The organism is Marinomonas phycocola, assembly GCF_047525455.1.
GTDB lineage: Bacteria > Pseudomonadota > Gammaproteobacteria > Pseudomonadales > Marinomonadaceae > Marinomonas.
In genome coordinates this window covers 1-57,671 of sequence record NZ_JBLIXL010000001.1, presented here as the reverse complement: position 1 = coordinate 57,671, position 57,671 = coordinate 1, and the positions used below count along the sequence as shown (strand labels likewise).

The window sequence follows — 57,671 nt, the reverse complement described above, 5'->3', positions numbered from 1 at the left end:
TTGTATCGATTCAGAACCTACATAAGCATCGATACGTTCCATCGCGCTTTCATCTGGAAGACGGTTAACAATAACAAGAGGAATGTCTGCGCGACTGGCTTTCTTCGCGATAGGTTTCACAATAGCAATATCAGTAGGGACAACAAGCAGTGCATTTACACCAGCATCAATGAAGTTATCAACGTCATTTAACATTTTACTTGGATCTTCATTCGCATCCGTCATTTTGATTTCAACATCGCTGTGTTTATCATCAAAATCGTTAATACCTTCAAATAAATAGCTCATCCACTTATCTGCAAATGAAGGCATAGGAGCACCAATCACAAGCGAGTCAGCAAGCGCGAAATTCGAGGCTGAACAGATAATAGAAGCAGCCAACAAGGTTTTTTTTATCATTTTCATCTCATCCTTTATTGTTTTTGTTAGGTAGTCAGAATTTACAAGTGACCGGTGTTTATTTGTCAGTTTTCACTCATAAACTGATCACTTGTTAGTCAGACTAACAACTAGAAATAATATTTGCAAGCGCTTGCAAATATTATTTCTTACCTTATTATTTGCCTATATCTTGAAATCGAAACGTTACGCCATAAAGGATAAAAACATGCAGTTGAAGATTGGTAATGCACCTTGTTCATGGGGGATAGAAGCACCCGATTCAGCACGTAACCCCAGCTGGAAAACAGTTCTTGATGAGTGCCAAAAAGCCGGTTTTTCAGGCATAGAGCTGGGCCCTGTGGGCTTTTTTCCAGAGAATGCAGATATCTTAGGTGAAGCACTGGCTGCGCGAGATCTCACACTGACAGCCGGTGTTGTATTTCGGCCCTTTCATGACCCGAATGCCTGGGAAGACGTACTTGATGGCGCTCATCGAACCTTCAAATCATTGGTCTCCCATGGCGCTAAAACAGGCGTGCTTATTGACTCCATTGCAGAAGAACGGGCTTTAACCGCAGGCAGGCCAAATGAAGCAAGAAGACTGGATCCAGCGGACTGGAATAGCATGATGGACCGTGTCGAGACCATTGCAAAAATAGGGACTGACGAATACGGATTAAACATCGCACTGCACGGTCATGCCGCCGGTTTTATCGAGTACAAAGACGAAATCGAAAACACACTGGAACGTATCGATGAGAGCATTTTATCCTTATGCATTGATACAGGTCATTGTTTATACGCAGGCTTTGACCCAATTCAATTTTATAAAACGCATAGAAATCGTACGAGTTACTTTCACTTCAAAGACATCGACCCTCTAGTTAAAGCAGTAGTTATTAATCAAAGAGTGAATTTTTATCAGGCGATCACACAAGGATTGTTTTGCAATTTAGGAAAAGGAATATGTGACTTCGACGCATTATTTAAAGTGATGCAAGCGGCTAATTTTCAAGGGTGGTCAACTATAGAACAAGAATGCGACCCCCTATCAAACAATACGTTAGTTGATGCCCATGCCAACCACAATTACCTTAATTCGATCTTAACTAACCTGTAAAAAAATAGCCTTTATGCCATAAGAAACGTATTATTAGCCTATAATTTGCACAGCGACTCTTTAGTCTGTAGGCAGATTAGAGACATAGAATGAAATAAGGTTATCCATGCATAAAGGCCGTTACAAACACATCACTCAAAAGGAAGTCGCAGACAGAGCAGGCGTTTCTTTATCTGCCGTTTCCAGAGCGTTTACCGATGGGGCAAGCATTTCATCAAAAACTCGTATAAAAATCGAAGCTGCTGCAGAAGAACTTGGCTACAAGCCTAATATTCTTGCTCAATCCTTGATGACAAACAGGACTAAGCTCATTGGTATTATTTCCAGCAATTTTGAAAACCCTTTCTTTATCGAAGTCTTGGACCTAATCACAAAAGAGCTGCAATCTAGAAATTATCGATGCTTAATGGAAAACCTAACGCCTCAATCAAAGCCTGAAGACGTATTAGATCGATTATTACAATATCGAGTCGATGGCGTACTCTTTCTATCGTCTGTATTACCTACCATCTTTGCAGAAGTGTGCGCTAAGGCCAAACTACCAGCCGCCATCATGTTTGGTAGGGCCAACTTAAACGGTCACATTAATGTGGTTACCGCAGACAATTACAATGGCGGTAAAATGGGCGTTGAAATGCTACTAAAACGTGGCTACAAAAAAATCGCTTTTTTGGGCGGCCCGATTAATGCCACCACCACCATTGACCGTAAAGAAAGCGCCATTAAAACCTTAAAAGAGCACGGTTTAAAATTCATCACCATAGAGCATTGCGATACTTATACTTATGAATCTGGCCGAGAAAAATCGCTTAGATTGCTTAATGATTACCCTTATATTGATGCTGTCTTTTGCGGTGACGATATACTTGCCATTGCAACGCTAGATTCCGCCAGAGACGTGGGCAAACGGTGCCCTGAAGACTTCGGTGTTCTTGGTTTCAATGACATGTCCATGGCATCGTGGGGAGCTTACAATCTCACGACGATCAAACAACCGATTAATGAGATGGTCTTTGCGGCGGTGGAAATCATAATAGATAGAATTGAGCACCCTAACCTGCCCACCGAACAACGCTTACTTCCTTGTAAGCCAATTGAAAGAGGCACATTAAAGAAACTCATTAAAAAAGACAGTAAATTCAGGCAACAATACCCCCAAACTCATTAAGCCTCTTGTGTTGTCTTACCTTAGGTCAATCTAACCCATTGCCCGTTGTTTTGATGAGAGACCACCGCTGCCTGCACAAACTTTACCCCTTGTGCACCGTCTTCTATCATAGGAAAGTTACGAGCTAGCGGATCTTCTTGTGTGTTGGTCTGTTGTGCAATAATCACTTCTGCAAGGTCTGTATAAAGGTTAGCAAACGCTTCTCGATACCCTTCTGGATGACCAATTGCAATACGAGAGACTCGATTCGCCGCAGCATGTAAGCCCACACCGCCCTTTTGCAATATCTTCGTCGGTTGCTCAATGTTTCTAACAAGCAATTGATTCGGTTGCTCTTGATGCCATTCCAAACCGCCTTTACTACCATAAATTCTTAAATACAATCCATGATCTGCACCGGCTGCCGCTTGGGTGATAAAAAAGGAGCCTCTGGCATTGTTTTTATAGCGAGTTAAAATGCCTGTGTAATCATCCGCATCCCTTCCCGGTACAACCGTTGCAAGATCAGCGCTTAGCTCTGAAGGCTCCATTCCAGAAACAAACGCCGCAAGATGATAACAATGCGTTCCAATGTCTCCTAAAATAAGAGAAGGCCCAGCGATATCAGGATCCATGTGCCAGTTAGTGCCCTGCTGCTCTGATTCAGTTAATTGGGCTAAATGGCCCTGCACATAATCGCACTGTACCATTCTTATTTCACCCAACTCTCCAGCGTCGATAATCGCTTTCGCTTCTCGAACCATCGGGTAACCAGAATACGCATAAGCAACGCAACATTCCACATCACTTTCTTTCACTTTCTTGACCAGATCCAACGCTTCATTTACATCATTTGTCAGTGGCTTTTCACACATGATATGAAAACCCTGCTTAATGGCTAAGCACGCAATCTGGTAATGACTGTTGTTCGGCGTCATAATTGCGATGACGTCGACCTTATCGTCTCGTGCCGCTTCTGCCATAATCATTTCCTCTGCGGTTGCGTAACCACGGTCAATCCCTAATTCCGCTGCATGCTTAATGGATCGTTCTGCATTAGAAGAAAAAACACCTGCAACCACCTCATAATATTCTTCCAGAGTGGATGCCCCTCGATGCACAATGCCAATAAATGACCCTGGCCCCCCCCCTATGACACCCAACCTTAATTTTCTTCCTAATGCATTAATGACCGGATTTGCCATTCTATTTCTCCCCTCAGAAACTCGACTTAATGCCTTTTGGAAAAGGCATTAAGATTGAACACAATCAAAAATCGGCTTTAGACTAAACTATTGCATAAAGTTTTGATTAATAAACTTCAAACTCTCTTTTGCGTTTTCTAAAGAACTGTTGTCTTTTGAAGGGTCTACATCTTGCTCGACTGTGATCCAGCCCGTGTAATTAATTTTCTCTAAAGTGCCTTTAAGTTCAGTAAAATCCACACAACCTTGACCTAATGGGCAGAAAACACCATTACCAATCGCCTTATAGAAATCCACATTATTCTTCACTGTGTCTTCTAAAACAGCGTCATTAATGTCTTTAAAATGAATGTATTCCACTCTGTCTTGATAGGTTTCGATTAATTCAGAAGGGTTAATTCCAGCGTATTTACAATGGCCAGTATCAACACATAATTGCACCAAGTCACTGTCTAAATCCTGCATTGCACGATCAATTTCATCTCGATACTCAATGAAGGTACCAGCATGAGGATGGACTACCGGAATGATATTGTATTCACGACAAACTAATGATAGCTCGGTGATTGTCTTCATCATTTCATTCCACTGATCCGTCGGCAAACGATAAGCAGTTTCAATTTGCCCAGCCTGATCGGTGCGCGGCGAGGAAACATGATCAATAACAACCATGTACTTAGCATTTTGTGCTTGCAACAGCTTACAAGTTGCCTTCGTGTATTCTAAGATATCAGCGCGCTTCTCTGGTTGATGCAAATGCTTAAAGACAGTACCTGCGATCAAACCCAAGCTATTTTCTTCCAATTTAGACGACAGTATTTGAGCGTCAGTTGGCAAATAACCTAATGGGCCAAGTTCCGTGGCTTTGTAACCCGCTTGCGAAATTTCACTTAAAACGGTTTCCCATGCTGGGTTACTCGGATTATCGGCGAACTCAATGCCCCATGAACAAGGTGCGTTGGATAGATGAAGTTTCATTATTTTTATACTTCCTATTACTGTGTAGATGAAAGACCTAAAACACATTAATGCAAGCGCTTGCAAAAAGTCAATAATTAACCAATTAATTCTTTTCAGTAAACGTTATTAGCATCTTATTTTTGTGATTCTAATTCATACGCTAGTGCTATTGAGAGCGTTTGCGCAAGCACCAAAGAAGAAGACAAAGAACGAAATTGGTGTGTCTCTGCTTCTTTCACTACAAAGCTTACCGACGCTAAACTTGCTAGTTGATTAACAGGATTATCCGTTATGACAATCAAAGGCCCCCCTTTTTTCACCGCAGCCATGGCGACTGTATGAGTTTCTAAAGCGTAAGGATGGAAGCTTACTGCGATCAAGGCATCTTTTTCATCAAAATTAGACGCTTGCTCTTCATACATACCACCAGCCCCATCAATCAAATACGCTTTTTGATCACTATGCCGCAATGCATAGGCAAAATAACTTGCCACAATAAACGATCGCCTTGCACCAATAATATGAACAGAATTGGCTTTAGATAAAATCTGAATGGCAGCTTGAAGATCGGTATCCTCAATACTCTCGACCAAGTGATCCAATGCCAATGCATTCGATTGAGCAAACTGAGACAAGAGCGTGGATACGGACAACGCACTTGGCAGCTCATCAAACTGATCTTTAATATGACGAACACGCTCTTGATAATTTGGCGTGTCTTGCATCAAACGGGTTTGGAAAAGCTTTTGCATTTCACTAAACCCACTAAAACCAAACGTATTCGCAAACCTGACCCAAGTAGAGGGGTGAACCCCTGAATTTTTAGATAAGGTTGCCACTGTGCCAAATGCCACATCACCTGGAGACTGCAAAATAAACTCAGCCACTTGACGTAAACGTTTACTTAATTGATCGTATTTTTCTTTTATTTCATCCAGAAAATCGGACAATTTCTCTGGTGCTTGCTGAGCCATATTTGTACCTTTCTTGTTAAGCACTTACTTATTAAATGGACTGTTATTCGTCTATTCATCAATTAAATGTCACTTCACGATTGAATCACCTCTATTATGCGAATCCAAACACAGAAAAAACACAAACAAAAAGTGAATTATTAAAAATATATTAGAAAGTGCCGTTTTCATTCCATTTTTAAAAAAAATTCTAACTTTCTTTCTCCTTTCCTATCTACTCAAGCCCTTATATTACCTAGGGAAGGTACGAATAAGTCCTCTTGTCTCTGCATGTGGATAAAAGCCGGCTATTCGAGGCGAGTATCGAATGTGAATAGTTGGCCTATTTTCGAGATACTCAACAAAGAATACGGGCTTTTAGACCATGCCCTGCGGGTCTTTCAGAGAAAACGCCACATTTCGTTACGACTCTTTGAAAGGGATTAACATTCCTGCAGAATCGTGCCTTATTTGACGGTTTCTCTGAAAGACTGAGTCTTAGTAGACTTATTCGCACCTTCCCCAGCTTTCACGTTGGTTCTGTTTTTAAAGTAATATCAGTTAAAAAATAAAATGGAATTTATATTCCAAAATATTGAAATACTGGAATATAAATTCCACAATGGTCGCATGTTAGAGTATTTTTTAATAACACACATTAATCAAATGCTGTCATTGATGAGGGACACTGTCCCTGTCTACTTTTCAAAAGAGACATTACACGATGAATAAAGATAAAAATTTAGATTTAATTTGCTTAGGACGAGCCGCCGTTGATTTCTATTCAGAACAAATCGGTAGCCGCCTAGAAGACGCCAGCAGCTTTGCTAAATATCTCGGAGGTTCATCTTGTAACATCGCCTTTGGCACCGCAAGACTGGGGTTAAAAAGCGCCATGTTAACGCGCGTAGGCGACGAACACATGGGACGATTTGTAAAAGAAGAACTCGAACGTGCAGGCGTCGATATCAGCCATGTTGTTACCGATCCAGAACGCTTAACAGGCTTAGTCGTACTCGGCATAAAAGACAAAGACACCTTTCCACTTATCTTTTACCGTAACGATTGCGCGGACATGGCCGTCTCTAAAGACGATTTCGATCTAGAATTTATCCGTTCAGCAAAAGCCTTACTGATTACAGGGACGCACTTCTCAACTGAAAACACTCATGCTACTAGCAAACAAGCATTGACATTTGCGAAACAGTCAAACACAAAATGTGTGTTAGACATTGATTACCGCCCCGTCCTCTGGGGACTAACCAGCCCCGGTGACGGTGAAACACGATTTGTTTCAAATGAGAAAGTATCCTCCCATTTACAAGGCATTTTGGGAGATTTTGACCTCATCGTTGGAACGGAAGAAGAGATCCACATTGCCGGTGGCAGCACGGATACCATCACTGCGTTAAACACAATTCGTACTCTAAGTGATGCCACTATAGTGCTAAAACTTGGCGCACAAGGTTGCACAGTTCTTGAAAAAAACATTCCAAAATCAACCAAGGGTTTTGTTGTTCATACTGGCGTACTGGTTGACGTGATGAATGTATTAGGCGCAGGCGATGCCTTTATGAGCGGCTTTTTACGAGGCTGGATACACAACGAATCTCAAAAGGCCTGCTGCGATTACGCCAATGCTTGTGGTGCTTTAGTTGTCTCTAGACATGGCTGCGCTCCTGCGGCCCCAAGCGCAGAGGAACTGGATTACTACATGGAACACGCCCAACAAATTGAACGCCCTGATCTTGATAACACTCTGAATCATTTGCACCGAGTGACAACAGAAAGAGTACCCTACAATTGGCAGAACTTATGCATTTTCGCCTTTGATCACCGCAAACAGTTACTTGATATGGCACTGGAAGAAGGCGCGCCATTAGAAAGAATTCATCAGTTAAAGCAACTTTTTGTACAAGCATTGGATAAAAGCACACAATCACTAGAACTGAGTGATGGCTCTATTCAACAAGGCGTGCTCATTGATGATACCTTTGGACAAGATGCATTGAATGACGTTACTGGTCGGCAACTCTGGATCGGTCGTCCAGTTGAAGTCCCTAGCTCAAGACCATTGGAATTAGAAGGCGGTCGAAGCATTGGCTCTCGTTTAAGGAGTTGGCCAAAAGAACACATTGTAAAATGCCTTGTTTTTTATCACGATCAAGATGAAGACGCTTTAAAACACGCACAAGAGCGTCAAATTCTAGAGCTTTATAACGCTTGCTGTATCTCCGGTCATGAACTGTTATTGGAGTTAATTCCACCCAAAGACAAACCCTTTGGTAATGAAGTTTATACAAATTCCATATCACGCTTCTATGACTTAGGAGTGAAACCAGATTGGTGGAAGCTTCCACCTCAGGCACCTCAAAATTGGCAAGCCATTACTGATATTTTACAAACATACGATGCACACTGCCGTGGTGTTGTTATGCTCGGCCTTGATGCGTCTATGGAAGCATTGAAACAAGGTTTTGCGGACAGTGCAGGCTTCCCTATTGTCAAAGGCTTTGCAGTTGGTCGATCTATTTTTGGCCAGCCCAGCCGTGAATGGCTCGCCAGTCGCTATACGGATACACAACTGATCGATGCAATTGTTGCTAATTACACCCAACTTATTTCATTTTGGAAAGATCGATGTTAACCACTTTAGAAGGTCATCCAGCTCGGTAAAGTTTGTTTAAAAATCGACTTAATAACGTCTACTTACATAAAGGTATTCATATGAACACGTCAGAAAATTTTATTAACGGCGAACACGTTAATAGTGAAGGCCATTGCTTTAGCCCTATTTTCAACCCTGCAATTGAAATATATAAATTAAGTGAATGGGCATCTTTGATTACCTTGTTTGATTGTCGTTGATTACCGCCACTCATCTTCATGAACAATTCCTTTATCTATTAACTCTTGCCGAAGAGCATTAACTTTCAGTTTTAATGCATCACGAATGAGTCGAATAGAAGGCCTGATCAATTGACGACTTGGTAGAATTAGCCACATCTCAGTCATAGGGATTTTATAATCAGGCAGTAATCTTTGTAGCCGCCCTGTCAATAGATCATCCGCAATATCGATAGCAGATTTTTTCGCGATACCAACGCCATCAATACACCAACGACGAACAATGTCACCGTCGTTCACTGTTCGGTCGCTCGCTACTTTCACTTTATATTTCTTCTCATTTTGGTAAAACTCCCAGTGATCATGAGTCACTTCATAGAGTTTATAGAGCAATGCATTGTGCTGAAGTAGTTCATCCAGTGAATTAGGTGTTCCATACTGTGAGAGATAGTTAGGCGATGCACATAAGAAATGAGGAATATTGCAAATTTTAAAACCATACAAGTTTAGCTCTTTGATAGTATCTTTTGTTAGGGCACGCAAAGCCACATCAACGTTATCTTGATAAAAATCTACGCGGCTATCACTGACATGCAAACTCAACGATAAGCCCTTATGTTGACTCATGATATCGTTAAGTAAATTACGCATTAAGTTACGGCCCATTTCTGATGACATGGCCATTCTAATGTCACCGTTGATAGAAAGTTGCTCCTCGTTAATGACCGCCTGACCTTGCTGAAGTAAATCAAGAGCTTGCTGACACAAGGGAAGATAAGATTCCCCCTCTGGGGATAATTTTAAATGTCGTGTTGTTCTAACAAACAGTTGCTTTCCGAGTGAATGCTCTATGCGTTTAATCGCCACACTGGCAGCAGACGAACTCATATCCAACTTCTTTGCTGCTGCTGTTATTGATTGCAGCTTAGCGACTTTTATAAATACCTGTAAATCTGAGATTTTCATAAGTGTTCTCATGCCTATATTTCAGAAATATGTGTTATTAACTGAGGTAATATCCTGCTGTGGTGTTTATTGTCCACGAATTAGCGAAAGTGTATTAGATTTTTGCTCGTTTATCGCATATAAAGCGGCATTATAAAATACATATCCAACAATCAGGATAGAGAATTTGATATGAAAAACTTCATTAAAATACCCGTATTAGCATTATTATTTTCATTACCAACATTCGCTGCCACGGGCACGTCGAAAGTTGTGCTGGCAGATAATATTGAATGGGGCTACCTTAACCCTCTAAGAGGTGCATTAAGCCCAGGCGCAGTCGATCTTTGGGGGAATAGAACAACAGACACTGCAACAGGTATGCTTGTTCGCTTTAATAAAGGTTTTGAGTCGCCCCCGCACATTCACAACATCACTTATCGAGGCATTGTGATTAATGGCTTGATGCACAATGACGCCCCTAATGCAGAGAAAAGATGGATGCCAACAGGCTCATTTTGGACTCAACCTGCTGGAGGAGAACACACTACAGCGGCCAATGGTGCAACAAACGTCATTTATCTTGAAATAGACTCAGGCCCTTACTTGGTTAAGCCGTCAAAAGAGAGTTTTGACAATAATGAGCATCCTTTGAATCTTCATACAGACAATATTGTGTGGTTAAATAAAAGTGACTTAAACGATATTAATGTGGAAGGCGTCGAATCTACTTACCTTTGGGGAGACATCTCAAACGAAAGTTCAGTAAGTATGAGAGGTTCAATGATCAAATTGCCTGCTGGATTTAATGGAAAGATAGTAACAAAAGCGGATGAGTTTCGTGCAGTGGTAATTTCTGGGGTAGTGAATTATAGCTCAGAAGACTTAACTGCTTCTAACACTCTCAGTGCTGGTAGTTATTTTGAATCAGCAAATGACTTTACTCACGAAATAGAGAATAAAAGCAATACTGAAGCGGTTATCTATATTCGTACTAATAAGAAATACCGAGTTAATTAAAAAGTTTGCTACACAAGCGGTAACCCAAGCGGTATGCCGCTTTTTTTACGTGCTTTTAAAAACACTAAAAAATAAACCTCAATCAAAATACGGGGAGTATTCGAAATCAAGGTCACCCAACTAAAAACATATCTAAACTGAAATACAAACAATGAAATAGGATTCAGTGTCATTTTTGCTGTTTCAAACAGCGATAAGCCCGTAATTAAGTAAAAATGAGAATATCTAGACGAGCAGGCTCAATCATAAGAGCAATGAGATATTCAGATTAAGCTAACAATCGGCTCGTTCAGCTCTCTCATAAACCAACTGATATCCAAGAATCTCTGGAGTAAGCCTCCGCAGACCTTTCAGCCAACTCAACCGCATACTCAGATATAGTTTCGCCATGATCGTATTGTTGAGTAAATAACGTGCCTTTATGAAGAGAATGCCAGCGCTTCAATCCAACCACGACGGTGTTCGAAACTTTTCCTTGTAACGACATTTTCTCCACATAGAAAAGCACGACGAACGCACCGGCTGATGCAGTGATAATACGGCGTGTCAGACAAACTGACTTGCTGGCTCTTGGCATAACGTCTTCCTCATCCTTGAGTTTGTTTTTTTTTAGTCTAAACAGTGATTAGAGAAACATCAATAATCACACCTACCTGATATTTTTATGTAACTCTAACTCATTGAAATATATAAATTAACTATATAGGTGGCCTATATTATGGTTTAATTAATGTGAATAGTTAAATACTTGCTCAATGGGTGTTGGTTTGTGAAAATAATAACCTTGCGCTAATTGTACTCCTAGCCTTTGAAGCACCTCAGCTTGTTCTTTTTCTTCCACTCCTTCGCCAAGTGTCTTCGTACCTAACGAATTCAATCTTTTCCGTGTTTCTTCAATCTCACATTCAATAACATGTCCCTTGCTTATCTGACGAATCACTGTAATACAAAGCTTCGCAACCGGTGTCTTTAACATCTCGGCAGTACTAAAATCAAAAAAGCCACAGCCAGTATCATCTAACCATACCTGAATACCTTTATGATGCATTTCTTGTACTACGTGAGTGATTTTTTTTACATCAGAAAGCGGTAAATGCTCGGTTAATTCAAACACTATCTGCTGATGATAGGGTTTTATGCTTGGATCTTCTAGTAGGCTAGATAGCTCGGGACTAGTTAATACTTCTGGCCCAACATTAAACGTCAAGAATTGATGTGAAGGAACTTGTTTTACATAGTTAATTCCTTTACGCACACAGGCCAACTCTATCTCTTTCGTCATACCAAAGTATGTCGCGGTATTAAACAGTTTATCGGCTCTTTCAATATTAGAGCCTTTGGGGCCCCGCGTTAGTATTTCAAACCCCGCAACTTCATTTCGTTGTAAATCGACAATAGATTGTACGAATGTCTGAAGTTTATCTTTTTGTAGGATCTCACTAAACTCCTGACGAGTAATGTTAGAACAAGGAGATAATTCGCTTTTAGTATTACCAAGATGTAAATCCTGAAGAGTGCCATTTTTTTGAAGTTCAAGCCTAACTGAATGTTCAGACAATTGTTCCCTGTCTTTAACTAAAGTACAAAAATTTGAAAAGGCTAATTTACGCCCAGTCGCTGCGCCAAAATGTTTAAGCAATGCATCTCTCATGAAGGTTGAGCCTGCTGACAGCAGTATCTCTTGCTGCTCTTCTGGATCTAGCATGCTGTCGGATGCCATAAAACTTGCCTTCACAATAAACATATTTTCGTATTGCTGCACAAATTGCACATTCTGGTAACGTCCAAACATCTCATATACACGGGGTGTAATTTCTGTCAATAAGTTAGACCATGCACTTTGTAATACAGGTTTTCCGAAGATATTTTCAAGCTTCTCAGTGCCGCTTAATGATACAGCATATACCATATTTTTTATTGTCAAAATTTCACTCTCAAATAATTGTAGTAACTTAATATAGGGGCATATTCCTATAAATACAAAAGCCATGGCTATAACAATTGGGTTATTAACTTGAATTTTGAACTTTGGTAAAATAAGTTAGGCTATAAATATAATAACTACTATAAAAAGATAACAAAGCTCAGTTAGTCAACTGCAGTAACGGTGTTTCTACCAGCACGTTTTGATTTATATAGCGCAATATCTGCACGCTTGATCCATTCATGTTGGCTTTCGTTATGTTTAAGCATAGCGATGCCGGCCGAAATCGTCACTTGCCTTTCAATACCAAAATCTGTTTTTTCAATACACTCTCTAGCCTTTTCTGCAACCATTTTAGCTTGTATTAAAGAAGTTCTTGGCAATAAAATCACGAACTCTTCACCACCATAGCGATAAATGGTATCAACAATTCGAATAGCTTTGCTAACCGCTTTTGTAACCGTAACCAACACTTCATCACCTTTCAGATGTCCGTAGGTATCGTTAATCATTTTAAAATTATCCAAATCAAATATCACAATACTCAACGCTTGAGGTTTATCATTACACATAGCCATCAATTCGAGCATTCGTTCCTCAAATGCATTACGATTACTGGCTCCGGTTAAATAGTCTTTACCCACTTTTTCTTTCAATCGTGCTTCAATATTACGATAAGATTTAAAAATAAAATAATTAGAAAAAGACAATAAAAGCATGGTCGTGACTATAGCAGAAATAACGATTATTTCTGTAGTGGGCAACATGATGAAGAACAATGCTGTTACAAAAATACCTATACTAATTAGTGCATGCCGCAATGGCAGCAAGAAAAAACTAGCCGTGATAGCTGGATACCCCCAAAAAACAGATTCAATTCCAGTCACAACAACAATTAAAGTGGCCGAAAGCAACAATAACAAAGCACTTAACGGTTTTAACGCTTTTACAGACCGGCCCTTGTAAGTGGCAATAGCACAAAATACGGCAGCAGAAAATAATATCAAATCAATCAATGCATGAGTCCAATTTCTCTGATATAGCCGATAAAAGATAAATGGTCCGACATAGAGAATCACTAAAATTGACATAGAAAAAAATGCCGCCGCTGCTGGTTCGAGCTTAGTGTAGCTATTCTTAAACTTGCTTAAAAAAAGCCTCAACATTATTTTCTTCTCCATCATAATTATGAACTTAATTTTTCACCTGATGTTCCGCACCGTTTTTTATAATTAATTTGTCCGACATTTGTTACACATTCTTAACATTTAGACGATTTTACTAAATTCAAAGACTTTCAGATAATTCTATTAAACTCTTTGATTTTGTATAATTAATTGAATGTCACTCATTTATAGGATTATTAACAGGCCATACTTACCTTGTTTGATCTAATAATCAAGTAAAGAAGTGTGATCTAGGGAAGGTGCGAATAAGCCCTCTTGTCTCAGCATGTGGATAAAAGCCGGCTATTCGACGCGAGTATCGAATGTGAATAGCTGGCCTATTTTCGAGATACTCTACAAAGAATACTGGCTTTTAGACCATGCCCTGCGGGTCTTTGAGAGAAAACGCCATATTTCGTTACGACTCTTTGAAAGGTATTAACATTCCTGCAGAATCGTGCCTTATTTGACGGTTTCTCTGAAAGACTGAGTCTTAGTAGACTTATTCGCACCTTCCCTAGCTATCTTATTGGCAATTAAATAAAGCGAGATATTATGAATAATTTTGGTATGAAATGGGATGATTACGGGGTTTGAGAGGGATTGGTTGTGAAATTCGCGTTTTTTAGCGCTACATTTTGGAAAGTCGCGACATGTTTGGCATCTATGCCAAAAAATTGGCTTGTCTCGCAATCGGCTCGTTCAGCTCTCTCATAAACCAACTGATAGCAGACAATCTCTGGCGGTAAGCCTCCGCAGACCTTTCAGCTAACTCAACCGCATACGCAGGCATTACATCACCACGAGAATATTGTTGAATAAATAACGGCCTTTATGAAGAAAATGCCAGCGCTCAACACTTCATGTGTAGACCAGCTTTTAGCTTGTTTATCATCAACATGCAGCACGACATGAAGGTGATTGCTCATCACCGCATAAGCACAATATTGTCAAACTGAAAAATAAGCTGTATATTCATACAGATTATTACTTTATCCACAAGGAGTGTGTGATGCTTTCTTCATATACTACCAACAGCTTAGAAATGTCTACAGATGGTTCCACTGGATTTAATCCTTTACCTAACGATCTAGCAAGTAGATTTGTCGGCCTGAAGGCGCGACCAACAAAAAAGCCATGTTCAGTTAAATAAAAAGCCTTCTGTCTTTTTTTGCGCTGACGACGACAGTGACGCCATGCGCCTCCGACTTTTCCCACCTACAATCTATCCAATCCTGTATTCACGCCCCTTTTTCAAGTCTTACATAAGATTAATCAATAAAAATGACTCAAATCAATGTCGCAATCAGATTTACCTTCTATACTCATTTCTAACCTAATTTGACACTTAAGTGGCTACCTGAACTAGCCGCTGTCAAATTAGGTTACTTTTAGATTACCCCACACGTTATTGCTGCCTTTGTTTACCTCGATTCGATCGTTTTTCGCTTATAAAACAAACAAAATTCGCCATTAAAAAGAGAATTACTGATTTTTTAATGCGCTTTCTGTAACATGCCTTCCATAATAGATTGTCTCAAGTAATGGGGATTGCCCCTGTTCAGATGGCTTTTTTTGTAGCATGAACAGACACTCATATCGTTGTTATAAAATTGAGACTGTTTAGTCCGAAAGCCTTCTTTTTATCTATAAGGATTAATAATGAAAAAAATAGCATTTTTGCTGGTTTCATTCTTTATCTGTGTCACCTCTTTTGGCGTGCACGCGGCGCCCCTTTCTATGGCATTTGATTCAGATCCTGCATCGCTCGATCCCCATGAGCAGCTTTCTGAAAGCACGTTGCAGCTTTCTCATTTAACGTTTGATCCATTGTTACGCTGGTATCAAAATGGTGAAATTGAACCTCGCCTAGCGACCCGTTGGGAGCAGAAGGATGACGTTACTTTACGTATTTACTTGCGTGAAAACGTGCGGTTTCATACAGGCAATGCATTCACGGCAAATGATGTGATGTTCACCATTCAACGACTGAAGCGCTCTACAGATTTTCGCGCCATGTTTGATGCGATTAGCGATGTGCAAAAAGTGGATGATTTTACGGTAGACGTTATTACCCATCAAACTACCCCGCTATTACTGAATATTTTGACTTATGTGTTTCCTATGGACAGCCTGTTTTATCAAGGGCGTGACGAAATCATCAAGCATGGGGAAACCTTCGCCTCTAAAAATATCTCTGGCACGGGGCCGTTTGTTTTAAAACATCGAGAATCGGGTGTCCGTTTAGACTTTACCCGTTTTGAAGATTACTGGGACAAAGAATCAAAAGGCAATGTAGACAGCATTAGAATGACGCCCATTCGTTCTGACTCAACCCGTTTAGCAGCACTTTTGTCTGGCGATGTGGATTTTATTTTTCCTATTTCTCCTATTGATATCCCTCGTATAAAACGCTCATCCGACATCAAATTTGTGGGAATGCCAAGCACGCGGATTTTACTCTTGCATATGAATCAGGCTAGGCGCGTTGAGTTTCGTGATCAAAGAGTGCGAGAAGCAATTAATCTAGCCATTAATCAATCTCTTATTGTTAGAAAAATTTTGAGAGGTTTTAGTGAAGCGGCAGGGCAATTAAGTGTCCCTCAGTTTTTAGGCCATGTTCCTGACATCAAGCCTATGTATGACTTAGAAAAAGCCAAACGACTTATGATCGAAGCCGGTTACGAGGAAGGCTTTCGTATTTCCATGATGGCGCCTAACAATCGCTATATCCAAGATGAAAGGATCTCTCAAGCCATTGTCGCTATGTTGTCAAAAATCAATATTTCTGTTGATTTAAAAACCTTACCTAAAGCGCAATACTTCCAAGAGTTTGATCATCGCAGTGCCGATATGATGATGATTGGTTGGCAGTCTGATACGAACGATTCGAATAACTTATTTGAATTTTTAGTGGCGTGTACAGACCCAAATACAGGGATGGGCGCTTACAATGCCAGCAGTTATTGTAACGCACAAATAGATGAACGTATTCGAGCGGCCAATATTGAAATGTCTTCTGAACGTCGTGCCAAACTGCTACAGGAAATTGAGCGGATTCTTGTTAAGGAATCCGCGGTTGTCCCTCTTTTGTGGCAAAGTCTCGCTTGGGGAGCAAAGAAAAATATTAGAATTGAGAACATTGTTAATGAACGAAACTTTCCTTATATAGGTGACCTAGTTGTTGAGTAGTCCATGTTATCCATCTGATCACCTAACGGCTTCGCCTGCTTTTTGGGAGGTTACAACCCGTGCTACAGTTTTTATTTAGACGTGTTATTCAAGCCATTATCGTTATGGTGGTGATTAGTATCATCAGCTTTTTAGTTCAAGGCCGATTAGGTGACCCTGTCCATCAAATGGTAAGTCAGACGGTTTCGGTTGAAGACAGAGAACGCATACGAGATGAGTTAGGGCTAAACGACAGCTTAATGGATCAATATATTCGCTTTGCCAAAAAAGCAGTCACTGGAGACCTAGGTGTTTCTTATTACTATAAAGAGCCCGCTCTGGACGTTATTTTACGGAAAGTGCCTGCCACACTGGAACTTTCTTTTTCAGCCATTGTACTCATTATCGTCATTTCGATTCCCTGTGGCGTTATTGCCGCCATAAAGCCTAAAAGCTTAATTTCCAAAGCCCTTATGTTCTTCAGTGGCATTGGCTTATCCGTACCGATATTTATTATTGCGATATTTTTAGTGTATTTCTTCTCGGTAGAATGGCAAATTGCCCCCAGTTTTGGCCGAGGCGAAACGGAAGTTATCTTCTCCTTTTGGGAAACGGGCTTCACTTCATGGGATGGTCTTCAACATCTGTTTCTTCCCAGTTTATCACTCGCATTGGCACTCATGCCGTTATTCGTAAGATTAATACGTTCGGAAATGATGGAAGTACTTCAATCTGAGTACATTAAGTTTGCATGGGCAAAAGGATTATCCCCGATGAGAATTTATTTTGTACATGCCCTTAAAAACACCTTGTTACCGATTATCACTGTGGCGGGGATTCAAGCAGGTACTTTAGTGGCATATACCATATTGACCGAAACCATTTTCCAGTGGCCAGGAATGGGGTTCTTATTTTGGGATGCCATTAGCCGTGTTGATACACCGCTTATCTCTGCCTATTTAATGGTTGTCGGTGCCATGTTTGTTATTACCAATACCTTGGTTGATTTGATTTATGGGTTAGTAAACCCGACCGTTCGATTATCGAGTCATGGATTATGAAGAATATAAATAAGGAGTTGGTAATCAGTACCAAATCAAAACACTGGATTCATCTCTGGCATGGTTTTCTAAGTGATAAAATTGCCGTGTTGTCTCTGCTAATATTCGCTTTTTATTGCTTGATTTCTTTAGCTGCACCATTGATTGCACCGTTTGATGTGCGTGATCCCAGCTTTATGGATTTAGAAAATTCCGAAATTGCGCCCTACTGGATCGATGGCGACAGTCGATTTCTCTTTGGAACCGACGGTCAAGGGCGAGATCTATTATCAGTTATCCTTTATGGCACCCGCTTATCGTTAACCATTGGTATTTTTGCTGTGGTGATTCAAGGTTTTTTAGGCATCTGTATTGGTCTTATTGCAGGCTATTTTGGAGGCCGCTTAGATAACTTTTTAATGCGCTGTGCGGACATTCAGTTATCTTTCTCAAATATGATGGTGGCCATTATTGTGATGGCGTTGTTTCAAACTATTTTTGGCATTGCGTCCTACCAGCATCTGGCGATGTACATACTCATCTTGGTCATTGGCTTGGCCGAATGGCCTTTGTTTGCTCGTACCGTGCGGGCCTCCGTTTTAGCAGAGAAACAAAAAGAATACATTGATGCGGCACGTATTATGGGCATTGGCTCTGGCCGAATTATGTTTAAGCACATTTTACCCAATACAGTTTCACCACTTTTGGTTATTTTTACCATACAAATTGCCAATGCCATTATTGCAGAAGCCGCGCTGTCGTTCCTCGGCTTGGGTATGCCTATAACACAACCGTCCTTAGGTTCATTAATCTCGTCTGGGTTCAGCTACATGTTTTCCGGTGCGTGGTGGATTTGTGTTATCCCAAGCATCACCTTGATTGTACTTATCTTAGTAATGAACCTTTTAGGGGATTGGCTCAGAGACCATCTTAACCCTAAAGTGTATAAGGACTAATATGGACTTGTTAAACGTTCATAATTTGAATGTGAGTTTTCAATTAAAACAGGGAGATTTGGCTGCTTTAATTGATATTAGCTTTTCCTTAAAAAAGGGTGAACGCATTGCCTTTGTGGGGGAATCTGGTGCGGGGAAATCCATCTTAGGGTTCTCTATCGTCAATCTGATCAGCCGTCCGGGGTACATCAAATCCGGTTCGATTAAACTTAATGGCAATGAGCTTATCCATTTATCAAATCGCCAAATGCGTCATATTCGTGGCAAGCGTATCGCCATGATTTTCCAAGACCCTATGATGACGCTGAATCCAGTACTCACTATTGGTGAACAAATGGTAGAAGCCATTCGAAGCCATACGGACTTAAGAGTAAGAGAGGCAAAGCAGCTAGCCATAGAGACATTGTTTCAAGTGCACATTGCCTCCCCTGAAAACCGTTTTGATCAGTACCCGCACGAACTTTCTGGAGGAATGCGTCAGCGAGTTATCATTGCTATCGCTCTATTACTAACCCCCGACATTATTATTGCCGACGAGCCAACAACCGCGCTTGACGTTACCATTCAAGCCGAAATTTTAGAGCTGTTAAAACAAATCTGCGACGACAATAATGTGGCTCTTATTTTAATCAGCCATGATTTAGGGGTTGTATCACGTGTCGCAGAACGCACCATTGTGATGTACGCAGGGCGCATTGTTGAACAAGGCCCAACGATTGAAATTATTAATGATCCTCAACACCCTTATACTCAAGGGTTGCTAAATGCATTGCCGCAAATGTCATTACCAGGGCAACGATTAAATCAAATACATGGCACCATGCCTTCTTTGTTGGATCGTCCTTCGGGCTGTGCCTTTCACGCACGTTGCCCTTATGTCATGGAAAAGTGCAAACAAAGCCATCCAGATGCTCTCTACAATGGCGTATCACATGTTGCCTGCTTTATGGTGGAGGACATGCTTGAAGAATTCAACAATGATAGCAATGATCTCTATTTAGAAAGCGAACTTGATGACACGGCAGATAATCACTCAGAAGCACAGTCACAAGCTAGAGGACATAAAGAATGAAACAGGTTCCTCTATTACAAATCAGTAATTTAGAAAAACGCTTTTCTGTGAAAGAAAAGTGGATGTCCCAATGGTCTTTAAATAAAGGTCGATCCTATAAAAAACAAAACACGGTATACGCACTTAATAAAGTAACATTAACGCTTAATAAAGGCGAAACCTTATGTGTTGTCGGTGAAACTGGCTGTGGGAAGTCCACACTTGCTCGCACTATTATGGGTTTAACTAAGCCTGATTCAGGTGAGATCCACTATGGTGATCAACGCATTGATGATTTAAATGATCGCCTGCGTTTGGTTTTTCGTCGCCGTATGCAAATGGTGTTTCAAAACCCTTATGCGTCATTAAACCCTCGCATGACGGTTTATCAAACACTGAGTGAACCGATTGCCTTCCATAACCCTCAGTTATCTAGAATGGGAGTGGATCAAAAAATCACCCAATTGATGGAATCTGTTGGTATCTCGCCAAATTGGGTTGATCGATACCCCCATGAATTTTCAGGCGGACAACGCCAAAGAATCAGCATTGCACGCGCGCTTTCTGTTGAACCCGATTTAATTATTGCTGATGAACCTTTGGCGGCCTTGGATGTGTCTGTACAGGCTCAAGTTCTTAATTTAATGATGGATAAACAGGAGGAGTACAACCTGACTTATCTGTTTATTACACACGACTTGGCGGTTGTGGAGCATTTTTCAAACCGTGTTGCAGTCATGTACTTGGGCACAGTATGCGAGCTATCGGATACGAAAGCCTTATTTGATCACCCCAAACACCCTTATACTCAAGCATTGCTATCCGCCATACCACGGCTGGATAACAATACTCAAAAGCCAATCAAACTTATTGGTGAAGTCCCGACGCCTTACGAAGCAATTATTGGTTGTCCGTTTCAGGCTCGCTGCCCGTTTGCACAAGAAAAGTGTTTTCTTGAAGCGCCCAAAATGCTCCGCCAACCCGATGGTAGCAGTGTCGCTTGCCACGCCGTAGAGGAGGAACGTTTATGATTTCCTCTTTTTCGATACAAGAATTATTCTTAAACGTTGCGGGCTGGGAGGGTCTTGCCAAATGGAAATAAGATGGCTTGAAGATTTCATTGCCCTAGCAAAAACCAGGCATTTTTCTCGAGCGGCAGACGAACAAAATGTCACCCAGCCCACGTTTAGTCGTCGTATTAAACTGTTGGAAGAAGAAATGAAGGTCACCTTGATTGATCGTAATACGCTGCCTTTATCACTCACACCTGAAGGCGAGGTGTTTTTACACAGTGCAGAGCTAATTACTCGACAATTAAGAGACGCAAAGGAACGATGTCAAGAAATCCGCAAACAAGGAGAATCGCAAATTAGCTTTGCTACTACACAAACACTCTTTGTGAGCTTTTATAAAGGTGTTATTGAGCCCTTCAGCCAAGAAATTGACATGGAAATAGACCTAAATCTAAAATCAAGTTCTTGGTCAGGAATGGATTTCGTAAACGCATTAATAGAAAACCAATGCGATTTAATGCTGTGCTTTTGGCACCCAGCCATCCCATTTATTCATTCGTTAGATGATGAAAATTACGAATACTGTGTGATCGCCGATGAGACACTCATCCCATACAGTGTGGCTGACGACGAAGGCAACCCTACTTACGTACTTCCGGGCAACCGCAGAAAGCCGTTGCCACACATTGGCTATTACGATAATTCCTTTTTACAACCGGTGATTTTGCATCATCTGCAACGCCAAAGAGAGATAGCCCAATTAAAAACCATTAATGAAAATTACCATTCTGTGAATGTTAAGGCGATGGTAAAAGAAGGATTTGGCATTGGTTGGGTTCCTTCTCGATTAATGGCAGACACGCTTGATTATGGTAAAGTGGCCCTAGCAGGTGAAAAGGAGTGGCAAATCCCCTTAGAGATTCGCTTGTATCGCTCTAGGTTAAATAAAAACCCCAACCTAAACAGCTTTTGGAACCATTTAAAAGAACGTTTGAAATACAAAAAACGCTTCTAAAATAGGCCGATTACACAATAAAAAAGAGTGATCCAGATCCATATAAAATAAGCAACATACGTTGCTTGCCTTATGTTTCCATTTGGACTCACTCTTTTCTTATTCTTTAGATCGCTAATAATGTTAAATCTAAGAACCTATAAAAAAACATTCAATCGATTAAAAGCCCGAAACGACTATTTTTCCTTTTGCTTTATTAGACGCCACCAATGCATGAGCCTTCATTAAATTTTCAGCATTAATCGCACCGAAGTCTTCATCTAATGTGCTGATTACTTTACCGTTTTCAACAAGCGTTGCTACCGTGTTCAAAATATCGCGCTGTGAAGCAATATTCTCTGTCGTGAACATCGCTTTAGTAAACATAAATTCCCAATGAATTGAGACACTTTTACGTTTGAAAACCGCAATATTGACATTCTCAGGATCGTCAATCAAACCAAATTTACCTTGTGGTGCAATCAAATTTGCAATCGCTTCAAGGTGACTGTCTGTTTGATTTAAGCTAACCACATACTTCACATTATTAAGATTTAAAGCGGCAACCTCTTCATCTAAAGGATTACGGTGATTAACCACATAATCCGCACCAAGTTGCTTAACCCATGCTTGGGTTTCTTCACGTGAAGCAGAAGCAATAACATTAATGTTAGTACGCGCTTTCAATAACTGAATCATAATAGAGCCAACACCACCCGATGCCCCAACTATTAAGATGTGCTCTTTACTGTGGTCTGCTGTTTCATCAATACCCAAACGTTCAAACAACATTTCCCATGCGGTTAGTGTCGTTAATGGCAATGCAGCGGCGGCTGAAAATGACAAGTTTTTTGGCATACGACCAACAATACGAGAATCTACCGCATGGAATTCAGCATTTGATCCTGAACGCGTTACATCGCCTGCGTACCAAACTTGATCGCCTACTTTATATTCTGTCACTTTGTCACCGATTTCAGCGACAATACCCGTTGCGTCCCATCCCAACACCCCCCATTGACCTTCTGCAGGAGTCACTCTCTCACGTATCTTAGTATCTACTGGGTTTACGGAAACGGCTTTTACTTCGACTAAGACATCAAAACCACTTACCTTGGGCTTATCCATTTCAATATCTAGTAAGTAATCTGAGTCCTTCAATGTACGAGCAGCTTGATATGCAATGGCTTTCATTCGATGTTCTCCCCCATATCGTCTATTGATATGATTAAATTTAAATAGTGATACGCCGCGTCAAACAAAGATCAAAAAAACATTCAACCAATCATGACAACCTGTTTAACTGGCTCGCACCCCTTAAAAGAGGCATGGTAGTCCTTAACTCAGAGGCTTTAAACTGCCATTTTATTGAATCTCTATCAAAAAATTGAAAGTGACCCAATAATCATGACTGTCACTTAAAACATGAATTCCCTTTAAAAGATTATGAACGCCATTTGATTGAACACCCCATACTTGGGGTCTGCTGCGTTGGGCCATTGCCTGTTTCAGCAATCATGCGCATGGCATTGACCAGTTCAGGCACTCTTTCGGAAGATTCATTCATCCGAGCGTCATCCAAACGTCCTCGATACTGAAGCTCACCCTTTGAATTAAAGCCAAAGAAATCCGGTGTACAGATGGCACCGTATTGTTTACCAACCGATTGATTTTCATCGATCAAATAAGGGAAAGTAAAACTGTATTTTTCAGAAAATAACTTCATGTTTTCAGGTGAGTCTGATTGAATCAAATGGTAGTCATTTGACATGATGGCAAGCACATTTATACCCTCAGACATTAGCAATGCAGCATCTTCAGCAAGGCGATGCCCAATACGTTGAACATAAGGACAGTGATTACAAATAAACGCAATCAACACGCCCTTTTCGCCTAGCTGATCACGTAAATTAAAACGCTCCCCAAATGCATCTTTTAACGTGAAATCCGGCGCTTTCCAACCAAAATCACAAATCGGAGTATCAAGCAACATAAGATCAATCCTTATAAACGGCTCGTTTTTTAAAACAGTCATTACAGTAAAGACAAGATGCAACATTTACAATAAAACGTTCGACCCGTCATCAACAGCAAAGCACACACTGTGTATGTGCTTTGCTTTATTAACTATCTATTTTGCATTATAACGAAAGCGATACAAAGTATAAGGTGGCTTCGCATTTCCCATACCTTGGCTGAAAACAGGATGTTGATGCAATTGATCTTGAGTGACATAGACATAGTCGTTGCTTACTGCAAAGCTATCAGGCCAAGACAACCTCTTATCTTGTACTAAAACTTCATAGTTTCCTTTTGTGGTTAACCCCACTGCATTATTTTCCAAATCAGAAACAATAATGCCACCACTGGGAGCATAAGCAATGCCATCACTTGGTTTTTTTGGGGCCGAATATTTCTATTTTAGACTCTAATTGATTGTCGCTAAACTTCGTATCCGCCAGTGCTGCTGCAGAAATTCTATGTATTTTAGTGCCCGTAAATGCACCGAAATACACCCATTCCGAACGATCATCCATGGCAATTGGATTCAATCCAAAACGCAACTTTGTCACTTCGCCTTCTTTTGATTTCGATGCTAACAACGACGCTTCGATAACAATGTCTCTGTCTTCAGGCATCAAGGCATCTGCGCCTTCTAATACACGTTTTGCATTACCTGTGATCAAATCTACAACAATAAAAGCAGGTTTTATTGCACCCGAAAAGTTACCAAAAGACATGTCAGCAATAATGATTTTTCCACGTTTTTCGTCAATAACAAAATCTTGTAAAAACGAATTTGGTAATAATGCAGACGGCGTCAGCTCGATGGTTTTATGCAATTGATTGCTCACACTGTTCCAAGCGACAAGCTTTGCCGGAGACGCTTCACTTCCCATATCAAGCATCCAAACGATGCCCTTACTGTCAGAATGCACTCCAATAACCGCCGATAAGCCGACTTTTCCTAATTCAGGGCCATCCGCCCAATCAAGAGTTGGAAACGGTTGTTTCACCCCATTTGCCATGACTTCAACGACTTTCAGTTTTGGACCATCCAACGGATGCATGCTAACAATAATACGACCGGCAGGCGTTATCGTAATACCACCACCTCGTGCATCCGTAAATTGCGTGACTGGCTCTAAAAGCCCAACGTCTGCTGCATGAGTAATCGGTGACAACGCACCCACTAGAGTCAGTGCGGTTAAAGCCAACTGTATTTTGCGCTTTGTCATATCAATGCTTTCCTAAACGAGTTCTCGAATTCAAAGTTACATAAAAGAGTGCTGTTTACTTCTAACCTTCATAACTGAGATCGTCATAACATTAAATTTAAACAATCACCCTGTTGGAAAGCATACTAGCTCTTGACTACCTCCATTTAAACAGCATAATAATTGAATCTTTATCAAATATTCTTAGTTAATATGCTTTTAGAAGACCTTCAAGTTGTCCTTAAAGTTGCTGAGTTTCGCAGTATTACCGCCGCTGCTGAAAATCTCGACATGCGTACCGCGACTGCCAGTGCTGCATTAAAACGAGTTGAACAATCTCTTGGGGTTGAACTTTTTATCCGAACCACTAGGCAGTTGAGAATATCCAGCGCAGGTGAGCAATACATTCCAAAGTGTCAAAAAGCACTTTTTGAACTTGATCAAGCAAAACAAAATATCAAAAATGAATTAAATGTCATTGATGGAGAAATTCGTATTGCAATGTCATCTGACTTGGGTAGAAACCTTGTCACGCCTTGGTTAGATAAAATGATAGAGCAACATCCAAATATCCGCTTACGATCTCACATCAGTGATAGCAACGTTGACTTTTACCGTGATGCGGTTGATGTTGCATTACGCTATGGATCACCTAACGATTCAAATCAATACGGTTTTAAAATTTGTAATGTTCCTCGATTACTCTGCGCCTCTCAGGCTTATTTGGCTGAACATGGTACGCCTGAGCAGCCAAATGATCTGTTATCTCACAATGCACTTCTGTATCAGATATACGATATTCTTCATGATGTTTGGGAATTTTCTAAGGAAGACAGTAAACATAAAGTAAGAGTGACGGGAAATCGTGCATCGAATGATGGTGATTTAGTCAAACGTTGGTGTGTTGCAGGCAAGGGCATTGCCATGAAATCCAGCCTTGATATCTCAGCTGAATTATTGTCAGAAAAGGTTATCCCAGTGATGCCAGAGTACAAACCCATATCAACAGAACTTTGGCTTATTTTTCCAAGCAGACAATCCATTACCCCTGCGGCAAGACAATTAAGAGACACTCTAAAAGAAAAGTGTCACTACATTTTAAGCCAACTTATTGAGAAGGAGATTTTACTTCCTTAAACGGTTTATTCATTATTTACTTCCTTAAACGGTTTATTCATTAATAGAAAGCCGCCATATAAACAGGATGTATAAAAGATCATTTATAGAATCAATTACGGCTCAATTTTCGAAGCGACCAAGTCAGGGGGATAGGCTTTACCAAATAGATAGCCTTGGCCAAAATCACAGCCGTACTCTCTTAACAACGCTAATTGTTTATCATCTGTTATGCCTTCTGATACCACATTCAAGCCGAAACTGTGGCTCATTTGAATAGTCCCTCGAACCAGCGCTGCGTGTTTTTCGTTGTCTAAAATATCTCGAATAAACACCTGATCAATTTTTACACAATCAAATGGCAAGTCTTTCAGATAACTCAAACTTGAATAGCCTGTACCGAAATCATCTAAAGAAATTTTCATCCCTAATCGACTCACTTCAGACAACAGCTTTGCGCAACCTTCTGCATCTTCAATTAAGATAGACTCCGTCACCTCTAGCTCAATAAAACTGGTATCTATTTCATACTTTTCAATGAATCCAACCAATCGTTCTAAGAAATCCGCGCGTTTAAGCTGAGCCGCCGAGCAATTTATCGCGATAGGTGGGACAAACTCGCCTCGATCACGCCATTGTGCAATGTGGATACAAGCTTGCTCGATTACCCATTCACCCAAAGGCAATATAATGCCAGAGCGCTCCGCTATAGGGATAAATTCAGCAGGTGAAACCGCGCCCAGCTCATCATCATCCCATCTTAATAACGATTCTAGTCCGATGCAGCGTAACGTTTTTAAATCAACTTTAGGCTGAAAATACAGTTCTAATTGATTATTTTGCATCGCCAAACGTAGTCTTGTTTCGATTAAAACATTACGAATCAAACGCCCGCCCATTTCACTGTCGTAAAAATGATACGTTGAACGGCCAAGTGTTTTTGCCTTATGCATTGCCATATCAACATTTTTCATTAAGGTTGGAGCATCTTCACCAAACTCGGGGTAAGTTGAAATGCCTACACTACAACCTATCGTTAATATTCTTTCATCTACTAAATAGCTCTTACTCACTTGATCGATGATGTCTTGGGCCAACGCTATTAGCCGCTCACGATCCAATGTTGAACCAGTGGGTAATATTACCAAAAATTCATCACCACCAACTCGACCTATATGCGCCCCATCAGGCAGTACACTTAAGAGTCTTTGAGATACTTTTACCAATAGTTTATCGCCAATAAAGTAGCCAAACGCATCATTAATCGTTTTAAAGTGATCAAGATCCAATAACATCACTGCAAATGTAGAGTGGTCGCTCGCCAACACGACTTGCTGAGTCACTTGATGGTTTATTTCATGTCGACTTTTTAGGTTCGTTAGCTCATCAGTTGATAAAAAATATTCTGCCTTCTCCAATGATTCACTGTAAGCTCGGCTTAACTTATAAATAAAAAAGCTCACCAGAATGGCTAAAAATAAATAGGTCACCACAAGAAAAATCAACATATTCCAAGGCATTAATGTGTATGGATTCTCAAGCGAGCAACTTTCCACCAACCAAGTACGGCCAGCAAAATCCAATGTGCTCGAGTGCATTTTTGTCGACTTTAAACTATGCAATTGATGCTGACTCGTGTCATAGAACCAATGTGGTGCATCGTTCTCTTTTTGATCCGTCACATCCGCGAATCGATAAACAACATCGCTTCCTGAAAAGAAATCAATTTGATCAAGTAAACCATCAATTTTAAAAGCAATACCGACTATGCCTTTCAACTCGCCCTGTTGATTGAATACCGCATGACGCAATATAAACGCATTTTTTTCATCATCACCGTTCACCTTATCATTCGCGAGTGTGAGTGGTGGTGTCATTACGGTTTTTTTGCTGTCTATGGCGAGTTGTACTGAGTCCTTATAAGGTAATTCATTAGAAAGTAAATCAGCGCCGTGTTGCATGACATCGGGGAAGCCGTAAGTTAAGGGTAAATAAAACGCACGCTCTCCTTCAGGGAAAATGTGCACGTTTTGATGTTTCATGATTTTCTTTTGTTCTAGAAGAAAATCATCAACCTCCTCAGCTCGAATAAACTTTGCAAAATACACATTTGAAATGGGATTGAGATTTTGTTCCAAAAGAGAGTCACTGAAACGAGAAAATTGTTCATGAGATATAGTGTCATCATTAACAGAATCAAATAAAGCTACAATGGCGGCAACTTCAATAGCGTAGTTATTTAAAGAGATAGACAGGGCCGATACAAATCGATTCGCTACAACTCCTTGTTCATAGGCAACGCTGTTTTTCTCTTGTTGATATAAGTTAAATGTTGCCACAAAACCGCAAAAAGCAATTAGAAAGAAAACTAACAAGTAAGACTTATTTAGATAATCTTTTGAGTACACTGTTTATTCCTCTTATCTACTAACGTAACTATAGTGTCTAAACTACTCTATTAGAAATAAACAAATGTAATGTAATGTCTTCTATAGAAAATAATGAACAAACACGAGACTAAAACTCTCTTATTATCCTTAATAATACGCTAGGTTACACCCTTAAAAAGCGATTTAGAACATTTAATTGATTGATGCTTACCTCGACTCTTTATAGGAAAGCGTGTGACTTTACCCAGCAAGCAAAAAAGATTTGTGCTAAAATGCGGCTTATTCTTAGCATTTCAAAATTAGGCCCACCGTGACCATCTTTACTCATACTCTACCCGTAGCATTACCCACTAAATTAACCACGCTTTTATCCCATCTTGGTTTCACGGGTTTTACGCCAATTCAAGAACAAAGCTTACCTTCCATCATCAACGGCTCTGATGTGCTGGCACAAGCACAAACAGGAAGTGGTAAGACACTTGCGTTTGCCATTGGAATGCTAACAAAAATCAATCCGAAGTTTTTTGGAGTACAAGGTTTAGTTATGTGCCCTACTCGTGAACTGGCGGATCAAGTGTGTAAAGAGATCCGCAAAATCGCACGCTACATGGACAATATAAAGGTACTTAGCCTATGTGGTGGTATGCCATTTGGCCCGCAAATTGGTTCATTAGAGCATGGTGCCCATATTGTTGTTGGTACACCAGGGCGACTTTTAGAGCATTTGCGCAAAGGGACATTGAAAATAAACCACCTCAATACTTTAGTATTGGATGAAGCGGACCGCATGCTTGATATGGGCTTTGTTGACAGTATCCGAACGGTGATTGAACAAACGCCAGACAGAAGACAAACATTACTTTTCTCAGCAACGTATTCCGATACAATTATCGAATTAAGCAAAGAGTTTCAGGATGAACCTATCAGCATAAAAATAGCGTTAGATACTCAACTTACACCTGATATTGAGCAATGCTTTGTTCGTGTTAATAAAGAAACAAAACTGGAAAGCTTATTGGCAAGTTTCCGCTATTACACACCTCGTCAAGTCATTGTATTTTGCAATACAAAAATCGAATGCCAAACCGTTGCCGATTGGCTAGATGATCATAAAGTCAGCGCCAAAGCCATTCATGGAGACTTAGATCAACGCCAACGTGATCAAGTACTGGTTCAATTCAGTAATGCAAGTACGTCCGTATTGGTTGCTACAGACGTAGCCGCCCGTGGTATTGATGTTAAAGAAATCGATATGGTTGTGAATTTCGATATGACTCGTGACATTGATGTTCACACTCACCGAATTGGTCGAACAGGCCGTGCAGGTGCAAAAGGCATGGCGGTTAATCTTGTCACGAATAAAGATGATTACAAAGTGAAAGGGGTTGAGGAACGCTTCAATATTACTGCAAACTTCACAAACATTGACCCTGAAATTGACTATGGTTATCGTTTATTTCCGACTATGACAACGTTAGCTTTTGATGCTGGTCGTAAAAATAAGCTTCGCCCCGGGGATATCGTCGGTGCACTCACTGCTGGAGTTGGCTTAAATAAAGATCAAGTTGGTAAAATTGATGTGTTTGATTTTCAAGCTTATGTCTCTATTCAAAGTGATCTAGTAAAATCCACACTAGCAGCACTGCAAAACAAAAAAATTAAAGGTCGAAACATTAAAGTTCGATCATTGAGATAACGCTCTACTGTGACTCGTCCTTCCTAATAGTCACCATCGGATTCGTCTTACGATGGTGACTTTACTTATATGCCTTTTATTTAAAGTCGACCACGTCTACCTCATTTAACCTACCTTTTCCTTATATCTCTATTCTGATCAAAACACATTAAAAAGCCTAACTTGGTATATAAAATGCTTTGCTAAACTCAACGCTTTCTATCCGAATATTATTTAAATCACAAAATAAACACATTAGAATTTGACCGATCGGTTAAGTTTTATCTAAACTCGTTTAGAACGCCATGAGAATAGCCCGTCGCTATATTAAAAATACACATGCCATTTTATAACCGCATTTATTAAGGAGATTCGCTTTGATTCAATTTTTACACAATCAAGAATTACGAACGGAGCGTAATCTTGACCCTAACCTGACTGTTTTAAATTACCTACGGACTGTTCTTAATAAGACAGGAACAAAAGAAGGTTGTGCTTCTGGGGACTGCGGTGCTTGCACAGTAGTTTTAGCAGAACCAAATAACTCTCGTAAACAGTTACGATACACCAGCATCAATGCGTGCTTAACCTTTATCAGTGCATTACATGGCAAGCAACTTATTACGGTAGAAGACTTACAAGAAAATAACATACTGCACTCTACCCAACAGGCAATGGCAAATTGTCACGGATCTCAATGCGGTTTTTGTACACCTGGCTTCGTTATGTCGTTATTTTCTTTACAAAAAAATCAAGAAAAATACGATAAATCAAAAACAATAGAAGCACTTTCTGGCAATTTATGCCGCTGCACAGGGTATCGGCCTATTTATGATGCCGCAGAGAAAGCGTGTAATCAAAAAGCGACAGACCAATTCGACACACTAGAAACAACAACACTTAAGCAACTTAACGCCATTCCAACGATGAGTAAGTTGGGTTTTCGTACCGAAGATCATCAATGCTTTTCTCCTTCAAATAGCGATGAATTGGCTGAATGTTATCTGAATAATCCCGATGCACGTTTACTCGCAGGAGGAACGGATTTAGCACTGGAAGTCACTCAATTCCATCGCGCACTACCTACTCTAATTTATCTGGGAAATGTAGCCGATATGAAAAATATGGATGTTTTTGATAATCGCTTAGAAATTGGCTCAGCACGCTCATTAACTGATTGTTATTCTGCTTTAGCGGATGACTATCCGGATTTTGGTGAATTACTGCATCGTTTTGCTTCTTTGCAAATACGCAATCAAGGAACATTAGGAGGCAACATTGCCAATGCATCACCCATTGGGGACGCTCCTCCACTGCTCATTGCCCTGGGTGCAACACTGCAATTACGTCGAGGTAATGACCGTAGACGCATTTCAATTGAAGACTATTTTTTAGATTACAAAAAAACCGTAAGACAATCGTCTGAGTTTATCGAGAAAATCATTATACCTAAACACACAGCAACTCTATTTAAAGCGTATAAAGTATCCAAAAGACTCGACGACGATATCTCTGCCGTTTGTTTGGGTATTAACCTAACTCTGCATAACAATCGAATAATGGACGCAAGAATTGCCTTTGGCGGGATGGCTGGCATACCTAAACGCGCTTCCCATTGTGAGCAGGTGCTGACGGGGCAGGAATTTCAGGAATCCGTTTTTGAGTTGGCTTGCAATGCATTAGAGCAAGACTTCACACCTTTGAGTGATTTTAGAGCGTCTAAAGAATATAGACTGTTAATCGGACAAAACTTGCTTCGCAAATACTATCTAGAAACACACGCTCAACGGATCAATAAGGTCGAGAACGTCTATTCACAAACACGAGTAACGGCCCATGCCTAACGCATCGACTAAAAAACAAACTCAAGCTGAATTAGAAACACTCTTTTCTCAATCCATTACAACGGGTGTGGGCCGCTCTATAAAACACGAGAGTGCCGAAAAGCAAGTATCTGGAGCAGCGCAGTACATAGATGATAAATTAGAGTTCCCCAATCAATTGCATGTCTACGCTCGTACTAGCGACAAAGCTCATGCTCGTATTCTGTCTATTGATACCTCGCCTTGCTATCAATTCCCCGGGGTTCGCTTAGTCATTTCTGCCAACGATGTCCCCGGCAATTTAGACATTGGAGCGGTACACGCAGGCGACCCTTTATTAGCCAATGGTCTTGTTGAGTATTATGGACAACCGGTTATTGCCGTTGCGGCGTCCAATCATGATATAGCTCGGAAAGCCGCCGCCTCGGCCATTATTGAATACGAAGAATTAGACGCCATTTTAGATATTGAAGAAGCCCTAGAAAAAAAGCACTTTGTACTAGAGAGCCACCAGCACAAGCAAGGTGATTCAAAGGCTGCATTATCCACTGCTCCTCATCGAATTCAAGGTAAATTGCACATCGGTGGACAAGAACACTTTTATTTAGAAACTCAGATCGCGTCGGTTATGCCCACAGAAGACAATGGCATGATCGTCTACAGCTCAACACAAAACCCCACTGAAATACAGAAACTGGTAGCCAGTGTACTTGCGGTCCCCATGCACCAAGTTGTGGTTGATATGCGTCGTATGGGCGGCGGCTTTGGCGGTAAAGAAACTCAAGCCGCAATTCCTGCATGCCTATGTGCGGTTATTGCTCACTTAACCAAACAACCCACTAAAATGCGCTTACCACGAATGGAAGACATGATGATCACAGGCAAACGTCATCCATTTTTTGTTACTTATGACATAGGGTATGACGATGACGGTCGCTTACATGGCGTTGATATCCAGTTAGCAGGCAATTGCGGTTTTTCACCTGACCTTTCAGGCTCCATTGTGGATAGAGCCATGTTCCATGCAGACAATGCGTATTTTTTAAAAGACGCTACCATCACAGGTCATCGATGCAAAACCAATACCGCATCAAACACAGCCTATAGAGGGTTTGGTGGCCCACAAGGCATGGTGCCAATAGAAAATATAATGGACACCATCGCTCGTAATTTAAACAAAGACCCTTTAGAAGTACGTCGAGCCAATTACTATGACACGGAAACACGCAACACGACGCCTTACCATCAAAAAATAGAGCAGAACATACTGCCTGAAATAACAGACAGTTTAGTAAAAAGCAGTGATTATTACGCTCGGCGTCAAGACATCACCCAATTTAACAAAACCAGCCCAATCTTAAAAAAAGGATTGGCAATGACCCCTGTGAAATTTGGCATTTCCTTTACAGCCACTTTTTTAAATCAAGCCGGAGCTCTCATCCATATTTATACAGATGGTAGCATTCATCTAAATCATGGAGGCACAGAAATGGGACAAGGTTTGAATACCAAAGTGGCGCAAATTGTTGCAGAGGTCTTCCAAGTAGATTGCGATCGAATACACATTACTGCAACTAATACCGAAAAAGTACCGAACACATCACCAACAGCGGCATCCTCTGGCACCGACCTAAATGGAAAAGCGGCTCAAAATGCAGCTTTAACCTTAAAAAATCGCCTTATTCATTTTGCAGCGGCTCACTATTCTGTAGCCGAAGACGAGATAACTTTTCAAAACAGTCATGTTCGAATTGGTTCCCATTACTGCCCCTTTGAAGCGCTGATTCAATTGGCCTATTTCAGTCAAATATCTCTTTCCAGTACTGGGTACTATAAAACACCTAAAATTCATTACCATCGTGATACCGCGAGCGGACACCCTTTTTATTATTACGCTTATGGTATGGCCTGCTGTGAAGTAATAGTAGACAGCTTTACTGGGGAATATAAAATGCTCCGCACCGACATTCTTCATGATGTTGGAGCCAGCTTAAACCCAGCCATTGATGTAGGCCAAATTGAAGGTGGTTTTATTCAAGGCATGGGGTGGTTAACAACCGAAGAATTAGTCTGGAACGATGCCGGGCGTCTAATGACCCATTCTCCAGCAAGCTATAAAATCCCAGCCATTGCTGACACACCGCTGGACTTTAGAGTGAATTTGGTTGAAAGCAGGAAAAACCCAGAGGACACGGTTTACCACTCTAAAGCAGTAGGTGAGCCGCCATTTATGCTAGGCATTGCAGCATGGTGCGCCATCAAAGATGCGGTTGCTTCTATTGCAGATTACCGAATCCAACCAAAAATCGATGCCCCAGCAACGCCTGAAAAAGTACTTTTTGGTATTCAAGACATTAAACAAAGAATGATTCATCGAACGATTTAACGACATAGAGAAGCACTTTTAATGACAAATTCAATACAAGCTTGGCGTTCAGCCATTGTACACAGCGTTGCAGACCCAGCCGACGTTGGTATAGATGCATCCTATCAGTATTTTGAAGATGGTCTATTGGTTGTCGAGAATGACAAGATTATTGCCGTTGGCGAAAGCAAAGAGTTATTACCAATTTATCAAGATAAAGCAGACATTACTACAGTAGAACATGGCCTTATTACAGCAGGATTTGTAGACACTCATATCCATTATCCGCAAACAGGCATTATCGGATCCTATGGAGAGCAATTATTAGATTGGCTCAACAATTACACCTTTCCAGCAGAAGGAGAGTTCCATGACAAAGACTATGCCCGCAAGGTTGCAGATGTCTTCTTGAAAGAACTTTTACGCAATGGCACCACCACTGCGTTGGTTTTCGGCACCGTCCATAAAGAATCCGTCGATGCGTTTTTTGAAGCCTGCGAAACGCATAATTTAAGAATGATTTGTGGCAAAGTGATGATGGATCGACATGCACCTGACTTTTTAGTCGATACAGAGGAATCAAGCTATCAAGACAGCAAAGCGTTAATTGAAAAATGGCATGAAAAAGGTCGCTTACATTATGCCGTAACACCTCGCTTTGCACCGACAAGCACATCGGAGCAATTAACCCAAGCCGGTGAGTTATTACAAGAATTTGATCACCTTTACCTGCACACTCACTTGTCCGAAAATCAACAAGAATGTGAATGGGTAAGCTCTCTTTTCCCTGAAAGTAAACACTATTTAGACGTTTATGATCAGCATAAATTACTTAGTGAGCGCTCGGTTTTTGCTCATGGTATCCATTTATGTGATGACGAATACCATAGGCTGCACGACACAGGTTCGGCCATTGCATTTTGCCCAACCTCTAACTTATTTTTAGGCAGTGGATTGTTCCGTTTAAATAAAGCGGAAGAGCATAAAGTAAACGTTGGATTAGGTACGGATGTGGGCGGTGGCACCAGTTTTTCAATGCTGCAAACCATCAGCGAAGCCTATAAAGTTATTCAACTTCAGGGAGAAAAATTAAGCCCTTTTAAATCCTTGTATCTGGCAACATTAGGAGGCGCAAAAGCGCTTAGACTAGAAAATAAGATTGGTAATCTTGCCGTTGGCACTGAAGCCGATTTTGTGATCCTAGACTATCATGCGACGCCTTTATTAACGTTCCGCTTAGATCAATCTAAAACCCTAGATGAGACACTCTTTGTATTAATGACATTAGGAGATGATCGTACCATTGCGAGAACCTATTCTGCAGGTAAATGCGTTCACTCTCGTGACAGTTAAAAAATGGCCATCAAAAAGCCACAGCGAGACAACACATGTAAAAATCACATGCTTTAGTGGTGCAAGGGGTTAAGTCGGTTTTTCTATGAACTAAAAATGCATTTAGCAAAAACCAGCAACCCCTGTCGACATCTTATTTCACACCCAGCTTAACCGCCGTTCCAAACACCATTATTTCGGAAGAGCCATCCATAATAGTACTGGTGGTAAAGCGAATACCAACTACAGCATCGGCATCTAAGAGTTCAGCATTCTCTACCAAACGCTGAATAGCAATGTTTCTCGCCTCTGCTAACATTTCGGTGTACCCCCGTATTTCGCCACCAACAATACTCTTAAGCCCTGCCATGATATCTCGTCCAATGTGTTTCGCCTGGACAACGTTACCAGTCACCACACCAACGATTTCCGTTATTTCTTTTCCCGGTATCGTTTCGATTGTTGAATAAATCATTCTAATTTCCCTCTATGGATAACACAAAAAATCTAATTTGTAGATTCCCCTGTCAAAGCGCCCTCTTAAAACTTATGATATGTATTTTCTACGGAATCCTATAAGGCGTTCCTTCTATGATCATCCACACCCACAAATCGCTATGGTTTATCTAAAGCGATTACTCTTGCGGTGATGCCTTATATGGACCCTCTTTTAATAGGGTCTATGAGCAAATTCCGAAGCATTCCAGTAGAAACGCTAAGGGTGACCATTCATTTCTTACCACATACCTTCACAACATAAACGTACACCACAGAAAGAAGCATATAACGTTGATTTATACTGCTTCTGGTGGCATATCCAGCCCACATCCTGTCAATATTATGTGGCTAATGGTATCCCCGATTCGCTTTAGCCCTACGTCATCCAAGCAAGACTGATTCGTCAATGCTAAGACCTGTGATTCAAAATCCGCATAATGCTGTGTCGTCGACCAGATCATAAAAATCAGACTGGCAGGGTCTACAGCTTTCATTTTTCCTTGCTCTATCCAACCTTCTATCACTTTTACCCGCCCTTGAAACCAAGGTCGAAGGCTGTCTGTTAAAAAGTCATCTAGATGGTGCGCTCCTTGAATTACCTCCATAGCAAAAATTCTCGAACTTCTCGGCCTTTCTATACTTTGAATCAGCTTGGTTCGAATAAATTTATCTAAAACAACAGCGGGGTCATCCTCGATCGTTGCCTTATCAAAAACATCATTCCAGATGGTCGCAATACGATTTAATACGGTTTTATATAAATTTAATTTTGATTCGAAATAATAAACGATGTTTGCTTTTGGTAGATTCGCTTGTTCTGCGATATGCTGCAAACTCGCGCCACTGTATCCTTTTAGGCCAAATTCAATTTCTGCAGCATCAAGAATGCGTAAACGCACCTCATCACGATTTACTTGTCGCTTGCTCACACACATTTCCTTTTTCTATTTACAATAAATACCGTCAATTCATCAAAGTTGGGACCCTTCAGACAACATTCTCGGAGAAATATGAATCACATCCTGACCAGCAAGTGTCCCACCTAAAACCTCATACGCCTTACCAAAACCCTTTACGAAACGGCCCTTTATAGGAACAAGTTTGAAAAGCACAAAATCACCGAGCTGGCTAATTTGCGTAACTCTGTCACCTAAACGAGCCTGCAATATTGCAACGCCCTCTTCCCATGCAACACTTTGAGATTCAACAACATTGACTTGTAAATCATAAGTAACCCTTAGTCGAGCAAAAATTTCATCACTCTGGGATTCGTCTTCCATTATTAATGCCGATACTTGAGAGCATCTAAGCAAGTTTTGAGTATGAGCAGCCAATCCACTAATAAGAATAAACAACTCATCCTCTTTCATTGCAAAAGGCGCATAGGAAGAATGGGGCGAACCATCGGCATTTAATGATGATAAAAACAGACTTTTGTTCCTTTGTAACAGCTCCATAATTTCCATATTCAATTGCTGTTGTAATATCTTATTTTTCATTTTTAGCGCTCATCTTTCACAGTACAAACACACCAAGCACAGCCTGAATTCTTATAATAATAGTATGAATCGACCAATATATAAATTTTGATCGTAACTAGCATATTAATAAAAGCAGTGTACTCGCATAATTTTTAAAAATTTTGAGCTTACTTCATGCATAAAAAAAGCATGGGCAAGGCCATGCTTCTCAAAAAACAACAGTAAAACAAGGTATTTACTTATTTCTCTCTAGCCCTAAGAAGCGGTCAAGCGACAATTTACCCGGCCCAAATACCAATAACACCATTAAGACACCTAACCACCACGACGCTGGATTAACCCAATGATCCCATTCAGGAAAAACGGCTAATTGTATAAACAAGGTCATGCCAATTAATCCAATCGAAGCAAACCGAGACAAGAAACCAACAATCAGTAAAATGGGTAGTACAACTTCAACAATACCTGCTACAACGGCTAGAAGCTCTATAAAACTCACCATTAAAGAACCGGCTTCATAATCCAGTGTTTCGGGGTTACATAATAGCAACGCACCTGGTCGAACAGGGTCTGGACAAAAGAATTCATATAGAAACAAATCGTATTTGTCCGCATTAAATTGCAAAAAACCATTCCATTTAGACAACCCAGAAGACAAAAACACATTGGCAATCTGCACTCGTAGCCCTAACAGCACCAAAGGAGCTAGCCATTTACTGACCATTTCAAAAATAGACACGTATAATTCAGAAAGCTTTGAAAACATCCCCATAAACACACCTTATTACAGCAGAGTTAATAATCGATTTTGTAACAGTTCTGAAAAATATTCAGAAATGTCGAAGTTTGCTTCTATTTCCAAAACACTTAATGTTGCCTTTTCTAACGTGGCGCCCTTCTTTAAAGACTGTAATAATACTAGATCAAGTTTATCCAAAACTCGAACCCTTACTTCTCCTGCGCAACGCCAAATAAGAATAGATTGCTCTTCTGGTATCAATTTTGTGCGTTCTTCTAATGCGTCTCCTCGCTTCAACAGAGTCCAAGTGCTTAACACTGAAAACGTTGTTGTAATAAGATGTGCTGATTCCACTAAAGAAACTGGAACTTGGCTTAAATCAATGTCTTTCAATGCCATTTGGGTGACCGATTCACTGTCCCAAACCTGGCTCTCTTTGCTATTTAAAGACGTTAGCCAGTATAAATCCAACAACGCAAAATCTTTCAAATACGGTAAATCAACAACCGTTTCAAATAAAAAGTCAACAAACTCATCTTCTCCATAACCAATAAGAGTGGATTTTTTAGGTGGGTAATGCGTTATGTAGGAACCCGCAATTTGAGTAAAGTACTCCTCTCCCAAAAGGTTCACAACACTGGGGAAATTTGCTTTAAGAGCCGATTGACACGATTTAAAAAAACCATTGCGATAGATAGACATGAAATCTGAATTTCTTTCACCGTCCAAAAAGTCAACAATCAACTCATTAGAACCCGTTCTTAAGAAATTAGAAAAACCATTAAAATAATCGGCTAATGGATTCATATCACCTCAGAGATTAACGAATTTAATAGCGTTTGAGCAGTTTCTCTCTCCGCCCTTAAGTCATTAAAAGACGGAATATTATCGTCTCTTTCTAGTAATACAGGCACCGCACCGAACGCTTTTAACGCTAACTCTAAATAGTGCCACACCTTGTCATCCACAGGAGCACCATGACTGTCGATTAATAACGAATCAGTAAAATGAGCATCATGAGAAAAACCTGCAATATGTATTTCACCAACAACGCAGGGATCTATTCGAGAAAAATAATCAATAATGTCCAAACCACAATTCTTATGGCTTATATATAAATTGTTAACGTCAACAAGTAAGCCACAGCCTGTTTTATAAACTGCTTCCATTAGAAAATCAGGTTCATCTAATTCGGATGTGAAATCTAAATAATTACTTGGGTTTTCAATTAATATTGATCGGCCTATGGCATTTTGATAACGATCAATTCCATCACACAATTGCTGTAAAGCTAACTTGGTTTTAGGGAGAGGCAATAAATCAGCAAAGTAATTGTTTTGATGAGCAGACCAAGTTGCATGTTCAGAAACAAGTGTGGGATTGAACTCTTTAACAAGTTGAGCTACTTGCTGTAAGTGTTTGGGAAAGCGATCAAACGTATTCCCTAAAGAAGCACCCACTCCATGGAAACTTATCGGGAAACGCTGAGACAGTTTTCGAAGGTAATCTAACCGAGGGCCACCTTCAACAAAGTAGTTCTCAGTATGAACTTCAAACCAATATGTTGGGTCTGTTAAATTTAAAGCCTCATCATAATGTTGAGGCTTTAAATTAATGCCCGCTAATCCTTTTAAAGGAAGTGCGTTCATCATCAAACAAATATATTAAAAAGCACTCTTAGAAGCTTTACCATTTGGCGTCATGATAAATTCACAGCTACCTTTAGGTGCATAAGTCCAAGCATTTGATTGAAAATCTACAGTAGACGTACCTTCACAGCTTGTACCTGCACCAGCTTTACAATCATTATCACCAGATAGAGCAATGCCGTAGCAACGATCTTTACGTCCACGAATACTTTTACCGCCAACCCATTCAGAGAACTGTGCTTTAATTGCTTCAGGTGCATTTGGAGAAATTGACAACTGATCATTTGGTTTTGCATCAGCTACAGTAGAAAAAGTTGCCGCTGCTGCTGCACCTGCGATTAGAGCTTTATTTAAATTCAGTTTCATAATTAGTGCCTCATTGTCGTGTTTTAAAGTTTTAATTAATGCGCATGTGAAATAATAGACCGACATGTAAAACGTAAGTTCATTTTTTTTTAATATTATTTATATTTTATTTTTGAAGGTATTCAGATAATTCAGTTGCGGACAATAACTTGCCTTCATCTTCAATGTTTGGAAACACGGCAACAGCAACTTCATCAGTAATTAAACTTGGCAGCCAAGTTGACGTAAACGTCTCTAAATCAATCGCTACAGGCTCACAATCATCCCAATCATCTACAGCCCATTGCGCTGCAAATTCAGCATCAGGCCATACCATAATGCAATCACCTTCATCTGTTTCAACCATAACGAATCCTTGTTCGTTATTTAAACTCCATACTTGATTAGACACTTGAACCTGCTCTAGAAAGTAGGTTAACCGCTCTTCATCAGGCGATGCTAACAACATAACTCTTTGATCGATAGATAATTCTTGAGACATAACTTACTCGCTTTATAGATCATATTTAATTCAATTGGTCACATCCGTTAACACATATTACAACCGTAATGTTTAGCGTAACGTTTCGATTTCTTCTAACGTTAGCTCTCTAAACTCACCTACCGCTAATTCTGAGTCTAATTCAACACCACCAATGCCTTCTCTATGAAGAGAAACAACGTGATTCCCTACCGCAGCTAGCATGCGTTTCACTTGATGGTATTTACCTTCTTTTATTGTTAACCGAATACAGGTTTCTGTCACGACTTCGACGGTTGCAGGCAAAGTTGATACTGATTCTCCATTTAACATAACACCTTGAGTTAATTCAGAAACAGCCTGCTCACTCATCACAGAGTCTAAATGAACCAAATAGGTTTTGCTGCATTCATGTTTTGGAGACGTGATACGATGCAACCACTGTCCGTCCGTAGTCAGTAATAAAAGCCCTGTTGTATCTTTATCCAACCTGCCAACGATATTCAAACCTTTATGAAGATGCTCTGGCAATAATGTCATCACAGTCGTTTGTTCCGCATCTTGATTAGCACAAACAAGATCTGCCGGTTTATTCATCATGTAATAGCGATCACTTGGCCACTCTATCACAATGTCGCCTAACATAATTTGATCGCTTTCTAAAACTTGATGGTTCGCTTTTTTAACAACGACGCCATTTACCTGAACCTTATTCTTTTTAATATTAATTTTAGCGTCTTTACGGCTCAAACCTTGCGCATGCGACAGGTAATAATCTAATCTCAATGGAGTTCTCTTTTATTAGGTAAGTGGTTAGAACGTCTCGAACGTCGGCTCAACTTCTTTATAGAAAAACGTAGTCGCTTCTAATTGACCATTTGCACTACGAGCATAATTAGGAATCTCACCCGCGGCAACATAGCCCATTTTGGTAAAAAGATGAGAGGCATCGTCTTCGGACCTTGTTTCTAGGTAGATCAATTGCTTCTGCATTGACGCGGCAACACGTTCTGCGCCTTCGATTAACGTCGTTGCAAACCCACTATTCTGAACTTCATTTAAGACCATCAGTTTTTCAATTTTGCAACGGTGTAATGCATCAGCTTTAGGAGACGTTTCAATTTGAATTGTGCCGACTAGACGATCCTCATGCCTTATTGCTAGTACCTGACGATTATAACTAAGCAAATCGTCTTGGGTTTTTAGCCAATAATTTTTTGCCTCTTCTTCACTTACAGGCGGTAAAAAACCAATTGAAGCACCATTTTCCACAGCATCTGCAAGTAAAAGCACTAAATCATCTAAATAAGGCTCAAGCTTCTCTAATTTTAATAACACCATTAATCTATCTCATTTGATAATCGAACCCCTATCTTACCCGAGGAGACAAACGATATGAATAAAAGTCTATTAGGTTACATTATATCGTCCAGGTTTATGATTCACTGCAATAATCGAATTCAATGCAACAGCACCTATTATAGATACCACAATCAACCACCAGTGCACGGTAAACATTGATAAGAAAATAATGCCGCAGTCGACACACATTTGGAATTTACCCATCGATATACCACGGATTTTAGCAAGGTATCGAGCCAAAATATTTAATCCACCTAAGCTCGCATTGTGGCGAAACAGCATTAAAAAGCCAGCGCCAATCAAAAAACCACCAACAATGCTGGCATAAAGCTCATTAATGTCTGTGAACTGAATAAAATTTGGTGTCATTTCAGAAAAGAAAGACAGTAAAAATACAGACAAAAATGTTTTAGACGTAAACTCCCAACCCATTTCTTTAATAGACAACCAATAAAATGGCAAGTTGATAATAAAAAAAACAAAACCAAAACTGAATGAGGTCGAGTATTGAATTAAGAACGCAAGACCCGCTGTCCCGCCAGTCAATAATCCCGTGTTGCCATACATAGTAACGCCTAAAGAAATCAGTAAAGTACCGATTACCATTGCTAAAACATCTTCCATAAGACTATGCTTTACAACGTTTTTTTTCGAATCCATTTCTCTCTCTACTAAAATAATTTTCACATCTCTGCCGGAACACTTATTTTAGTTGAAGGTGTATTAGATAAAAAGTAAACAAAGAAAACTGTTAGATAAAAAATACAGAGATTGTACATATTTCTATACAATTTTTTAATTTAATTGCACATCTAAATACACAAGACGATGATCGGATGCCTCTGTAACGGCTCGAGCCATTGGCTCACCTTCTACAGGCCAAAAAACAGCCGATGTTAAGACGGTAAAATCCTTTGAAGGCAGAACATAATCCGCCCGAATTTTCCAACTCGCCGTATGATATTGCGCATTTTTCAAGTTAGGACTGTGATTCAGAGCACCCTCACTTGAAGGCACAATTTCAGACAAGACGCGTGGATGATCAAGCAACCCTCCAATACCGCCGCTCAATGACTCCCCTTCCGTCAAAGAAGCATTTAAGTCGCCAAGAATGATAAACGGGGCCTTTTCAGCAAGGCTACCAAATTGTCCATTGTCATCGTAGATTTCACCATTATTAGAAAGGTACTCTGTCCAAAAGCGAATTTCATCATGATTACGACAAGCATTTCTACGCTCTACACCATCGAATACAGGAGGAGTTGGATGAGAGCAAAGAAAATGGACAGTCTGTCCTTCCACATCAACGCTTAGGTCCCAGTGAGCTTTTGAACTAAGAGGCAAGACAGCTAAATCACCTCTATCAAACCACGGACCTCCATCAGGATGTGAAGGTAACTTTGCATTTGGCATGTCCTTCCATAGGAAAGTTTGAAAGGTTCGGGACATCTGAACGTTTATTGGAAAACGAGATAAAATAGCCATCCCATATTGCCCAGGGAAAAACCCATAGCCCAATGCATCGCCTTCGTTATCTGAAGCAATACCATCTTTATTTAAATCTCTTCCAGAAGGCATGCCAGTATTAACGGGGGCGATAAAAGTATAAGGGTAACAAGTGCCTAGCATCGACAGATAATGATCTTGGAAGACGTCAATACTGGCACCCGTTTCATCGTAATCAAATTCGTTTAATAAAATTACGTCTGCTGACACCTGCATAATAATTTGCGCAACATCCTTTGCCTGCTGATCCTGCTTTGACAACAAGGCTCTGGCCAGATCACCAGCATGATCACGGCTTAATGCGGTGTTAAACGTGGCAACACGAATTACCACTCGATGCCCACTTGCGCTTTTACACCATTAGCAAAGGCATGACGTTCGTTCTCTACCTTGCTGTGAGTATCAACGCTGTCTAACAATAAGCGTGGAGCCGTTCGTCCTGTCATCATGACGTTTTGATGCGCTGGTCGTGCAGCGAGAGCCGCTAATAAATCATCAACCTCTAAATGCCCATATTTATACATATAGGTAATTTCATCTAGCAAGATAAAATGCACCTCAGGATTCGACAACAACCCTTTTGCCAATTCCCATGCTTGTTCAGCCGCCTGTTTTTCTAACTCTGGGTTGCGTGTCTCCCAAGAAAAACCGTGTCCCATAACATGAAACTCAACCTGAGGATGCGACCCAAAAAACAGCTGCTCTCCCGTTTCTTTACGTCCTTTTATAAATTGGATGACCGCACATTTTTGCCCATGCCCAATCGCTCTTGCCATGGTACCAAAACCACTAGAGCTTTTACCTTTACCATTCCCAGTCAATAAAATGGTAACACCTCGCTCTTCGGTTGCTGCGGCAATACGACCATCAACTATGGCTTTTTTCTTTAATAGCCTAGCCTCATTCGCGGCTGTTTTTTTTGCATTCTCCCTCATGATTAGTCGTGCCTCTTTTTTTGATACAAAAGCCAAGTTGGGTAATACAAACCTTTCTTCATTGCTAACACACGCAATACAAAGATAAAGGACACTGCATAAATAGAATTAAACTCATGATCAGGCAATAGATTCGCTAAAACGGCAACAAGACAAGCCCCTAAAAAAGCGGGGGTTGCATAAAATTCTTTACCGAGAACAAGCGGTGGTCGATGGCTCAATACATCCCGAATAATGCCTCCGACAATGCCAGTAATTACTCCCATTGTGATAGCAATAGTGGGAGAAAAGCCATACAACAAAACTCGCTCTGTGGTGACAACGGTGAAGAGCGCCAATCCAAAAGCATCAGCATAATTAAATAACCCTTCCCTATTTTCAATCACCCGTACGGCAAAAAAAGCAAACACGGACGACAAAGCAGCAACCCAAAGATAAGAAGTATCTTTTACCCAATAGACTGTTTCCATGGATAAAATAACATCTCGGATAGTGCCTCCACCCAAAGACGTCACCATTCCCAAAAAAACAATGCTAAACAAATCCATGCCTTTCTTGCCAGATGAAATTACTCCGGTAATTGCGAATGCCGCAATACCAATCATACCCAAAATATATAACGTCATTATCTGTTCTTCATAGTTAAACTTTAATAACCTCAAGCACTCATTTAATTACTTGAGTTTAGCTGACCATTCATATTGCAATGAGCTTTCTCTAAGATCTTTGCACTTTTTCTGCTTATCATATAGCCACCCAGTCGCCTGCCCCTAAACGCTTCAAGGTAATATAGTCACCTTGAACAGACAACTCGGTCACACTGCAAAACCCGACGTCTATTCGATAAGATTCACTTAAAGACCAATTACACAACATAGATACCAATACTTTAATCACGCCAGAATGCGCAACGACTACAAGATTATCGGCTTTAATTAATTTTTGCCGCTCCCACCAATGGCTCAATCTTTGGCGTACATTGTCTAATGACTCACCTTTGTGAGGCGCTCCAAACTGCAAATTATTGGACCAGTCTTCAATTTCAGCTCGTGGAATGTCTTTCCAGAAAACCCCTTCCCATTCTCCGAAATCCAACTCAACAAGTTCGTTTTCAGAGATGGAGTTAGGGTTCAAGTAACGCCCCAGCAATGACGCTCTTTGAAGAGGGCTATGCTGATACACTGTCTCTCCTTCCAATCGCACACCAAGCCAAAGAGAAACATCATTGGCCTTTTCCTGCCAACTCTCGGGTAACGATAAGTCCGTTTTTCCGTAACACATTCCTGGAACAACATCTGGCTTAGGATGACGTATTAGAAATAGCTTCAAAATTCAATACTCTGAAAAAAGACAATGAGGCATAATGATAAAAACAGCAACGCGACTTCTGCAATTTGCTCGCTCGCACCCAACGTGTCGCCATTAAACCCTTGCAATTTTTTCGACAAATACACAATCATCAATAACGTTAATATAAAGATCAGTAGCGCGACCGCGATCACCCCCACTAACCCAAACGTTATCAATGAGAACACCATACAAGGAACACCAGCAACAATTAACTGCTGAACACTCAAAGTGTGAATCATACTAGACGCTTTACTGGTACCGGAAGACACATAAGACAGCTTCCTCATAACCAATAAAGGTAGCATTCGTGCACCTGAATGTACGATTAACCAAATAGAAAAAGGCCAAAGTAACGAGTTGGATTCGTTAAATATTCTTAGCAGTAAAAAAAACTTTAATGCGAGAGCAAACCATATAGCAACAGACGCATAACTGCCGATTCTAGAATCTTTCATTATTTCTAAGCGTTTTTCTATTGTCCAGCCACCAACAAGACCATCTGCTGCATCCATCAAACCATCTTCATGGAAAGCCCCTGTAACCAATACAGCGGTAAGCATCATTAGCAGCACTTGCAACTCAACACCAAGAACATCGATCATCAATGGCCAAGCACTAATAAGACCAACCATAACCCCCACCCATGGCAGACATGCCACCGAAGGAAAACGAGGTGCAGTCATTGACCAGTCGACACTCAGAGGAATTCGAGTGTAGGTTACTAACGATCGTTTCGCACTCTCATGAATGTCTTTCCAGAGATTCATCAATTACAGCCCTTCGCTAACGCCTGCGCTTTCAAAGCTTGCCATACTATTTAAAAACACAATGGCGCTTTGAATAATAGGTAGCGCAACAATCGCACCAGAACCTTCACCTAGTCGCATAGACAAAGATAAAATGGGGTTGGCCTTAAAATGAGACAATAACTCTAAATGTGCTTTTTCATGGGACTGATGGGCAAAAACACCGTACTCAACAACCAATGGATTTAATTTTGAAGCAAGCAAAAGTGCAGCGGTGCAAATAAAACCATCAACAACATATACGATGCCTTTTTCTGCCGAACGCAACATTGCACCGGCCATTGCAACAATTTCAAAACCAGCGAGTTCTTCTGCAATTTTATCCGCACCTAGCTCTGCAATAGGTAATCCACGTTTCGATTCAATACGGGCAAACGCTTTTTCTATTACACTGATTTTACGCTTAATACCTTCGCCTGTGGCACCCGCTCCAGCGCCAACACAATCCACAATAGGCGTTTGCGTTAACGCACTCACTAACGCCGCCGATGTCGTTGTATTACCTATTCCCATTTCTCCGAAAAGAAGTATATTTTTACCTTCCTCGACAGCAACATCTACTTCTACAGCACCAGCATAAAGAGCAGACAAAAACTCCTTCTGCGTCATTGCAGCAGATTGTGTAAAATCCTTTGTGCCCATATTCACTTTACGATCTGTAAGCAATGGCATAGGCTTAAATTGGCTGTTAACACCGACATCGATTACTTGCAAAGGCACATGATGCTGTTGACAAAAAACACTAACAGCTGCGCCACCAGACAGAAAATTAAATACCATCTGACTCGTTACTTCCTGAGGAAATGGACTCACACCTTGCTTCACAACACCATTATCGCCAGCAAACACCAACATTTTAGGTTGATCAACCTTGGGAGACTCGGTCCCTTGAATCAACCCAATTTTCAAAGCTAACTCTTCTAAAACCCCTAAAGACCCTAATGGCTTGGTTTTATTATTGATTTTCATCAACAAAATAGGTTCAAGATCGTACGCTACAGGCTTGATCCCTGAAAAACTAAATGACTTCACACAGAGCCCCTCTTCAATTTTTTAATAATCTTTGACGAACCACTTCATACAAGCAAACACCTGTGGCAACCGACACATTTAAACTAGAAACCACGCCCGCCATCGGCAGATTAACAAGGTAATCACATTGTTCACGCGTTAAACGACGCATGCCATCACCTTCCGCCCCCATAACAATGGCGCTTGAGATAGTTAAATCATGTTCATAAATTGTTTGTGTTGCTTCTCCAGCAGTACCAAAGATCCACACCCCTTGATCTTGTAATTTTTTCATTGTGCGCGCTAGATTGGTCACAGAAAATACCGGTAAACTTTCAGCCGCTCCACACGCCACTTTACTAACCGTTGCATTTAAAGGAGCCGATTTATCTTTTGGCATCACTAACGCGTGCGCACCAGCAGCCTCTGCACTTCTTAAACAAGCGCCTAAATTGTGAGGGTCCGTAATGCCATCAAGAATCACAATTAAAGCAGGCTCTTCCAGACTACCCACCAACTTATGAAGGTCTGCTTCTTCACCGGCTTTGGTCACTTCCGCCAATGCCGCCGCACCTTGGTGCACGACACGCTCTTTATTCGTCGTGAATAGCTTATCGATGTCCTTTCTAGGAACAATGCTATGAGTGACTTTTTGTTCCCGACAAAGCGTCGTTAAACGTTTAATTTTTTTATCGTCACGACCTTCTTGAAAACGAACTTCTTTAACTTTTTCAGGCTGTTGAACCAATAAATTTTCTACAGCATGAATGCCATATACCCATTCTAAATCTGACATAATTACCCAATATTAAATATACAATTACGCCGTGCCTGATCTTGACTTAGCGTTACTTTTTTTTGACTTCTTTTTTACTGATGAGCCAGTTTCTTTCTTGGCACTCGCTTTAAGTTTTGTACCTTTTTTTGCCTTCTCTTTTTTTACTTTCTCTTTTTTTGCTTTCTCTTTTATTACTGACTTCTTCTTTTTCTTCGCCTTCACTTTCCCATCATCGCCTTTTTTAGACGTTGATTTTTTACCTAACTTGCTACGAACTGGACGTGTATTTTCTCCGTTGCCCTTTCGATGCCCTGACTTATTAGAAGGAGTAGTAGGAGGCGCAGTAACATGTTCATCTTCGACCACAGAGTTCATAGTCGTTTCAACATCCTCTACTCTTCTTTTGGCGCGCCCCCCCAGCTCTAACGATGGCAATTGAGCCAGTTGCATCTCCAGTTCTGTTAGCTCATCACGTTTCTGAGGTTTAGGACGACGAACTTTTGCCGCATCTTGCTCTAACTCTAAATCAATCTTACGTTGATCCAAATTTACTTTAGCAACCACAATTTTTAACGCGTCACCTAAACGGAAAACACGACCGGTACGTTCGCCGATAATGGACTGCATATCTGGGTCATGTACAAAGTAATCTTTACCTAAAGATGAAATATGAACCAAACCGTCAACAAACAAATCTTTCAGCTCAACAAACAAACCAAATGGTGTAACGGCAGTAACCACACCGTCAAACGTTTCACCAGTATGTTGCTCTACATACTGACATTTAAGCCATGCTTCAACATCTCGCGTTGCTTCATCCGCACGCCTTTCCGTCATCGAACAACTGGTTCCCAAATCATCCATTTGAGCATCGTCGTAGCCATAAATTTTATTTTGTTTAATCTCAGGGCTATTAGGAACTCGATGCGCTTGACGCAACTTCGGACGACCTTCACCGCGTATTAAGTAACGAATGGCTCTGTGAACCAACAAATCAGGATAACGCCTAATTGGCGACGTAAAATGAGTATACCCAGTGTAATTCAACCCAAAGTGACCTTGATTATCTGCTTGATAAACCGCTTGGCTCATCGAACGCAACATCATCGTTTGGATACTGCGAGCATCGGCACGACCTTGAATTTGTTGCGACAATAAAGCGTAATCGTCTGGTGTTGGTTTTAATCCCCCTCCTAATTCAAGTCCTAACACCGCTAAATAGGTTCTAAGAGTCAGCAAACGTTCTTCTTTTGGCCCTTCATGTACTCGGAATAACGCGGGAATATTTGCAGAAAATAAAAATTCAGCGGCCGCAACGTTTGCACACAACATGCATTCTTCAATCAGTTTATGCGCATCGTTACGTTCAACAGGAACAATTTGCTCTATCTTTGAATCCTGATCAAAAACCATTCGAGTTTCAACCGTATCAAATTCCATGGCTCCACGTTCAGCACGAGCGCCTTTTAATACCGAATACAGACCACTTAATGCGTCGATGTGTTGCACTATTGAGGCATAACGAGAACGTAACTCTTCACCTTGTTCATCCATTTCAGTCGAAATCATTTTAGCGACTTTTGAATAGGTTAAACGAGCATGAGAGCGGATAATACCTTCATAAAATTTATAACCACGCATTTTCCCACGAGTCGTTAGAGAGATCTCTGCAACCATTACTAGCCGATCAACATCAGGGTTTAATGAACACAAACCATTAGACAAAACTTCAGGTAACATAGGCACAACACGACCAGGGAAATAAACAGAATTCCCTCGAATAATCGCCTCAGCATCCAGTGCGGTTCCTTTTTTCACATAATGCGACACGTCTGCAATGGCTACAAATAGCTTCCAGCCACCAGGTGTTTTTTCACAGTAAACCGCATCATCAAAATCACGCGCATCTTCACCATCAATTGTTACAAATGGTGTACCACGTAAATCAACTCGATGCTCTTTGTCCTGTTCAGCCACTTCAAAGCCAATATTTGCAACGTGTTTGGATACTGCAGCAGGCCATTCATTCGGAATGTCATATTTATGGATGGCAATATCGATTTCTAATCCTGGCGCCATAAAGTCACCTAGGATTTGAGTAATAACCCCTGTCGCCGCTTGGCCTTTTTCAGGAAAGGTCAATAATTCAATAACAACATATTGCCCATGTGTTGGTGTTAAACCAGATTCTTTTCCTATTAGGATATCTTGAGGAATTCTTGGGTTTTCTGGTGTCACAAAAGAAACTTGGCTTTCTTCATAATAACGGCCAACGACACGCTGATGTTTACGCTCTAGCACTTCAACTATAATGCCATCTAAACGCCCTTTTACAGTACGCCCAGTCAACCGAACCGTTATTAAGTCACCATCCATCGCATTTTGCATCTGGCGAGCAGATAAAAAGATGTCTTCATCATTTTGACGTAACAAAAAGCCGTGACCTTCCTTATTACCTTGTACACGACCTTCAAAAAGATCTGTTGCTTCAAGTATTCTGTATTCGTCATTAAACGAATTCAATTGATGGTCACGCGCCATTGCAATAAGTCGGCGTCTTAGCGCTTCTATCTCGTCTTCTTTTGTTAGTTGAAACGCGGCACACATAGCTTCATGCCCAACAGGGCTGTTTTCACTGGCTAAAAATTCTAGGATGAACTCACGGCTAGGCACAGGGTTTGCGTATTTCGATGCTTCTCTCTTTTGAAAAGGGTCGTTTATATTTTTATCACTCAAAGTAATTCTATCCTTCAATTAAACATCCCCTGTTTTAGAGGTTGCTTTTAATGGTTTGTCTAACCTCTATATCGAACTCAAACAAAAAGAGAATTGATAATAACAATGAAGTGTGACAAGTATTTTTCCATTATAGAGCATTCTTAAAGAATACTCTTTAAGAGATGAGATAACGGGGAAATTCACTAATAGAAAAAAGAAAAGAATTCATTTGGAAAACAGCACAAAAGCGAAGTAGTAGGTAAAGGTGCACATATAATGAACAGCATGCAAAATAGAATCTTTAAAAAATATGAAATTCCACAACAAAACCGTGATTTCGTCGTTACTTGGATACAAATACCATTGCCCTAAGAACAAACACACCTTCGATAACACGTAAAAATAAACATTTCGCCATTACTTGGAGATCAAACAGTGAATATATCAGAAAATTCGATACATTCACTGTTCAAATACTATACTCTGTGCCGTTCTAATTTCATATCAGCCATAACTTTGGTGGAAATTTCTTCCACAGACAATCGAGTTGAATTTAAAAAGGGGATGCGCTCTTGACGATATAAAGTCTCTACCTCAGACAATTCATAGCGACATTGGCGCAATGAAGCATACTTACTGGACGCCATTCTTCCAGTGCGTATTTCATGCAGTCGATTTGCTTCTATGGTTAATCCAAATAGTTTTTTCTTCTGCGCTTTTAATGCTTTAGGAAGTTTCAATGGATCGAAATCATCTTCTGTCAAAGGGTAGTTTGCTGCCTTGATCCCATATTGCATAGCCAGATACAAACTGGTCGGCGTTTTTCCTGAACGAGACACCCCTAACAAAATAACATGGGCCTCATCTAAATTTTTTACAGAGCAACCGTCATCGTTAGCTAACGCATAGTTAATAGCCTCAATTCGACCATCATAAACCCCCTCTTTTATTCCATGCGCTTTCTGGGCAGTTGGCATGGCAGGCACACCTAACGCCTTTTCGATTGGCGACAATAAGTCACCAAATAAATTGTAACAATGACTGTCACAAGACTGAATGATATCGCGTATTTCTGAATCTGAAATTGTATAAAAAACCAAAGATGGATGACCTAAGGCAATCTCATCGTTAATTTGTTTACACAATCCATTTGCTTTTTCTATTGTCGTTAAAAAAGGCACACTTAACGTGTCAATTTTCACATCAAAAAAAGACAACATAGCTGACCCAAAAACTTCTGCAGTTATCGCTGTACCATCCGAAACAAAATACACTTTCATTCGATTTTCACCTTTTTTGTTGTTATCTAACAAGATCAGGTTTTCTGATTGAAATAAAACTACATCAAATATTCAGTTTTATTCATCTAAATAAATTTCCATACAATGAAGTCGCTTTATGGGAAGCAGAAGGTGCAATACGCTTTTTATTACACCTAAAGTACACATAAGTCATAAAAATAATATAGCGTAATTACTAGGAGACACCGTGAGCAAATTTATCAAATGGTTCGAAGAACTTAAAATGACAGACGTTGATCAAGTTGGCGGAAAGAATGCCTCTCTTGGAGAAATGATCTCAAATCTAACACGTTTAGGAATTCAAGTTCCGAATGGATTTGCTACCACAGCTTACGCATATCAAACCTTTATCACAGAACGCGGATTAGACGACAAAATTCATTCTCTTCTCGACACATTAAACGTCGATGACATTCAAGCATTGTCTAATGCAGGCCATCAAATTCGTACGTGGATTGAAGAAGCGCCTTTTTCTGATGAGTTTAATAAAGAAATTGAACTGGCTTTTAATCAATTAAGCGCCAATTCAACTGCCGAAATGTCTTTTGCAGTACGCTCGTCAGCAACCGCTGAAGATTTACCTGACGCATCGTTTGCAGGCCAACAAGAAACCTTCTTAAATGTATGCGGCCTGGACAGCATTAAACTGTCCATCAAACGCGTATTTGCATCACTCTTTAATGATCGCGCCATTTCTTACCGAGTACATCAGGGGTTCGAGCACAAAGATGTTGCACTCTCCGCTGGCGTGCAAAAAATGGTACGCAGCGACATAGGCGCTTCTGGTGTTTTATTCACACTAGATACAGAGTCAGGCTTTGATGAAGTGGTTTTCATTACAGCGGCTTACGGTTTAGGCGAGATGGTTGTGCAAGGCACAGTAAACCCTGATGAATTCTATGTTCATAAACAAACGTTAGCAGCAAACCGCCCAGCCGTAGTTCGTAAAACACTGGGAAATAAAGCATTAAAAATGGAGTACGCTCCTGAAGGTTCAGACGAACTGGTACAGATAGTGCCTGTAACACTAGAACAGCAAAATGACTTCGCTCTAACCAATACAGAGATAGAAGATCTTGCTCGTCAAGCCTGCATTATCGAGCAGCATTACCAACGCCCTATGGACATCGAATGGGCCAAAGATGGTCTTGATGGAAAAATATACATAGTACAAGCACGACCAGAAACCGTTCGTAGCCAGTCCAATCTCCAAAATATGGAACGCTACGCACTAAAACAAGAAAGTAACGTTCTAATTACCGGACGAGCAATTGGTCATAAAATTGGCGCAGGCCCTGTAAAAATACTGTCATCTATCAGCGAAATGAATCAAATTCAAGACGGCGACGTGCTGGTTACGGACATTACCGACCCAGATTGGGAGCCAATCATGAAAAAAGCGTCAGCCATCATTACCAACCGCGGAGGAAGAACCTGCCACGCTGCCATCATTGCTCGCGAGCTAGGCATCCCAGCTGTAGTCGGATGTAGTGATGCGACAAAAGTTCTAACACAGAACCAAGATGTTACTGTGTCATGCTCTCAAGGTGATATGGGAATGATATACCAAGGTAATTTACCTTTTGAGGTCATTACATCAAAAGTGGGTAACATGCCAGACATTCCTGTCAAAATCATGATGAACGTCGGCAATCCTAATAGAGCGTTTGACTTCTCTATGCTGCCTAACGCAGGCATCGGCCTAGCTCGCCTAGAGTTCATTATTAACAGAATGATTGGCATTCATCCAAAAGCACTACTTGAGTTTGATAACCTTGAGGCAAGCCTTCAAGAAGAGATATCTCAATGCATTGCGGGCTATAACAGCCCTGTTGATTTCTACATCGACAAACTTGTTGAAGGCGTTTCCACACTGGCCTGCTCTTTTTCAAACAAACCAGTCATTGTTCGCTTATCCGACTTTAAATCAAATGAATACCATAATTTAATTGGTGGGCCTTTGTTTGAGCCAGATGAAGAGAACCCAATGCTTGGTTTCCGCGGAGCCGCTCGCTACATTGACCCATCGTTTAAAGACTGCTTTGCACTTGAATGCGAAGCAATAAGACGAGTTCGTAATGACATGGGGTTCAATAACGTACAAATCATGATTCCTTTCGTTAGAACGGTAACCGAAGCCCGTCAAGTGACAGAGTTACTTGCAGAGCAAGGCCTGTCTCGTGGAGAAAACGGTTTGAAAGTCATTATGATGTGCGAGCTGCCTTCAAATGCATTATTGGCAGACCAGTTCCTAGAGTACTTTGATGGATTCTCTATTGGGTCAAACGATTTAACTCAATTAACACTTGGACTTGATCGCGACTCAGGATTAATTGCAGATAAATTTGACGAACGAAATGATGCAGTAAAAGCTTTACTCAAAATGGCAATTTCAGCCTGTAGAGAAAAAGGAAAGTATGTTGGTATTTGTGGTCAAGGACCTTCTGATCATGCAGATTTTGCTGATTGGCTAGTAGAACAGGGAATAGAAAGTATTTCTTTAAACCCTGACACCGTCCTTGAAACTTGGCTGCATCTTGATGAGGTACTCAGTAGTTCATCAAATCAGAAGGCTGTTTAATACCAGCCATTCTACCTATATTGCTTACTGATTAAATATCACATTTAACAGAGCTTTATACGTAGTTCCCCTCTCTAGTTTTGCCCCAATACAATGTGTATTGGGGCTTTTTTATGACATGACGGTATGTTTATATCCCCCTTGGACACACTTTATGGGGCGGTATGGATAATGAGTCACCAATACCGAGCCATTTACAGCGCGATAGACATTGGCTTTATTACCTGTTTTAGCAGACTGGTATGAACCCACTTTTGTAGACATCTCATAGCTATATAATAATAGGTAAAAATGAGGTGAATTATGAGTGGAAAACGTTATACCGATGAGTTCAAAATTGAAGCGATTAAACAAGTCACTAAGCGCGGCTATAAGACCTCAGAAGTAGCTGAGCAATTTGGTGTTAATTACAAAAGTATGCACTACTGGATTGCCCGATACAGCAAACCTAAAGTAAGTAAAAAAGCGGAAGGTTCCGCTCTGTCAGAGATCCAGCAACTCAAAGCTGACCTTAAACGGGTGACCGAAGAGAGGGATATTCTAAAGGAGGCCGACACATTCTAGATGATGACGGTCAGCCAAATACTCTCCCCTAACGGAGGATTTGAAACCGATGAGTAAAGAAAAGGTGCCAATGAGCACACAAGAAATGAAAAATAGTGAGCACCTATAAGATTCAAATAGCATAAACGAGTGTAGACGCTGTTTGGCTAACACAAGGACAAATCTGAAAAACAGGTATTCACTGACTTTGACATCTTCCCCACCCTAAAGGGTCTGGAGAAAGCTCTCTCTTTCACAGCCTCGTGTTAGTGACTTACTTAATGGCAAAATCGATTTATTTTCAATTGATCTGTTGATGACTTGCTTTTGTTCCAGTTGATGGTGGCTTTGGCGTTATTGAAGGCTCGACAGAAGGTTTAATAAGTAAAGCTATAACAAGGAGTCTCAGGGAACGGCGCAGTCGATCCAATCATCTAATATATCCCCTAGCGCTATCTCGGGCAAAGACTCAATACAAAGCTTACCCTCAACTCCTAATAACAGCAAGAATGTCATTCATAAAAATAATATTTTTGCTCTTAATTCTAAAGGTAATGATAGTTTCGGGGAAATCTCTCAAGATGTTGCCAGTTCAATTAAGAGACAGGCGGCCCCTATAAAACTCGAAATTGGCGATGAAAAATATGGGAAAAGACATATAAGCCGCAAATCTCGTTTAAGCCAAATTCAGCAGTTTGGCTATAAGACTGCCGAAGAATTGGTAGAAGATGTAGCTGGTAACTTTAATGAAACCAGAAAAGGTGATCGCGGATCACTAATGTTGGTAAAAAGAAATGGTAGAGATAAAGTTGCCTATATACAGCTAAAGCCACACAAAAGCGGTGATTTTTATAGTGTCAGCACGGCCATGATTGCCAGAAAAGATTACACCGACAAAAAGGAAAAGCTTTGGGGGAAATCAGAGAATAAGGAAAGCAATGAGCAGTCATCCCCTTATCCGACTGCCCAAGAAATAAAATCCGTATCAAAATCAAAATCAAAATCAAAATCAAAATCAAAATCATTTGACAATTCTTTAAAGACTATCAAACACAAAAAAACAGATAAAGGAACAGCTCTATTCTCTATTGGTGAAAGTAAGGAAAGCTTTCTTGAACTTGCGAGCACTGTAAAGGGTGACGATTCATCTGATTATAAAGGCATGTCAGTAGAAGAAGTTCAGAATATTGCAAATGAGTTTTTAGCTGACTACAATGGAAATATACCTTTATCTTACCCGTGGTGCATTTAGGAAATTACAATTTTCAAATTGTTTATTTTGTTCCCTTCTAAATGATTAAACCACTGAATAATAGTCAGTGCGGCTATTTTTGTGACTATTCTTCGACTTATTCCGCCAAACGATTTAGCGTAGTTACGGCGAATCATAAACTGATCACATAATTGAGAAAACAACGTTTCAATCCGTTTTCTAGCCTTACGATAATGGTAAGCGTACGGCAAACCACACCTTGTTTCTATCTTAGAGCTTAATATTCCAAGGCAGCAGGTCTTCTAGGCTGTCCTCTGTATTGCGCTTCGGAAGTTCTTCAAATAATTTCACTAGATATTCGTAAGGGATCAACCCATTCGCTTTCGCTGTTTCGATAATACTGTAAAGAACCGCGCTACTTTTTGCGCCGTTACCTGTGTTTGAAAACAACCAGTTTTTGCGTCCAATGACAAACGGCTTAATCGCTCGTTCCGCACGATTGTTGTCTAACTGGAGTTCGGGAGATTTCAGATATTGAACCAGCTTGTCCCACTGATTGAGA

General features: G+C 40.5%; 56 protein-coding genes and 2 pseudogenes (1 of these 58 running past the window's edge). 20 read left to right on the top strand and 38 right to left on the bottom strand.

Annotated elements, in window-relative coordinates:
• On the bottom strand, window positions 1-399 hold the start of the coding sequence (locus ACMUMJ_RS00290) for a substrate-binding domain-containing protein (RefSeq protein ID WP_414676796.1). 534 nt of this gene lie to the left of the window's left edge; the window shows 399 of its 933 coding nt (coding positions 1-399); the start codon lies at window positions 397-399; its stop codon lies off the left edge, out of view.
• A 208-nt stretch (window positions 400-607) separates the two neighbouring features.
• On the opposite strand from ACMUMJ_RS00290, the gene ACMUMJ_RS00285 reads away from it, so the two are divergent.
• Window positions 608-1,501, top strand: coding sequence for a TIM barrel protein (locus ACMUMJ_RS00285; protein WP_414676795.1), 894 nt, complete (start codon window positions 608-610; stop codon window positions 1,499-1,501).
• Between the two features lie 106 nt (window positions 1,502-1,607).
• Window positions 1,608-2,669 (top strand): LacI family DNA-binding transcriptional regulator, encoded by a 1,062-nt coding sequence (locus tag ACMUMJ_RS00280; RefSeq protein ID WP_414676794.1) that lies wholly within the window; start codon window positions 1,608-1,610, stop codon window positions 2,667-2,669.
• Between the two features lie 20 nt (window positions 2,670-2,689).
• Here ACMUMJ_RS00280 and ACMUMJ_RS00275 read toward each other — a convergent pair whose 3' ends face one another.
• The 3 genes from ACMUMJ_RS00275 to ACMUMJ_RS00265 all read right to left on the bottom strand — a co-directional run bounded on the left by ACMUMJ_RS00275 (window position 2,690) and on the right by ACMUMJ_RS00265 (window position 5,787).
• Window positions 2,690-3,853, bottom strand: a complete 1,164-nt coding sequence (locus ACMUMJ_RS00275; protein WP_414676793.1) for a Gfo/Idh/MocA family protein — start codon at window positions 3,851-3,853, stop codon at window positions 2,690-2,692.
• Window positions 3,854-3,940: 87 nt separating this feature from the next.
• Entirely contained in the window at window positions 3,941-4,831 is an 891-nt protein-coding gene (locus ACMUMJ_RS00270; protein WP_414676792.1) for a TIM barrel protein, read from the bottom strand.
• 116 nt (window positions 4,832-4,947) lie between these two features.
• The gene (locus ACMUMJ_RS00265; RefSeq protein ID WP_414676791.1) at window positions 4,948-5,787 is read right to left on the bottom strand and encodes a MurR/RpiR family transcriptional regulator; all 840 of its coding nucleotides are present in this window, start codon (window positions 5,785-5,787) and stop codon (window positions 4,948-4,950) included.
• Window positions 5,788-6,490: 703 nt separating this feature from the next.
• Here ACMUMJ_RS00265 and ACMUMJ_RS00260 point away from each other — a divergent pair.
• Both ACMUMJ_RS00260 and ACMUMJ_RS00255 read left to right on the top strand, forming a co-directional pair.
• Entirely contained in the window at window positions 6,491-8,413 is a 1,923-nt protein-coding gene (locus ACMUMJ_RS00260) for a bifunctional 5-dehydro-2-deoxygluconokinase/5-dehydro-2-deoxyphosphogluconate aldolase (protein WP_414676790.1), read from the top strand.
• A gap of 80 nt (window positions 8,414-8,493) precedes the next feature.
• Complete coding sequence (locus ACMUMJ_RS00255) at window positions 8,494-8,634, top strand: hypothetical protein (protein WP_414676789.1); 141 nt, start codon at window positions 8,494-8,496, stop codon at window positions 8,632-8,634.
• On the opposite strand, the gene ACMUMJ_RS00250 is transcribed toward ACMUMJ_RS00255, so the two are convergent.
• The gene (locus ACMUMJ_RS00250) at window positions 8,635-9,579 is read right to left on the bottom strand and encodes a LysR family transcriptional regulator (RefSeq protein WP_414676788.1); all 945 of its coding nucleotides are present in this window, start codon (window positions 9,577-9,579) and stop codon (window positions 8,635-8,637) included.
• 171 nt (window positions 9,580-9,750) lie between these two features.
• Between ACMUMJ_RS00250 and ACMUMJ_RS00245 the strand changes: the two genes are divergently transcribed.
• On the top strand, window positions 9,751-10,578 hold the full coding sequence (locus ACMUMJ_RS00245) for a DUF4437 domain-containing protein (protein WP_414676787.1): 828 nt from the start codon (window positions 9,751-9,753) through the stop codon (window positions 10,576-10,578).
• A 298-nt stretch (window positions 10,579-10,876) separates the two neighbouring features.
• Here the strand turns inward: ACMUMJ_RS00245 and ACMUMJ_RS00240 are convergent, their stop codons facing one another.
• The 5 genes from ACMUMJ_RS00240 to ACMUMJ_RS00220 all read right to left on the bottom strand — a co-directional run bounded on the left by ACMUMJ_RS00240 (window position 10,877) and on the right by ACMUMJ_RS00220 (window position 14,886).
• Complete coding sequence (locus ACMUMJ_RS00240) at window positions 10,877-11,155, bottom strand: hypothetical protein (protein WP_414676786.1); 279 nt, start codon at window positions 11,153-11,155, stop codon at window positions 10,877-10,879.
• Window positions 11,156-11,305: 150 nt separating this feature from the next.
• The gene (locus ACMUMJ_RS00235) at window positions 11,306-12,568 is read right to left on the bottom strand and encodes an EAL domain-containing protein (RefSeq protein ID WP_414676785.1); all 1,263 of its coding nucleotides are present in this window, start codon (window positions 12,566-12,568) and stop codon (window positions 11,306-11,308) included.
• Window positions 12,569-12,666: 98 nt separating this feature from the next.
• Complete coding sequence (locus ACMUMJ_RS00230; RefSeq protein ID WP_414676784.1) at window positions 12,667-13,686, bottom strand: GGDEF domain-containing protein; 1,020 nt, start codon at window positions 13,684-13,686, stop codon at window positions 12,667-12,669.
• A gap of 646 nt (window positions 13,687-14,332) precedes the next feature.
• The gene (locus tag ACMUMJ_RS00225) at window positions 14,333-14,461 is read right to left on the bottom strand and encodes a hypothetical protein (RefSeq protein ID WP_414676783.1); all 129 of its coding nucleotides are present in this window, start codon (window positions 14,459-14,461) and stop codon (window positions 14,333-14,335) included.
• Between the two features lie 194 nt (window positions 14,462-14,655).
• Window positions 14,656-14,886 (bottom strand): hypothetical protein, encoded by a 231-nt coding sequence (locus tag ACMUMJ_RS00220; RefSeq protein WP_414676782.1) that lies wholly within the window; start codon window positions 14,884-14,886, stop codon window positions 14,656-14,658.
• Between the two features lie 444 nt (window positions 14,887-15,330).
• On the opposite strand from ACMUMJ_RS00220, the gene ACMUMJ_RS00215 reads away from it, so the two are divergent.
• From ACMUMJ_RS00215 to ACMUMJ_RS00190, 6 genes are all read left to right on the top strand, one after another.
• Window positions 15,331-16,860 (top strand): ABC transporter substrate-binding protein, encoded by a 1,530-nt coding sequence (locus tag ACMUMJ_RS00215; protein ID WP_414676781.1) that lies wholly within the window; start codon window positions 15,331-15,333, stop codon window positions 16,858-16,860.
• Between the two features lie 59 nt (window positions 16,861-16,919).
• Window positions 16,920-17,900, top strand: a complete 981-nt coding sequence (locus tag ACMUMJ_RS00210; RefSeq protein WP_414676780.1) for an ABC transporter permease — start codon at window positions 16,920-16,922, stop codon at window positions 17,898-17,900.
• Window positions 17,897-18,835: an ABC transporter permease gene (locus tag ACMUMJ_RS00205; protein ID WP_414676779.1), complete on the top strand. Its 939-nt coding sequence runs from the start codon at window positions 17,897-17,899 to the stop codon at window positions 18,833-18,835. Before ACMUMJ_RS00210 ends, ACMUMJ_RS00205 begins: the two co-directional genes overlap by 4 nt.
• A gap of 1 nt (window position 18,836) precedes the next feature.
• Window positions 18,837-19,907, top strand: a complete 1,071-nt coding sequence (locus ACMUMJ_RS00200) for an ABC transporter ATP-binding protein (protein WP_414676778.1) — start codon at window positions 18,837-18,839, stop codon at window positions 19,905-19,907.
• Window positions 19,904-20,917 (top strand): ABC transporter ATP-binding protein, encoded by a 1,014-nt coding sequence (locus ACMUMJ_RS00195; RefSeq protein WP_414676777.1) that lies wholly within the window; start codon window positions 19,904-19,906, stop codon window positions 20,915-20,917. Before ACMUMJ_RS00200 ends, ACMUMJ_RS00195 begins: the two co-directional genes overlap by 4 nt.
• Before the next feature lie 61 nt (window positions 20,918-20,978).
• Complete coding sequence (locus ACMUMJ_RS00190; RefSeq protein ID WP_414676776.1) at window positions 20,979-21,914, top strand: LysR family transcriptional regulator; 936 nt, start codon at window positions 20,979-20,981, stop codon at window positions 21,912-21,914.
• A gap of 159 nt (window positions 21,915-22,073) precedes the next feature.
• Here ACMUMJ_RS00190 and ACMUMJ_RS00185 read toward each other — a convergent pair whose 3' ends face one another.
• The 4 genes from ACMUMJ_RS00185 to ACMUMJ_RS00170 form a co-directional block, all read right to left on the bottom strand.
• Window positions 22,074-23,087, bottom strand: coding sequence for a zinc-binding alcohol dehydrogenase family protein (locus tag ACMUMJ_RS00185; RefSeq protein ID WP_414676775.1), 1,014 nt, complete (start codon window positions 23,085-23,087; stop codon window positions 22,074-22,076).
• Window positions 23,088-23,337: 250 nt separating this feature from the next.
• A complete protein-coding gene (locus tag ACMUMJ_RS00180; protein WP_414676774.1) occupies window positions 23,338-23,886 on the bottom strand; it encodes a thioredoxin family protein in 549 nt (182 codons plus the stop codon).
• A 138-nt stretch (window positions 23,887-24,024) separates the two neighbouring features.
• A complete protein-coding gene (locus ACMUMJ_RS00175; RefSeq protein WP_414676773.1) occupies window positions 24,025-24,237 on the bottom strand; it encodes a hypothetical protein in 213 nt (70 codons plus the stop codon).
• Window positions 24,238-24,280: 43 nt separating this feature from the next.
• Complete coding sequence (locus ACMUMJ_RS00170; protein WP_414676772.1) at window positions 24,281-25,132, bottom strand: L-dopachrome tautomerase-related protein; 852 nt, start codon at window positions 25,130-25,132, stop codon at window positions 24,281-24,283.
• 162 nt (window positions 25,133-25,294) lie between these two features.
• Between ACMUMJ_RS00170 and ACMUMJ_RS00165 the strand changes: the two genes are divergently transcribed.
• On the top strand, window positions 25,295-26,248 hold the full coding sequence (locus ACMUMJ_RS00165) for a LysR family transcriptional regulator (protein WP_414676771.1): 954 nt from the start codon (window positions 25,295-25,297) through the stop codon (window positions 26,246-26,248).
• 95 nt (window positions 26,249-26,343) lie between these two features.
• Here ACMUMJ_RS00165 and ACMUMJ_RS00160 read toward each other — a convergent pair whose 3' ends face one another.
• The gene (locus ACMUMJ_RS00160; RefSeq protein ID WP_414676770.1) at window positions 26,344-28,635 is read right to left on the bottom strand and encodes a bifunctional diguanylate cyclase/phosphodiesterase; all 2,292 of its coding nucleotides are present in this window, start codon (window positions 28,633-28,635) and stop codon (window positions 26,344-26,346) included.
• A 292-nt stretch (window positions 28,636-28,927) separates the two neighbouring features.
• On the opposite strand from ACMUMJ_RS00160, the gene dbpA reads away from it, so the two are divergent.
• From dbpA to guaD, 4 genes are all read left to right on the top strand, one after another.
• Window positions 28,928-30,313 carry an ATP-dependent RNA helicase DbpA gene (dbpA, locus tag ACMUMJ_RS00155; protein WP_414676769.1) on the top strand — a complete coding sequence of 462 codons (1,386 nt, stop codon included), beginning with the start codon at window positions 28,928-28,930 and terminating at the stop codon, window positions 30,311-30,313.
• Window positions 30,314-30,669: 356 nt separating this feature from the next.
• Window positions 30,670-32,136, top strand: coding sequence for a xanthine dehydrogenase small subunit (gene xdhA / locus ACMUMJ_RS00150; protein WP_414676768.1), 1,467 nt, complete (start codon window positions 30,670-30,672; stop codon window positions 32,134-32,136).
• Window positions 32,129-34,501 carry a xanthine dehydrogenase molybdopterin binding subunit gene (gene xdhB, locus ACMUMJ_RS00145; protein WP_414676767.1) on the top strand — a complete coding sequence of 791 codons (2,373 nt, stop codon included), beginning with the start codon at window positions 32,129-32,131 and terminating at the stop codon, window positions 34,499-34,501. The genes xdhA and xdhB overlap by 8 nt, the downstream gene beginning before the upstream one ends.
• Before the next feature lie 21 nt (window positions 34,502-34,522).
• Window positions 34,523-35,833 (top strand): guanine deaminase, encoded by a 1,311-nt coding sequence (gene guaD, locus ACMUMJ_RS00140; RefSeq protein WP_414676766.1) that lies wholly within the window; start codon window positions 34,523-34,525, stop codon window positions 35,831-35,833.
• A 133-nt stretch (window positions 35,834-35,966) separates the two neighbouring features.
• Here guaD and ACMUMJ_RS00135 read toward each other — a convergent pair whose 3' ends face one another.
• From ACMUMJ_RS00135 to ACMUMJ_RS00040, 20 genes are all read right to left on the bottom strand, one after another.
• The gene (locus ACMUMJ_RS00135; RefSeq protein ID WP_414676765.1) at window positions 35,967-36,287 is read right to left on the bottom strand and encodes a heavy metal-binding domain-containing protein; all 321 of its coding nucleotides are present in this window, start codon (window positions 36,285-36,287) and stop codon (window positions 35,967-35,969) included.
• Between the two features lie 319 nt (window positions 36,288-36,606).
• Window positions 36,607-37,239, bottom strand: coding sequence for a TetR family transcriptional regulator C-terminal domain-containing protein (locus ACMUMJ_RS00130; RefSeq protein ID WP_414676764.1), 633 nt, complete (start codon window positions 37,237-37,239; stop codon window positions 36,607-36,609).
• Between the two features lie 42 nt (window positions 37,240-37,281).
• Window positions 37,282-37,809: a HugZ family pyridoxamine 5'-phosphate oxidase gene (locus tag ACMUMJ_RS00125; protein ID WP_414676763.1), complete on the bottom strand. Its 528-nt coding sequence runs from the start codon at window positions 37,807-37,809 to the stop codon at window positions 37,282-37,284.
• A gap of 217 nt (window positions 37,810-38,026) precedes the next feature.
• Window positions 38,027-38,563 carry a DoxX family protein gene (locus ACMUMJ_RS00120; protein ID WP_414676762.1) on the bottom strand — a complete coding sequence of 179 codons (537 nt, stop codon included), beginning with the start codon at window positions 38,561-38,563 and terminating at the stop codon, window positions 38,027-38,029.
• Between the two features lie 12 nt (window positions 38,564-38,575).
• Window positions 38,576-39,337 carry an HvfC/BufC family peptide modification chaperone gene (locus tag ACMUMJ_RS00115; protein ID WP_414676761.1) on the bottom strand — a complete coding sequence of 254 codons (762 nt, stop codon included), beginning with the start codon at window positions 39,335-39,337 and terminating at the stop codon, window positions 38,576-38,578.
• Window positions 39,334-40,179, bottom strand: coding sequence for an MNIO family bufferin maturase (bufB, locus tag ACMUMJ_RS00110; protein WP_414676760.1), 846 nt, complete (start codon window positions 40,177-40,179; stop codon window positions 39,334-39,336). Before bufB ends, ACMUMJ_RS00115 begins: the two co-directional genes overlap by 4 nt.
• 15 nt (window positions 40,180-40,194) lie before the next feature.
• Window positions 40,195-40,545 carry a BufA1 family periplasmic bufferin-type metallophore gene (gene bufA1, locus ACMUMJ_RS00105; protein WP_414676759.1) on the bottom strand — a complete coding sequence of 117 codons (351 nt, stop codon included), beginning with the start codon at window positions 40,543-40,545 and terminating at the stop codon, window positions 40,195-40,197.
• Window positions 40,546-40,651: 106 nt separating this feature from the next.
• The gene (locus ACMUMJ_RS00100) at window positions 40,652-41,026 is read right to left on the bottom strand and encodes a DUF2750 domain-containing protein (protein WP_414676757.1); all 375 of its coding nucleotides are present in this window, start codon (window positions 41,024-41,026) and stop codon (window positions 40,652-40,654) included.
• A 72-nt stretch (window positions 41,027-41,098) separates the two neighbouring features.
• Complete coding sequence (locus tag ACMUMJ_RS00095; RefSeq protein WP_414676756.1) at window positions 41,099-41,791, bottom strand: pseudouridine synthase; 693 nt, start codon at window positions 41,789-41,791, stop codon at window positions 41,099-41,101.
• A 27-nt stretch (window positions 41,792-41,818) separates the two neighbouring features.
• Window positions 41,819-42,346: a GNAT family N-acetyltransferase gene (locus tag ACMUMJ_RS00090; RefSeq protein ID WP_414676755.1), complete on the bottom strand. Its 528-nt coding sequence runs from the start codon at window positions 42,344-42,346 to the stop codon at window positions 41,819-41,821.
• 69 nt (window positions 42,347-42,415) lie between these two features.
• Window positions 42,416-43,027 (bottom strand): YitT family protein, encoded by a 612-nt coding sequence (locus ACMUMJ_RS00085; RefSeq protein ID WP_414676754.1) that lies wholly within the window; start codon window positions 43,025-43,027, stop codon window positions 42,416-42,418.
• A 135-nt stretch (window positions 43,028-43,162) separates the two neighbouring features.
• Window positions 43,163-44,206: an endonuclease/exonuclease/phosphatase family protein gene (locus tag ACMUMJ_RS00080; protein WP_414676753.1), complete on the bottom strand. Its 1,044-nt coding sequence runs from the start codon at window positions 44,204-44,206 to the stop codon at window positions 43,163-43,165.
• Window positions 44,200-44,808: a cob(I)yrinic acid a,c-diamide adenosyltransferase gene (cobO, locus tag ACMUMJ_RS00075; RefSeq protein ID WP_414676752.1), complete on the bottom strand. Its 609-nt coding sequence runs from the start codon at window positions 44,806-44,808 to the stop codon at window positions 44,200-44,202. The genes ACMUMJ_RS00080 and cobO overlap by 7 nt, the downstream gene beginning before the upstream one ends.
• A gap of 2 nt (window positions 44,809-44,810) precedes the next feature.
• On the bottom strand, window positions 44,811-45,434 hold the full coding sequence (locus tag ACMUMJ_RS00070; RefSeq protein WP_414676751.1) for a trimeric intracellular cation channel family protein: 624 nt from the start codon (window positions 45,432-45,434) through the stop codon (window positions 44,811-44,813).
• Between the two features lie 118 nt (window positions 45,435-45,552).
• A complete protein-coding gene (locus tag ACMUMJ_RS00065; protein WP_414676750.1) occupies window positions 45,553-46,137 on the bottom strand; it encodes a histidine phosphatase family protein in 585 nt (194 codons plus the stop codon).
• On the bottom strand, window positions 46,134-46,925 hold the full coding sequence (locus ACMUMJ_RS00060) for an adenosylcobinamide-GDP ribazoletransferase (protein ID WP_414676749.1): 792 nt from the start codon (window positions 46,923-46,925) through the stop codon (window positions 46,134-46,136). The genes ACMUMJ_RS00065 and ACMUMJ_RS00060 overlap by 4 nt, the downstream gene beginning before the upstream one ends.
• Window positions 46,926-46,928: 3 nt before the next feature.
• Window positions 46,929-47,996, bottom strand: a complete 1,068-nt coding sequence (cobT, locus tag ACMUMJ_RS00055) for a nicotinate-nucleotide--dimethylbenzimidazole phosphoribosyltransferase (protein WP_414676748.1) — start codon at window positions 47,994-47,996, stop codon at window positions 46,929-46,931.
• Window positions 47,997-48,009: 13 nt separating this feature from the next.
• On the bottom strand, window positions 48,010-48,771 hold the full coding sequence (gene rlmB, locus ACMUMJ_RS00050) for a 23S rRNA (guanosine(2251)-2'-O)-methyltransferase RlmB (protein WP_414676747.1): 762 nt from the start codon (window positions 48,769-48,771) through the stop codon (window positions 48,010-48,012).
• A 24-nt stretch (window positions 48,772-48,795) separates the two neighbouring features.
• Window positions 48,796-51,489 carry a ribonuclease R gene (gene rnr / locus ACMUMJ_RS00045; RefSeq protein WP_414676746.1) on the bottom strand — a complete coding sequence of 898 codons (2,694 nt, stop codon included), beginning with the start codon at window positions 51,487-51,489 and terminating at the stop codon, window positions 48,796-48,798.
• Window positions 51,490-51,947: 458 nt separating this feature from the next.
• Window positions 51,948-52,751 (bottom strand): pyruvate, water dikinase regulatory protein, encoded by an 804-nt coding sequence (locus ACMUMJ_RS00040; RefSeq protein ID WP_414676745.1) that lies wholly within the window; start codon window positions 52,749-52,751, stop codon window positions 51,948-51,950.
• A 208-nt stretch (window positions 52,752-52,959) separates the two neighbouring features.
• On the opposite strand from ACMUMJ_RS00040, the gene ppsA reads away from it, so the two are divergent.
• Window positions 52,960-55,353, top strand: a complete 2,394-nt coding sequence (ppsA, locus tag ACMUMJ_RS00035) for a phosphoenolpyruvate synthase (protein WP_414676744.1) — start codon at window positions 52,960-52,962, stop codon at window positions 55,351-55,353.
• Between the two features lie 111 nt (window positions 55,354-55,464).
• Here the strand turns inward: ppsA and ACMUMJ_RS00030 are convergent, their stop codons facing one another.
• A complete protein-coding gene (locus ACMUMJ_RS00030) occupies window positions 55,465-55,617 on the bottom strand; it encodes a hypothetical protein (protein ID WP_414676743.1) in 153 nt (50 codons plus the stop codon).
• Between the two features lie 81 nt (window positions 55,618-55,698).
• Between ACMUMJ_RS00030 and ACMUMJ_RS00025 the strand changes: the two genes are divergently transcribed.
• From ACMUMJ_RS00025 to ACMUMJ_RS00015, 3 genes and pseudogenes are all read left to right on the top strand, one after another.
• The gene (locus ACMUMJ_RS00025) at window positions 55,699-55,917 is read left to right on the top strand and encodes a transposase (RefSeq protein WP_414677089.1); all 219 of its coding nucleotides are present in this window, start codon (window positions 55,699-55,701) and stop codon (window positions 55,915-55,917) included.
• Window positions 55,918-56,146: 229 nt separating this feature from the next.
• A pseudogene (locus tag ACMUMJ_RS00020) lies at window positions 56,147-56,236 on the top strand (XRE family transcriptional regulator); the annotation flags it as partial.
• A 378-nt stretch (window positions 56,237-56,614) separates the two neighbouring features.
• A complete protein-coding gene (locus ACMUMJ_RS00015; protein ID WP_414676742.1) occupies window positions 56,615-57,148 on the top strand; it encodes a hypothetical protein in 534 nt (177 codons plus the stop codon).
• Here the strand turns inward: ACMUMJ_RS00015 and ACMUMJ_RS00010 are convergent.
• Both ACMUMJ_RS00010 and ACMUMJ_RS00005 read right to left on the bottom strand, forming a co-directional pair.
• A pseudogene (locus tag ACMUMJ_RS00010) lies at window positions 57,145-57,357 on the bottom strand (transposase); the annotation flags it as partial. The gene ACMUMJ_RS00015 and the pseudogene ACMUMJ_RS00010 sit on opposite strands and share 4 nt — an antisense overlap.
• 22 nt (window positions 57,358-57,379) lie before the next feature.
• The coding region (locus ACMUMJ_RS00005) for an IS66 family transposase (RefSeq protein WP_414676741.1) at window positions 57,380-57,671 on the bottom strand (292 nt) is incomplete at its 5' end.

Excerpts from the sequence above, each read along its gene's own strand:
- ACMUMJ_RS00060 (WP_414676749.1), bottom strand. The coding sequence starts at position 46,925 with ATGAATCTCTGGAAAGACATTCATGAGAGTGCGAAACGATCGTTAGTA.
- ACMUMJ_RS00230 (WP_414676784.1), bottom strand. The coding sequence starts at position 13,686 with ATGATGGAGAAGAAAATAATGTTGAGGCTTTTTTTAAGCAAGTTTAAG.
- ACMUMJ_RS00240 (WP_414676786.1), bottom strand. The coding sequence starts at position 11,155 with ATGCCAAGAGCCAGCAAGTCAGTTTGTCTGACACGCCGTATTATCACT.
- ACMUMJ_RS00085 (WP_414676754.1), bottom strand. The coding sequence starts at position 43,027 with ATGGATTCGAAAAAAAACGTTGTAAAGCATAGTCTTATGGAAGATGTT.
- ACMUMJ_RS00185 (WP_414676775.1), bottom strand. The coding sequence starts at position 23,087 with ATGAAAGCCATTGCATATCAAGCTGCTCGTACATTGAAGGACTCAGAT.
- cobO (WP_414676752.1), bottom strand. The coding sequence starts at position 44,808 with ATGAGGGAGAATGCAAAAAAAACAGCCGCGAATGAGGCTAGGCTATTA.
- ACMUMJ_RS00135 (WP_414676765.1), bottom strand. The coding sequence starts at position 36,287 with ATGATTTATTCAACAATCGAAACGATACCGGGAAAAGAAATAACGGAA.
- ACMUMJ_RS00260 (WP_414676790.1), top strand. The coding sequence starts at position 6,491 with ATGAATAAAGATAAAAATTTAGATTTAATTTGCTTAGGACGAGCCGCC.
- ACMUMJ_RS00090 (WP_414676755.1), bottom strand. The coding sequence starts at position 42,346 with ATGGTGTTATTAAAATTAGAGAAGCTTGAGCCTTATTTAGATGATTTA.
- ACMUMJ_RS00180 (WP_414676774.1), bottom strand. The coding sequence starts at position 23,886 with ATGTTGCTTGATACTCCGATTTGTGATTTTGGTTGGAAAGCGCCGGAT.
- ACMUMJ_RS00125 (WP_414676763.1), bottom strand. The coding sequence starts at position 37,809 with ATGAAAAATAAGATATTACAACAGCAATTGAATATGGAAATTATGGAG.
- ACMUMJ_RS00215 (WP_414676781.1), top strand. The coding sequence starts at position 15,331 with ATGAAAAAAATAGCATTTTTGCTGGTTTCATTCTTTATCTGTGTCACC.
- ACMUMJ_RS00120 (WP_414676762.1), bottom strand. The coding sequence starts at position 38,563 with ATGGGGATGTTTTCAAAGCTTTCTGAATTATACGTGTCTATTTTTGAA.
- bufB (WP_414676760.1), bottom strand. The coding sequence starts at position 40,179 with ATGAACGCACTTCCTTTAAAAGGATTAGCGGGCATTAATTTAAAGCCT.
- ACMUMJ_RS00195 (WP_414676777.1), top strand. The coding sequence starts at position 19,904 with ATGAAACAGGTTCCTCTATTACAAATCAGTAATTTAGAAAAACGCTTT.
- ACMUMJ_RS00235 (WP_414676785.1), bottom strand. The coding sequence starts at position 12,568 with ATGGCTTTTGTATTTATAGGAATATGCCCCTATATTAAGTTACTACAA.
- ACMUMJ_RS00285 (WP_414676795.1), top strand. The coding sequence starts at position 608 with ATGCAGTTGAAGATTGGTAATGCACCTTGTTCATGGGGGATAGAAGCA.
- ACMUMJ_RS00265 (WP_414676791.1), bottom strand. The coding sequence starts at position 5,787 with ATGGCTCAGCAAGCACCAGAGAAATTGTCCGATTTTCTGGATGAAATA.
- ACMUMJ_RS00170 (WP_414676772.1), bottom strand. The coding sequence starts at position 25,132 with ATGACAAAGCGCAAAATACAGTTGGCTTTAACCGCACTGACTCTAGTG.
- ACMUMJ_RS00275 (WP_414676793.1), bottom strand. The coding sequence starts at position 3,853 with ATGGCAAATCCGGTCATTAATGCATTAGGAAGAAAATTAAGGTTGGGT.
- rlmB (WP_414676747.1), bottom strand. The coding sequence starts at position 48,771 with ATGTCAGATTTAGAATGGGTATATGGCATTCATGCTGTAGAAAATTTA.
- ACMUMJ_RS00255 (WP_414676789.1), top strand. The coding sequence starts at position 8,494 with ATGAACACGTCAGAAAATTTTATTAACGGCGAACACGTTAATAGTGAA.
- xdhB (WP_414676767.1), top strand. The coding sequence starts at position 32,129 with ATGCCTAACGCATCGACTAAAAAACAAACTCAAGCTGAATTAGAAACA.
- ACMUMJ_RS00190 (WP_414676776.1), top strand. The coding sequence starts at position 20,979 with ATGGAAATAAGATGGCTTGAAGATTTCATTGCCCTAGCAAAAACCAGG.
- ACMUMJ_RS00280 (WP_414676794.1), top strand. The coding sequence starts at position 1,608 with ATGCATAAAGGCCGTTACAAACACATCACTCAAAAGGAAGTCGCAGAC.
- ACMUMJ_RS00030 (WP_414676743.1), bottom strand. The coding sequence starts at position 55,617 with ATGTCTACAAAAGTGGGTTCATACCAGTCTGCTAAAACAGGTAATAAA.
- ACMUMJ_RS00270 (WP_414676792.1), bottom strand. The coding sequence starts at position 4,831 with ATGAAACTTCATCTATCCAACGCACCTTGTTCATGGGGCATTGAGTTC.
- ACMUMJ_RS00250 (WP_414676788.1), bottom strand. The coding sequence starts at position 9,579 with ATGAAAATCTCAGATTTACAGGTATTTATAAAAGTCGCTAAGCTGCAA.
- ACMUMJ_RS00245 (WP_414676787.1), top strand. The coding sequence starts at position 9,751 with ATGAAAAACTTCATTAAAATACCCGTATTAGCATTATTATTTTCATTA.
- ACMUMJ_RS00070 (WP_414676751.1), bottom strand. The coding sequence starts at position 45,434 with ATGACGTTATATATTTTGGGTATGATTGGTATTGCGGCATTCGCAATT.
- ACMUMJ_RS00205 (WP_414676779.1), top strand. The coding sequence starts at position 17,897 with ATGAAGAATATAAATAAGGAGTTGGTAATCAGTACCAAATCAAAACAC.
- ACMUMJ_RS00100 (WP_414676757.1), bottom strand. The coding sequence starts at position 41,026 with ATGTCTCAAGAATTATCTATCGATCAAAGAGTTATGTTGTTAGCATCG.
- guaD (WP_414676766.1), top strand. The coding sequence starts at position 34,523 with ATGACAAATTCAATACAAGCTTGGCGTTCAGCCATTGTACACAGCGTT.
- ACMUMJ_RS00200 (WP_414676778.1), top strand. The coding sequence starts at position 18,837 with ATGGACTTGTTAAACGTTCATAATTTGAATGTGAGTTTTCAATTAAAA.
- bufA1 (WP_414676759.1), bottom strand. The coding sequence starts at position 40,545 with ATGAAACTGAATTTAAATAAAGCTCTAATCGCAGGTGCAGCAGCAGCG.
- ACMUMJ_RS00225 (WP_414676783.1), bottom strand. The coding sequence starts at position 14,461 with ATGCCTGCGTATGCGGTTGAGTTAGCTGAAAGGTCTGCGGAGGCTTAC.
- ACMUMJ_RS00040 (WP_414676745.1), bottom strand. The coding sequence starts at position 52,751 with ATGAAAGTGTATTTTGTTTCGGATGGTACAGCGATAACTGCAGAAGTT.
- ACMUMJ_RS00115 (WP_414676761.1), bottom strand. The coding sequence starts at position 39,337 with ATGAATCCATTAGCCGATTATTTTAATGGTTTTTCTAATTTCTTAAGA.